Source organism: Agrobacterium sp. NPDC089420, assembly GCF_044900305.1.
Classification (GTDB): domain Bacteria; phylum Pseudomonadota; class Alphaproteobacteria; order Rhizobiales; family Rhizobiaceae; genus Agrobacterium.
This window is the reverse complement of the sequence record NZ_JBJDMY010000003.1, coordinates 230687-288357: the sequence shown is the minus strand read 5'-3', so window position 1 is coordinate 288357 and position 57671 is coordinate 230687. Positions and strand designations below refer to the sequence as shown.

The 57671-nt window shown below is 59.9% G+C and carries 42 protein-coding genes and 1 tRNA gene (2 of these 43 running past the window's edge); 21 read left to right on the top strand and 22 right to left on the bottom strand.

From position 1 onward, the window contains the following. The 4 genes from ACI2KA_RS06050 to recX all read left to right on the top strand — a co-directional run. A protein-coding gene (locus ACI2KA_RS06050) for an ABC transporter permease (protein ID WP_404500160.1) crosses the window boundary here: on the top strand, positions 1 to 211 show its 3' portion. 731 nt of this gene lie to the left of the window's left edge; only the last 211 of its 942 coding nucleotides appear in the window; its start codon lies beyond the left edge, outside the window; the stop codon is at positions 209 to 211. Then, positions 208 to 1155, top strand: coding sequence for an ABC transporter permease (locus tag ACI2KA_RS06045; protein ID WP_404500158.1), 948 nt, complete (start codon positions 208 to 210; stop codon positions 1153 to 1155). Before ACI2KA_RS06050 ends, ACI2KA_RS06045 begins: the two co-directional genes overlap by 4 nt. A 34-nt stretch (positions 1156 to 1189) precedes the next feature. Beyond that, positions 1190 to 2110, top strand: a complete 921-nt coding sequence (locus tag ACI2KA_RS06040; protein WP_404500156.1) for an SMP-30/gluconolactonase/LRE family protein — start codon at positions 1190 to 1192, stop codon at positions 2108 to 2110. Positions 2111 to 2182: 72 nt separating this feature from the next. Further along, a complete protein-coding gene (gene recX / locus ACI2KA_RS06035; RefSeq protein WP_404500154.1) occupies positions 2183 to 2773 on the top strand; it encodes a recombination regulator RecX in 591 nt (196 codons plus the stop codon). Positions 2774 to 2776: 3 nt separating this feature from the next. Here the strand turns inward: recX and ACI2KA_RS06030 are convergent, their stop codons facing one another. From ACI2KA_RS06030 to ACI2KA_RS06005, 6 genes are all read right to left on the bottom strand, one after another. Then, complete coding sequence (locus ACI2KA_RS06030; RefSeq protein WP_404500152.1) at positions 2777 to 3175, bottom strand: c-type cytochrome; 399 nt, start codon at positions 3173 to 3175, stop codon at positions 2777 to 2779. A gap of 97 nt (positions 3176 to 3272) precedes the next feature. Beyond that, on the bottom strand, positions 3273 to 3800 hold the full coding sequence (locus tag ACI2KA_RS06025; RefSeq protein ID WP_404500150.1) for a DUF992 domain-containing protein: 528 nt from the start codon (positions 3798 to 3800) through the stop codon (positions 3273 to 3275). A 247-nt stretch (positions 3801 to 4047) separates the two neighbouring features. Then, positions 4048 to 4857 carry an ATP-binding cassette domain-containing protein gene (locus ACI2KA_RS06020; RefSeq protein WP_404500148.1) on the bottom strand — a complete coding sequence of 270 codons (810 nt, stop codon included), beginning with the start codon at positions 4855 to 4857 and terminating at the stop codon, positions 4048 to 4050. Positions 4858 to 4890: 33 nt separating this feature from the next. Next, entirely contained in the window at positions 4891 to 6855 is a 1965-nt protein-coding gene (gene fhuB / locus ACI2KA_RS06015; RefSeq protein WP_404500146.1) for a Fe(3+)-hydroxamate ABC transporter permease FhuB, read from the bottom strand. Next, the gene (locus ACI2KA_RS06010; RefSeq protein WP_404500144.1) at positions 6852 to 7751 is read right to left on the bottom strand and encodes an iron-siderophore ABC transporter substrate-binding protein; all 900 of its coding nucleotides are present in this window, start codon (positions 7749 to 7751) and stop codon (positions 6852 to 6854) included. Before ACI2KA_RS06010 ends, fhuB begins: the two co-directional genes overlap by 4 nt. 27 nt (positions 7752 to 7778) lie before the next feature. Further along, positions 7779 to 9926, bottom strand: coding sequence for a TonB-dependent siderophore receptor (locus ACI2KA_RS06005; protein ID WP_404500435.1), 2148 nt, complete (start codon positions 9924 to 9926; stop codon positions 7779 to 7781). 174 nt (positions 9927 to 10100) lie between these two features. Between ACI2KA_RS06005 and ACI2KA_RS06000 the strand changes: the two genes are divergently transcribed. The 5 genes from ACI2KA_RS06000 to ACI2KA_RS05980 all read left to right on the top strand — a co-directional run bounded on the left by ACI2KA_RS06000 (position 10101) and on the right by ACI2KA_RS05980 (position 15450). Further along, the gene (locus ACI2KA_RS06000; RefSeq protein ID WP_404500142.1) at positions 10101 to 11012 is read left to right on the top strand and encodes a LysR family transcriptional regulator; all 912 of its coding nucleotides are present in this window, start codon (positions 10101 to 10103) and stop codon (positions 11010 to 11012) included. Between the two features lie 238 nt (positions 11013 to 11250). Next, positions 11251 to 11514 (top strand): hypothetical protein, encoded by a 264-nt coding sequence (locus ACI2KA_RS05995; RefSeq protein ID WP_404500140.1) that lies wholly within the window; start codon positions 11251 to 11253, stop codon positions 11512 to 11514. A gap of 192 nt (positions 11515 to 11706) precedes the next feature. Further along, positions 11707 to 13362: a phosphoethanolamine transferase gene (locus tag ACI2KA_RS05990; protein WP_404500138.1), complete on the top strand. Its 1656-nt coding sequence runs from the start codon at positions 11707 to 11709 to the stop codon at positions 13360 to 13362. A gap of 66 nt (positions 13363 to 13428) precedes the next feature. Then, positions 13429 to 14082 carry a response regulator transcription factor gene (locus ACI2KA_RS05985; protein ID WP_404500136.1) on the top strand — a complete coding sequence of 218 codons (654 nt, stop codon included), beginning with the start codon at positions 13429 to 13431 and terminating at the stop codon, positions 14080 to 14082. A gap of 21 nt (positions 14083 to 14103) precedes the next feature. Continuing rightward, a complete protein-coding gene (locus ACI2KA_RS05980) occupies positions 14104 to 15450 on the top strand; it encodes a sensor histidine kinase (RefSeq protein WP_404500134.1) in 1347 nt (448 codons plus the stop codon). Positions 15451 to 15504: 54 nt separating this feature from the next. On the opposite strand, the gene ACI2KA_RS05975 is transcribed toward ACI2KA_RS05980, so the two are convergent. Continuing rightward, positions 15505 to 16809: an MFS transporter gene (locus tag ACI2KA_RS05975; protein ID WP_404500433.1), complete on the bottom strand. Its 1305-nt coding sequence runs from the start codon at positions 16807 to 16809 to the stop codon at positions 15505 to 15507. Between the two features lie 292 nt (positions 16810 to 17101). Between ACI2KA_RS05975 and ACI2KA_RS05970 the strand changes: the two genes are divergently transcribed. The 5 genes from ACI2KA_RS05970 to ACI2KA_RS05950 all read left to right on the top strand — a co-directional run bounded on the left by ACI2KA_RS05970 (position 17102) and on the right by ACI2KA_RS05950 (position 22626). Then, positions 17102 to 18214, top strand: a complete 1113-nt coding sequence (locus ACI2KA_RS05970; RefSeq protein ID WP_404500132.1) for an RHE_PE00001 family protein — start codon at positions 17102 to 17104, stop codon at positions 18212 to 18214. A 256-nt stretch (positions 18215 to 18470) separates the two neighbouring features. After that, positions 18471 to 18701, top strand: a complete 231-nt coding sequence (locus ACI2KA_RS05965) for a multiprotein-bridging factor 1 family protein (protein WP_404500130.1) — start codon at positions 18471 to 18473, stop codon at positions 18699 to 18701. 221 nt (positions 18702 to 18922) lie between these two features. Beyond that, positions 18923 to 20179 carry an adenylate/guanylate cyclase domain-containing protein gene (locus ACI2KA_RS05960; RefSeq protein ID WP_404500128.1) on the top strand — a complete coding sequence of 419 codons (1257 nt, stop codon included), beginning with the start codon at positions 18923 to 18925 and terminating at the stop codon, positions 20177 to 20179. A gap of 219 nt (positions 20180 to 20398) precedes the next feature. Beyond that, positions 20399 to 21391 (top strand): inositol 2-dehydrogenase, encoded by a 993-nt coding sequence (gene iolG / locus ACI2KA_RS05955; protein ID WP_404500126.1) that lies wholly within the window; start codon positions 20399 to 20401, stop codon positions 21389 to 21391. 350 nt (positions 21392 to 21741) lie between these two features. After that, positions 21742 to 22626 (top strand): DMT family transporter, encoded by an 885-nt coding sequence (locus tag ACI2KA_RS05950; RefSeq protein ID WP_404500124.1) that lies wholly within the window; start codon positions 21742 to 21744, stop codon positions 22624 to 22626. An 18-nt stretch (positions 22627 to 22644) separates the two neighbouring features. Here ACI2KA_RS05950 and ACI2KA_RS05945 read toward each other — a convergent pair whose 3' ends face one another. Together ACI2KA_RS05945 and rocF are read right to left on the bottom strand one after the other, a co-directional pair. Then, complete coding sequence (locus ACI2KA_RS05945) at positions 22645 to 23700, bottom strand: ornithine cyclodeaminase (protein ID WP_404500122.1); 1056 nt, start codon at positions 23698 to 23700, stop codon at positions 22645 to 22647. A gap of 14 nt (positions 23701 to 23714) precedes the next feature. Then, positions 23715 to 24635: an arginase gene (gene rocF / locus ACI2KA_RS05940; protein WP_404500120.1), complete on the bottom strand. Its 921-nt coding sequence runs from the start codon at positions 24633 to 24635 to the stop codon at positions 23715 to 23717. 131 nt (positions 24636 to 24766) lie between these two features. Here rocF and ACI2KA_RS05935 point away from each other — a divergent pair, with 131 nt between their 5' ends. From ACI2KA_RS05935 to ACI2KA_RS05925, 3 genes are all read left to right on the top strand, one after another. Continuing rightward, positions 24767 to 25204 carry an Lrp/AsnC family transcriptional regulator gene (locus tag ACI2KA_RS05935; protein ID WP_404500118.1) on the top strand — a complete coding sequence of 146 codons (438 nt, stop codon included), beginning with the start codon at positions 24767 to 24769 and terminating at the stop codon, positions 25202 to 25204. Positions 25205 to 25325: 121 nt separating this feature from the next. Next, positions 25326 to 25399 (top strand) — tRNA-Gln (locus ACI2KA_RS05930). A 134-nt stretch (positions 25400 to 25533) separates the two neighbouring features. Then, complete coding sequence (locus ACI2KA_RS05925) at positions 25534 to 27648, top strand: integrase (protein WP_404500116.1); 2115 nt, start codon at positions 25534 to 25536, stop codon at positions 27646 to 27648. Positions 27649 to 27669: 21 nt separating this feature from the next. Here the strand turns inward: ACI2KA_RS05925 and ACI2KA_RS05920 are convergent, their stop codons facing one another. The 5 genes from ACI2KA_RS05920 to ACI2KA_RS05900 form a co-directional block, all read right to left on the bottom strand. Continuing rightward, on the bottom strand, positions 27670 to 30003 hold the full coding sequence (locus ACI2KA_RS05920; RefSeq protein ID WP_404500114.1) for a hypothetical protein: 2334 nt from the start codon (positions 30001 to 30003) through the stop codon (positions 27670 to 27672). A 215-nt stretch (positions 30004 to 30218) separates the two neighbouring features. Then, on the bottom strand, positions 30219 to 30530 hold the full coding sequence (locus ACI2KA_RS05915; RefSeq protein ID WP_222016719.1) for a hypothetical protein: 312 nt from the start codon (positions 30528 to 30530) through the stop codon (positions 30219 to 30221). Between the two features lie 414 nt (positions 30531 to 30944). Then, the gene (locus ACI2KA_RS05910) at positions 30945 to 31874 is read right to left on the bottom strand and encodes a DUF429 domain-containing protein (RefSeq protein WP_404500112.1); all 930 of its coding nucleotides are present in this window, start codon (positions 31872 to 31874) and stop codon (positions 30945 to 30947) included. Between the two features lie 26 nt (positions 31875 to 31900). Next, positions 31901 to 32704, bottom strand: coding sequence for an ATP-dependent Zn protease (locus ACI2KA_RS05905; RefSeq protein WP_404500110.1), 804 nt, complete (start codon positions 32702 to 32704; stop codon positions 31901 to 31903). Beyond that, positions 32701 to 34548: an AAA family ATPase gene (locus ACI2KA_RS05900; protein WP_404500108.1), complete on the bottom strand. Its 1848-nt coding sequence runs from the start codon at positions 34546 to 34548 to the stop codon at positions 32701 to 32703. Before ACI2KA_RS05900 ends, ACI2KA_RS05905 begins: the two co-directional genes overlap by 4 nt. Positions 34549 to 34595: 47 nt before the next feature. Between ACI2KA_RS05900 and ACI2KA_RS05895 the strand changes: the two genes are divergently transcribed. After that, positions 34596 to 34898 (top strand): hypothetical protein, encoded by a 303-nt coding sequence (locus tag ACI2KA_RS05895; protein ID WP_404500106.1) that lies wholly within the window; start codon positions 34596 to 34598, stop codon positions 34896 to 34898. 154 nt (positions 34899 to 35052) lie between these two features. On the opposite strand, the gene ACI2KA_RS05890 is transcribed toward ACI2KA_RS05895, so the two are convergent. The 3 genes from ACI2KA_RS05890 to ACI2KA_RS05880 all read right to left on the bottom strand — a co-directional run bounded on the left by ACI2KA_RS05890 (position 35053) and on the right by ACI2KA_RS05880 (position 37659). Continuing rightward, on the bottom strand, positions 35053 to 35937 hold the full coding sequence (locus ACI2KA_RS05890) for a hypothetical protein (RefSeq protein WP_404500104.1): 885 nt from the start codon (positions 35935 to 35937) through the stop codon (positions 35053 to 35055). 9 nt (positions 35938 to 35946) lie between these two features. Then, complete coding sequence (locus tag ACI2KA_RS05885) at positions 35947 to 36180, bottom strand: hypothetical protein (protein ID WP_404500102.1); 234 nt, start codon at positions 36178 to 36180, stop codon at positions 35947 to 35949. Between the two features lie 306 nt (positions 36181 to 36486). Beyond that, positions 36487 to 37659 (bottom strand): hypothetical protein, encoded by a 1173-nt coding sequence (locus ACI2KA_RS05880; protein WP_404500101.1) that lies wholly within the window; start codon positions 37657 to 37659, stop codon positions 36487 to 36489. 310 nt (positions 37660 to 37969) lie between these two features. Here ACI2KA_RS05880 and ACI2KA_RS05875 point away from each other — a divergent pair, with 310 nt between their 5' ends. Then, the gene (locus ACI2KA_RS05875; RefSeq protein WP_404500099.1) at positions 37970 to 38905 is read left to right on the top strand and encodes an HNH endonuclease; all 936 of its coding nucleotides are present in this window, start codon (positions 37970 to 37972) and stop codon (positions 38903 to 38905) included. 107 nt (positions 38906 to 39012) lie between these two features. Here ACI2KA_RS05875 and ACI2KA_RS05870 read toward each other — a convergent pair whose 3' ends face one another. Genes ACI2KA_RS05870 through ACI2KA_RS05850 form a run of 5 tightly spaced genes read right to left on the bottom strand, consistent with a single transcriptional unit; the run spans position 39013 to position 54123 of the window. Beyond that, entirely contained in the window at positions 39013 to 39768 is a 756-nt protein-coding gene (locus ACI2KA_RS05870; protein WP_404500097.1) for an HNH endonuclease, read from the bottom strand. Further along, entirely contained in the window at positions 39768 to 41729 is a 1962-nt protein-coding gene (locus ACI2KA_RS05865; protein WP_404500095.1) for a DUF2326 domain-containing protein, read from the bottom strand. Before ACI2KA_RS05865 ends, ACI2KA_RS05870 begins: the two co-directional genes overlap by 1 nt. Beyond that, positions 41719 to 46170 carry an Eco57I restriction-modification methylase domain-containing protein gene (locus ACI2KA_RS05860; protein ID WP_404500093.1) on the bottom strand — a complete coding sequence of 1484 codons (4452 nt, stop codon included), beginning with the start codon at positions 46168 to 46170 and terminating at the stop codon, positions 41719 to 41721. The genes ACI2KA_RS05865 and ACI2KA_RS05860 overlap by 11 nt, the downstream gene beginning before the upstream one ends. 2 nt (positions 46171 to 46172) lie before the next feature. After that, entirely contained in the window at positions 46173 to 48944 is a 2772-nt protein-coding gene (locus ACI2KA_RS05855) for a DEAD/DEAH box helicase (protein ID WP_404500091.1), read from the bottom strand. Position 48945: 1 nt separating this feature from the next. Beyond that, entirely contained in the window at positions 48946 to 54123 is a 5178-nt protein-coding gene (locus ACI2KA_RS05850; protein WP_404500089.1) for a DEAD/DEAH box helicase, read from the bottom strand. A 373-nt stretch (positions 54124 to 54496) separates the two neighbouring features. Between ACI2KA_RS05850 and ACI2KA_RS05845 the strand changes: the two genes are divergently transcribed. Next, positions 54497 to 56350 carry an AAA family ATPase gene (locus ACI2KA_RS05845; protein ID WP_404500087.1) on the top strand — a complete coding sequence of 618 codons (1854 nt, stop codon included), beginning with the start codon at positions 54497 to 54499 and terminating at the stop codon, positions 56348 to 56350. Positions 56351 to 56460: 110 nt separating this feature from the next. Continuing rightward, on the top strand, positions 56461 to 57671 hold the 5' portion of the coding sequence (locus tag ACI2KA_RS05840; RefSeq protein WP_404500085.1) for a hypothetical protein. Its footprint extends 298 nt past the window's final position; only the first 1211 of its 1509 coding nucleotides appear in the window; the start codon lies at positions 56461 to 56463; its stop codon lies off the right edge, out of view.

Here is a 57671-nt window from a genome sequence, read left to right as displayed (position 1 = left end):
CATCCTCGGCGGCGGTGAATTTGTCGGCGGAAGGGTTTCGCCCATCGGCGCCGTCATCGGCGCGCTGACGCTCACCCTTGCCGGCTCGTTCCTGTCCTTCATGCGTATTTCGCCGGACTGGCAGATTGGGGCGCAGGGGGCAATCCTCATTATCGTGCTGGCGCTGCGCATCTTGCTCAACCGTCTTGAAAAGCGGGAGAAAAACCAATGAACGGGCTTTTATCCCTCACGAAAAAACCATGGATCTGGTCCTTTGCCGCAACGGCCGCCGTCTGGACCGTCACCGTGCTCTTCACCGGCGGCGCAAGCTCCTTCGGCCTGTCACATGCCGCACTCACCTTCGCGGCTTTTTCCGTCATCGTCGGCATCGGCCAGATGTTCGTCATCACGCTCGGGCCGGGCAATATCGACCTTTGCGTTCCCGCCACGATGACGCTGTCCGGCACGCTGGCGCTGAAATTCATGGATGTGTCCGACGGTCTCATCCTGCCCGGACTGTTGATCGCCATCCTGATCGGCATCGCCATCGGCATCGGCAACTATGCGCTGATCAAGCTCCTGCGCATCCCGCCGATCATCGCGACGCTGTCGATGAGCTTCATCGTGCAATCCATCGCCATCTGGTCGAACCGCGGCCTGCGCATCAAGCCGCCGGAAACGCTCGCCACTTTCGCCACATCGAGCTTCTTCGGCATTCCCAATGTCGCCCTCGTGGCGCTGCTGCTCTCGGCCATCGCCTGGCTGCTTCTCGACCGCTCGTTTTACGGCCGCTGGATTTCCGCCATCGGCCAGAGCACCTTCGCCGCCCGCATGACCGGCATTCCGGTGGATGGCGCGCGTTTCGTCACCTATGTGCTCTGCGCCGTGCTCGCGGCGATTGCCGGTTATCTGCTTGCGAGCTTCTCCGGAGGTGCTGCGCTCAACATGGGCTCGGAATATCTGCTGATGTCCATCGCTGTTGTGGTGATCGGCGGAACGGCGGTTGCCGGCGGCGATTCCAACGTTCCCGGCATCTGGGGCGCTTCGCTCTTCATGTTCCTGGTGGTGTCGATGCTGAATACCTATGGTTTCGGCGCCGGCATCCGCCTCATCCTCACCGGCCTCATCATCATTTCAGTCATTCTTCTGGCAAGCGGCCCCAGGGCCACACGCTGAACCCAAACGACAAGCCCACAAGCGGACCACGCTCATGACCACAGCCAAGACCTCCCCTTACGAAATCCACGATGACCGCTTCCGCCATCTGATCGTCGGCAATGCCGAACTGGAAGAGCTTTATTCCGGCTGCCGCTGGGCCGAAGGCCCGGTTTGGTTCGCAGACCTGAATTGCCTGCTGTTCAGCGACATTCCCAACCAGCGCATGCTGCGCTGGGTGCCGGATGGCGGCGTCTCGGTGTTCCGCCACCCCTCCAACTTCACCAATGGCAACACGCGCGACCGGCAGGGACGACTGGTTTCCTGCGAACATGGCGGCCGGCGCGTTACCCGTACCGAAGTCGACGGCTCGATCACGGTTCTTGCCGACAGCTTTGGCGGCAAGCGGCTCAATTCGCCCAATGATGTGGTGGTGAAATCCGATGGCAGCGTCTGGTTCACCGACCCCACCTACGGCATCCTCTCCGATTATGAGGGCTACAAGGCCGAGCCGGAGCAGACGACGCGCAATGTCTACCGGCTCGATCCCGCAACCGGCAAGATCGACACCGCCGTGGACGACTTCGTGCAGCCGAACGGTCTTGCCTTCTCACCGGACGAAACGAAGCTCTACGTCGCCGACAGTTCCAACAGCCACGATGTCTCCCGCCCGCGCCATATCCGCGTTTTCGACGTGCTGGACGGCGTGAAGCTCGCCAATGGCCGGGAATTCTGCAATCTCGACAACGGCCTGCCGGATGGCTTCCGTCTGGATACGGCCGGCAATCTGTGGACCAGCGCCGGCGACGGCGTTCACTGCTTTGCGCCCGATGGCACGCTCCTCGGCAAGATCAGGGTGCCGCAGACGGTGGCGAACCTCACCTTTGGCGGTCCGAAAAAGAACCGCCTGTTCATCACCGCGACGAAATCGCTCTATTCGGTCTATGTCGCCGCAACCGGCGCGCAAACACCTTGAGGTGCTGAAAAACCGGAGGATACGGGCAGGGAAGGAACTGGCAAGACGGGTTCACCACGCTATAAAAGCGGAATGAACGACGAATCCAGCCCCTTCCTGACCGACGACATGGCCATGGACGGCGACACGCCGGCCGTTGAGCCCACCAGCCGGATGCTGTCCTGGGCGCGCAATTCCGCCCTCTACCGGCTGGAACAGCGCATGATGACGGAAAAGCAGCTGCGCGACGCCATCATGCGCAAGTCCCGGGAAAAATTCGAGGCAATCAGCCCGGCGCAGGTGAAGGCGCTCGGCGAGTTTGCCGTGACCTTCGCTTATGGCATCAAGGCGCTTGATGATACGGCCTATGCGGAAATTGCCGTGCGAAGCGGCCAGCGCAGCGGCAAATCGAAACGCGGGCTGGCGCAGAAACTTCAGATCAAGGGCATCGCCCGCGAAACGGCAACGGCTGCGTTGCAGGAGACCAATGATCTCGTCGCCGCCATCATCTTCGCGCGCAAGCGCGCCTTCGGGCCGTTTCGCCGTGTCGAACTCGATGAGAAGCGCAAGGCCAAGGAATTTTCCGCCTTCGCCCGCAACGGCTTCGGCTTCGAAATCGGCGCGAAGGTCATGGCGATGACCTTCGAAGAGGCGGAAGAGATCGTCGCGGAAGCGCCGCTCTGACAGCTATTGCGGCAGGGGATGCGTTTTCAGATAGGCGATCAGGTCGGCAATATCGGTCTCGCTCCAGAGCCCGAAAAAGCGCATCGCATTTCCCGGGATCGCCTTCTTGGGGCTGGCGATGAATTTCTGCAATTCGTCTTCCGTCCAGACCCGGCCAGCCGCGCCGGCATCCTTCATCGCCTGCGAATAATGGCCGTAATCGGCCACGGAAGCCATCGGCCTGCCGACCACGCCCATCAGATGCGGCCCCATACGGGTGCGCGGCGTGTCGGCGCTGTGGCAGGTGGAACAGCGGCTGAAAACCTTCTCGCCATGGGCCGCATCGCCTTCGGCAAGGGCGCTCGTCACGAGCAGGAGGAAAGATGCGGTCACAACCGCACCACGTCTGAACAGGGAAATCATGGCCCGGATAATACAACGCCCTCCCCGTCTGACAACGAAGAGGGCGTTTTTTGGCATGCGACAGAATGCCCGGTCAGGCCGCCGGGCATTTCGCCGATCAGTTCATGGCCGTCAGCGTGACCGAGGTGCCGGTGGCGGCAAGGTTGAGGCCGACCTGACCCGTGACGCTGACCGTCTGCAGCTGGATGGAGCCGGACGTGCCGCCGACGAGAACGTTGGTGCCGACGCCGAGACCGACGGTGACTTCAGCCGTCGCGCCCTGATAAAGGCCGCCGAGCGAGCCGCGGTGATAACCGGCGGTCGGGGCGAAAACGGCCCAGACCAGACGGCCCTGCGTGGTGAAGCCGAGGTCGACGCCCATCTTGCGGATGGCGCCGGTGTAATGGTCGGTGCGGCGTGCGCCGATCGTGGACTGGAAGGTGCAATCCAGCTCCTTGGCGGAGCCGATCACATAACCGACGCCACCGCCGATGTCGCAGGTCAGATAACCGATCTTGACGCCGTTGCGGTCGTCCTGGTCCTGGGGAGCCGGTTCGTATCTCGCAAGGTCGGCAGCGAGTGCGGATGCAGTCCCGCCAAGGCCCATCGTCAATGCGGCAAAAGTTACGGCAACAGCCTTTTTCATGTTGTTTTCTCCTGTTTTATTCCTACCCGCAGCAGCCCTTCTTGCCCTCTCCGGATATTGAATTCCGCACTGTTAACGTTTGTTCCCTGAAATCGATCCAAAACAACTTAATTGGAGGCAAGGAAAGCAAAACGGTTAACAATGTCTGATGGCGGTAGGATGCCATTAAGACATTGTTAGGGCGGGAAATGCGCAGGCAATCGCTGTCCATGGACAGCATTTTCAGCCGTTGTTTTACGGCAACAGATCAGAGCGGCAGGGCGACGGGAAAGCCCGTGGCGGCATGTGTCATAACATCCATACGCACACCATAGATCCGTTCCAGCGTTTCCGGCGTCATGATCTCCCGCGGCGTGCCCCTGGCGATCAGCTTGCCGGAATGCAGAGCCACGATCTCGTCGCAGAAACGTGCGGCCATGTTGACATCGTGCAGCACAACAATCACGCCGAGGCCTTTTTCACGCGACAGTCTCTGCACCAGCGACAGCACCTCGATCTGGTGTGCCATGTCGAGCGCCGATATGGGCTCATCGAGAAGCAGGCTCTCGGCATTCTGGGCCACCAGCATGGCAAGCCAGACCCGCTGACGCTCGCCACCGGAAAGCGTGTCCACAAGGCGATCGCGGAAAGCCACGGTATCGGTGAGTTCGATGGCCTCATCCACCTTCTCCTGATCAGCCCTGGTAAATTGCCCGAGCGCGCCGTGCCAGGGGTAACGGCCAAGCGCCACCAGCTCCTTTGCCAGCATGCCGGAGGCGGCCGGGGTATATTGCGGCAGATAGGCGAGCTTTCGCGCGAATTCGCGATTGCCCCAGGCGCCCAGCGCCTTCCCCTCGAAGGAGACCCTGCCCGCCGTGGGTTCCTGCATCCGCGCCAGGATCTTGAGCAGCGTCGATTTTCCCGAACCATTATGGCCGATCAGGCCGATGGTCTTGCCGGCGGCGAAATGCGCCGTCAGCGGCTGCAGCAATGTCCTGCCCGGAACCTCCATCGTCACGCCATCCAGCGAAAAAAGCGGAATATCGTCGTTGTCGACGGCAAGCGCTGCCTGACCCATGGTTCTCATCTCCGTGAACGTTCAAAAAAATCATCATCGCCTGCCTGAAAGCCAGATCAGATAGGGCGCGCCGGCCAGAGCCGCAAAAAGCCCGAGCGGCAATTCGTATGGAAAGGTGACCGTGCGTGCGCCGAGATCGGAAAGCGCCATCAGCACCGCACCGAACAGGAACGAGGCGAGCAGATGATCACGCGGCGTTGTGAAGCCGGCGCGAAGCGCGATATGCGGCGCCATCAGCCCGACGAAGCTGAGCGGACCGACCAGCAGCGAGGCGGCTCCGGTGGCGATGCCGGCCAGCGCGATGACGGCGATGCGCGCAGCGCCAAGCGGCAGGCCGAGCGAGAGCGGCACATCGCGGCCGAGCGGCAGGATCGTCAGCCAGCGCGTCACCGAGAGGGCACCCGCCAGAAGCACGGCCGAAAGCATGGTGAGAAAGATCGCCGAGGCCGGTGTCGCCGTCGAACCCGAGCCGCTGAGCCAGGCGAGAATCTGCCAGGCGCGCTGGTCGCCAATCGCAAGCAGCGCCGAGAGCACGGCCGAGCAGAGCGAACTCACGGCAATGCCGGCAAGCAGGATCTTTTCCGGCGCCAGATATCGACGCACCGCAAAGAACAGCACGAGGATCATGACCGCCGCCGAACCGATGCCCGCACCCAGGAACAGTTCAAACAGCCCCGCCGCCGGAAAAATCGTGATGGCGGCGGCAAAACCGAGACCCGCACCGCCGCTGACGCCGATCACCTCCGGGCTTGCCATGGGATTGCCGGTCAGCCGCTGCAGAAGCGCGCCCGCCATGGCCAGAAGACCGCCGGCGGCGATCGCCGCCACCAGCCGCGGCCAGCGGAACGGCAGAAGGCTTTGCAGGTCGCCGGCGTTGAGAACCGTCCAGCCCTCCGGCCCCTTGCCGACAGCGAGTGCGGCAAAAACCAGCCCCACCATGACCAGAAGCACCGGCAGCAACGCGGCAAGCCGGCGTCTTGCCGCAACCTCCCCGCCGTCGCTGCGGTGAATGTCCGTCGGCCGGATTTTCGGCAATAACCATAGGAGCAGCGGCCCGCCGATCAGCGCCGTCACCGCGCCTGTGGGGAAAACTTCCGCCGTCGTGCTTGCCAGAAGCTGCACGAGACCATCACAGAACCAAAGCAGCAGCCCGCCGAGGAGCGGCGAAACCAGGAGCACGGCGGATGACCGCCGCACGCCGAGCGCCCGGGTGAGCGCCGGCGCGGCAAGGCCGATGAAGCTGACGAGACCGACGGCGGCGGCGACGAAGGCCGCCAGCATGACAGCAACGGCCGCAACGGCCAGCCTGATCGAGAACAGGGATATGCCAAGCGATCGCGCGCCGGAATCGCCAAGACCGAGAAGCGTCAGCGGCCTTATCAGCAAACCCGTCAGGACGAGACCCGCGAGAAGCTGAACGGCAAGGGAAAAGGCGTTCGACCAGTCCTGCTGGCTGAGCGAGCCACCGTTCCAGACGACAAGCGACATCATATATTCGCCCTGCGCCAGCGTCAGCGCCGCGGAAACGGAGGCGGCAGTGATGCCGACCAGCAGGCCGGACACCACCATGGTCACCGGCTCGAAGGACCGTCGCCAGCCGAGAAGAAACACGATGCCGGCCGCAGCGGCGGCGCCGGCAAGCGCCACCCATGCACGATTGCCATCCAGCACTGAAGGAAAGAACAGCGTGGCGACGACGACGGCCAGCTGCGCGCCGGCGGAAATGCCGAGGGTGGAGGGATCGGCGATCGGATTGCGCAGCAATTGCTGGAAAAGCGCGCCCGACAGGCCCAGCATTGCCCCCGCGAGAATGGCGACCGCCACGCGCGGCAGCAGGCTGAAGGCGAAAATGACCTGATCCATCGACAGGCTGGCGGCATCGAACGGCAGGCCTGGCCATGCGCCATAGGGCAGCCGCTGCAAGCCGGCATGCAGGGAAAGCCCGGAGGCCAGGACCACTAACAACCCGAAGAAAAGCTGGAGAGGCCGCGCCGTCACAGAGCTTCTCCCCGCGCCACCAGCGCCTCGGTCAGAAGCCGCGCGAACCGCACGCCGGCGGTGATGCCGCCATAGGGGCTGACATTGCCGAGCGTCACCACCCGGTTTTCCCGCACCGCCGGAAGTGCCTGCCAGATGGCGCTGTTGCGCAGGCTTTCGCGGGCCTCGACCGGAATATCGGAGACGATGACGATACGCGCCTGCGGCGAAGCGGCGAGGTTTTCAAGCGGAACCGGGGCCGCGAAGGTGAATTGCGACCGGTCCGCCCAGGCATTGGCAAGCCCCAGCCGGCCAAGAACATCCCCGAACATGCTGTCAGCACCAAAAGCACGAAAATGCCGGGCGTCGCCGATATTGATCACATAGGTCGGCCGCGCGGAAAAACCGGCAAGGCGGGTCCGCATGGCTTGCATTTCTGTGTCCGTCTCGCTCAGAACCCTGCGCGCCTCATCGACCCGGCCGAGCTTGTCGCCAAGGGCCGAGACCGCCGCGAGCGCCTTTTGAAAAGGCGGCTCGCCCTTCACGTAAAAGGGCAGCGAAAACACCGGGGCAATCGCTTCCAGCCGGCCGGTATAACGTGTGTAGAAAGGCGAAATCAGGATGAGATCCGGCCGGGTCAATTGCAGCAGCTCGAAATTCGGCGCACCGCGCAGACCGAGATCGGCGACGCTTTCAGGGATTTCCGGCTCGACCGCGCCGGCCCTGAACTGGATAAGCTCGGTTGCCGCCACCGGCATGATGCCGAGCGCCACGGAGGTTTCGAGCATCGCCCAGTCGATTGCGGCAATGCGCGGGGACGCGGCCACCGCCTTGCCCGCAAAGGCAGACGCGGCAAGCAGACCTAAAAATTCCCGCCGCCCCCAGAGGGGGGACATCCATCGATCCTTGCGCGTCATGCCCCTGCTGCTTCACTTTGATAGGCGTCACCACCGGTAGGTCAGCTTGCCCATAACGGTTCTTCCGTCACCGTAATAGCATCCGAAAGTGGAGCAACTAGAAATATATTCTTTATCAGTCAAGTTTTGCACCAGAAGCGAGGCGCGATAGCCGTTCTTCTCGTAATGCACGCCGAGATCGAGCAGGGCGAGACCCTTCATCTCGAAGGTATTGGCGGCATCGCCGTAACGTTTTCCGACATAACGCACGCCGCCGCCGATACCGAAGCCTTCAAGCGCCGTATCCTCCGCGAAGGTATAGTCGAGCCACAGGCTCGCGGCGTGCCGGGGCGCATTGTCCAGTTCCTTGCCGTTGTTGACGCGGCCCGCCACTTCGCTGTCCATGTAGGTATAGGCCGCCCGCAGGTCGAGCCCGTCGGCGAGGCTTGCGACCCCTTCCAGCTCGAGGCCTTTCACATGCGCCTCATCCATCTGCTGCGTCACGCCGCCCACCGTCGTCGTCACGTTCTTCTGTTTCAGATCGTAGATCGCGGCGGAGAAAAAACCGTCAAAGCCGTCAGGCTGGTATTTGATGCCGGCTTCCCATTGTTCGCCGGTGGTCGGTTTCGGCGCATCGCCGACAGCCGGCTGCGGCACCGGTTCAAAAGAAGTGGCATAGCTGACATAGGGCGCGATGCCGCCATCGAACAGATAGCTGACGCCGACACGGCCCGTCAGCTTGTGGTCGTCCTTGTCGAGCGAACGATAGGTGGTGCCGTTAAAGGTGGTGCCGCTGGTGCTTGCCCAATCCTGCCGCAGGCCGGCGGTGATGCGCCAGTTCTCGATCGCCATCTCGTCCTGCGCATAAAGGCCAATCTGGGAAATATCCGTCTTCACATCGGCATAAAGCGTGCGTGAAGTGAGGCTGATCGGCCCGCCATAGACCGGGTTGACGGGATTGAGCGGCGTCGCGGCCCAGAATTCGGTTTTGACGTTGTTGTCGAAATAACGGTAATCCAGCCCGACAAGCACGGTGTGATCCACCGGCCCGGTTGAAAAATCCGCCTGCAGGCTATTGTCGATGTTGAAGGTGTTCAGCAACTCGTCCTGGAAGGTCGCATTGCGGCGGATGAGATTGCCGACCATGCCGCCGCTGGTCGAAGACATGCCGAGCGCCCGGTAGGACCAGTCGAAATTGGAGTAGCGTGCATTCTGCCGGAAGGTGAAGGTCTCGTCGAAACGGTGCTCGAATTCATAACCGATATTGGTGAACTTGCGGTTTGACGTATCGAAGGAGGGATCGCCGACATAAAAGCTGCGATCCAGCATGTTGCCGGGTCTGAGATAGGTCAGCGCCGGCGGCAGGCCGGAGGGCGAACTCGGATTATCGTGCTGATAGGAGGCGAGAACCGTCAGCCTGGTATCCTCATCCGGCTGCCATGTGAGGGCCGGCGCGATGAAATAACGGTCGTTCTGCAAATTATCCGTCTGGGCATGGGCATTGCGGGCAAGGCCGGTCAGGCGATAGGCGACGCTGTCGCTATCCGCCACCGGGCCGCCAATATCGAACATCGACTGGTAATAATCGAAACTGCCGATCTGCACACCCACTTCGCCAAAACGTTCGAAGGTCGGCCGCTTGCTGACAAGGTTGATGAGGCCGCCGGGATTGCCCTGGCCATAAAGCACGGAGGCCGGCCCGCGAATGACCTCGACCCGTTCCAGGCCGTAGACCTCGTAAGAGGGCGCACCCGCCGTGCGCATCAGCCGAAGGCCGTTGAGAAACTGCAGCTGGTTTCCCTGAAACCCGCGAATGCGCGGCGCATCGAAACGCGGATCGGCCCCCGACGGCTGAGCGACGACACCCGGCACGTAATTCAGCGCCTCGCTGAGATTGCGCACGTTCTGGGCATCCATCTGGTCCTTGGTGACGACGGAAACCGATTGCGGCGTCTCGATCAGGGACCGCCCCGTCTTGGTGGCGCTGGCGCTGGTTTTCGCCACATAGCCTTTCACGGGCGCCTTTGGGTCCTGGTGCCTGGCGCCTTCCACGGTGATGGTCTGCAATACCGTCGTGCCTGCCTCCTGCGCAAGCACGGTGCCGGGTGTCAGAAACGTCGCATAGGCAATGGCGGCGCAACCGCCGGCCAGTATGGAAATCTGTTTGGTTTTTCCCTGCACGCCAAGACCCTTCATCACCCGCGCCGCCGCAAGACGGTTATTTTTCTGGAGAATTTAAGTCATCTTATTACGCAAGCCGCATTGGGCGATCCAATAAGCGAAGCCAGTTTTTTTCAGAACTATTGCTTATGAAAACTCTGATAGATAATAGTTTGGAATTATTCAAACATACCGGAAAGGACCGTGACGATGGGCAGGAAACCGGCCGGGCGGGCGGACACGTTCGAATTGCGGCACCTGCGCTATTTCACCACGCTGGTGGATGAGCGCAATTTCGAGCGCGCCGCCGCCCGTCTCGGCATCGCCCAGCCGGGATTGAGCCAGCAGATCATGGCGCTCGAGGATATTGTCGGCATGCCGCTTCTGGACCGGACGCGCCGGTCGGTGAAGCTGACGACTCCCGGCCAGCTTCTTTACGAGGATGCCCGGAAAATCCTCGCCAATGCCGAGGCAACGCTTGCCGCCCTCAAACGCGTCGACCGCGGCGAGACCGGGCGTATTTCCATCGGTTATGTGGCCTCGGCCGCCTATTCCGGCCTGCTGATCCAGTCCATCGCCAGCTTCCGCGCCTCGCATCCCGATGTCGAACTGCAGCTGATCGAGATGGAAATGCGGTTGCAGCTGGCCAAGATCGCCGATGGCAATCTGGACTTTGCCTTCATCCGCCCGCCCGCGCCCGTTCCCGACGGCGTCACCACCCAGGTGGTCCTGCGCGAGCCGCTGATGGCCGCCCTGCCGGAAAACCATCCTCTGGCCTTTGCGCTGCAGATCGATCTTAAAAACCTCGCCGGCGAAACATTCATCACGCCCAGGCAGCCGCCGGATGTCGGCTTCCATTACAATACGATGGAGGCCTGCAACGAAGCCGGGTTCCAGCCGACGATCAGCCCGGAGGGCCGGGACTACACCACCATCGCCAGCATGGTGGCCATCGGGCTCGGCGTGGCGCTGGTGCCGCGCTCGCTCGATTGCCTGAGGCTGCCCGGCCTGCGCTATGTGCCGCTTGCAGCAAGCTCCACGACATCGGATCTCGCCATAGCCCACCGGAAAACGGAAGCCTCCCCCGCCGTCAGGGCCTTCATTCTCCATACACGCAATTGAGGCGGCGGCATCCGCCTGCCGCCCGTGGACGAAGAATTTACCCCCATCCGCGGACGCGACAGCGCCGAAAATGGCCCGGCGCGATGTAACCGGATGAGATTGCGGCAAAAATACCCGACGCGTCTTGCCGGCAGGGCGTGGGACCGCAATGCCTTCTGCATATTTATTGCCCCCACTTTTCCCCGCAGGTCCGGGCTGCCGCATAATCACGGCAGATTTCGATTTACCGGAGACAGCAATGACCGAGACTTACGATTACCACGCCGCCGGCCTCGAATCACCGGCATCCCACGCTTTCGAGATCGTGCCGCACGATACGAACCCGCTGCCTTCGCCCACGCGGGCGCTTTATGTCGGCCATGGCGGCCAGCTCTGCCTCACCCTTCTTTCAGGAGCGACGGTCACCTTCCAGAACATTCCCGCAGGCAGCCTGCTGCCGGTCAGGGCTTCGCGTGTATTTTTAACGCGCACCACTGCAACGGGTATAATCGGACTCAGTTAGATGATATGATCGCGCTGTCGGCCATCGATCTGAAAATACGACCGCCTTCATATGACACTTTCATGACAAAGCTTCAGGTTGATGTCAGCTAAATGACGCATCCGCCATCAATCGGCAATTGCGGCCGCGCGAACAGGGGGGCGTTCTGCTCGTTTTGCGCCGTCGTCACATGTGAAATCTGGTGGACTGACAGTGGCTCTTCTTACCGCGAAAACGACGGGAACTATAACATATCGTCCGGCAATCGGCAGCGTGCCGCTCAGCCTGCTGACCGGCGCCTATCTGCTGTTTTTCATGAACCAGACGTTGTGGTCGAAGGTCCATACCTATCTTTCCGCCTATCCGGTTGCCATCGTTGCGCTTTATCTCGCCATGGCAGCGCTTTTCGGCGCGCTGATCACGATTTTTTCCGCCAAATATCTGATCAAGCCATTTCTGATCCTGCTTCTGTTCGCCGCAGCCGCTGCTTCCTGGTTCATGGACCGCTACGGCATCGTCATCGACAGCGACATGATCCGCAACGCCATGGAAACGACGCAGGCGGAGGCGGGCAATCTGATCACCCCCGGCTTTCTCTGGCACACGGGGATTTACGGGCTGTTGCCGTCCATCATCATCGTCGCCATCCGCGTCCGGCACCGGCCAATTCTCGACAAGCTGCTGTGGAACACCATCAGCATCCTGATCTGTCTCACCATCACGGGCATCATCAGCTTCGCGAATTCGAAGACCTTCACTACCGCCATCCGCCAGCACAAGGATATCGTCAAAAGCGTCAATCCTCTGTCGCCGATCATCTCGACCGTTCATTATTTCACGCAGGCGGGCAAGGAAGCCGAGATCCAGGTCAGCCCCATCGGCAGGGACGCCAAGGTTCTGCCGGCGCTCGGCGGTGTGCACAAGCCGCGCATCACCGTCATCGTCGCAGGCGAAACCGCGCGCGCGGCGAATTTTTCGCTGAATGGTTACGGCCGCGATACCAATCCCGAACTGACAAAACGTGACGTGGTCTATTTCCCGAATACCACCAGCTGCGGCACCGCGACGGCAATTTCCATTCCCTGCATGTTCTCGAAGTTCCCGCGTTCGGAATATAGCCACAGCAAGGCGCTCGCCAACGAAAACGTCATGGATGTTCTCGTCCACGCCGGCGTCGGCGCAACGTGGCTGGACAACAATACCGGCAGCAAGAACGTTGCCGATCGCATTCCCTATTTCGATCTGCCCTCCACCAATGACAGCCGCTTCTGCACCGGCGGAGAATGTCGCGACGACATCTTCTTCGACAAGCTGGATGCCTGGCTCGACAATGTCAGGAAAGACAGCGTCATCGTGCTGCACCAGATGGGCAGCCACGGGCCGACCTATTATCTGCGCTATACCGACGAATTCCGTAAATTCACCCCGGATTGCCGCACCGCCGAGCTGGGCAACTGCTCCGACGCCGAGATCGTCAATTCCTACGACAACACGCTGCTTTACACCGACCATTTCCTTTCGACCGTGATCGACAAGCTGAAGGCGCGTTCCGACAAACTGGCGACGGGCATGATCTACGCCTCGGACCACGGCGAATCGCTTGGCGAAAACGGCGTCTACCTGCATGGCGCGCCCTATCTGCTCGCCCCGGACCAGCAGACCCATGTGCCCTTTCTCGTCTGGTTCGACGACGATTTCGCCAAATCCATGGGACTGGACAAAGCGTGCCTGGCAAAAAGCGCGGCAGAGGGCGGGCGCTCCCACGACAATTATTTCCACAGCATCCTTGGCATGATGAACGTCTCCACTTCGGTCTACGATCCCTCGCTCGACATCTTCAGCGGCTGCACCCAGCGCCAGAGCAGCTGAACAGACAGTGCTTGACGCTTATCCGGAGAAAGAGATACGCAGGACGACGCGATAGAGGGAGTTGTCTTGCGGGTTCTGCTTGTTGAAGACGATCACGTGCTCGGGGAAGCGCTGCGGGACCATGTCGCGGCGGCCGGGCACGCTGTGGACTGGTTCAAGACGCTCGGCGACGCCATGGCGGCGACGCTGACCATGGCCTATGGCCTCATCCTGCTCGATATGCGCTTGCCGGATGGCGAAGGCATCAGCCTTCTGCAAACGCTGCGCAGGCGCGACGACGCGACGCCGGTGATCATTCTGACGGCCCACGACCAGGTCTCCGACCGGATTGCCGGGCTGAATGCCGGCGCGGACGATTATCTGGTCAAGCCCTTCGATCTCAACGAGCTGTCAGCACGCATGCTGGCGGTCTCGCGCCGGTACGAAGGCCGTTCGGCCCCGGTCATCCGCCTGCCCGGCATCGAGATCAACCAGGTGGCGCGCAATATCACGGTCGATGGAACGGCGCAGACGCTGAGCGCCCGCGAATGGGCCGTATTGGAAAAACTCGTCGAACATCCCGGTGCCGTCGTCTCGAAAGCGCAATTGCACGACACGCTCTACGAATTCGGCGCGGAAATAGAAAGCAACACGGTCGAGGTCTATATCAGCCGGCTGCGCAAGAAAATCGGCCATGACCGCGTCGAAACCGTGCGCGGCGTCGGCTACACGATCAAATAGGCGAACGGCAGGCAGGCAGACATGGCCAGACCGACCAGCATGACCCGCAAGCTCGTGACGGCGCTGACCAGCGTTGTCGCCGTCTCCTGGCTTCTCGCCTGCGGGCTGGGCGTCATGGTGATGCAGGACGAATTTGCCGAGATTTTCGATTCCGGTGTGCAGGAAACCGCCGAAAGGCTTCTGCCGCTCCTGGCCGACGACCTCAGGGAAAACAACACGGCCCCCGCCTCGCGCAAGCTCAACCCATCGGCGGAAGGCGCGGAATATCTGACCTATCAGGTGCGCGACCGGGAAGGACAGGTCGTGCTGCATTCCCATGACAGTTCGACGGAACCTTTCGAGGTGTCGCTCGATCCCGGTTTTTCCGAAACGGCGACGCAGCGCATCTATACGGTCGCGACACCGGACGGCAATTATTTCCTGCAGGTCGCCGATGCCTTCGCCAACCGGCGAGAGGCGATCGAGGAGGCCGGCAGCGCACTCCTGCTTCCCGTTCTCATCCTCATCCCCGCCAGCATCTTCGCCGTCATCGTGGTGGTGCGCCGAACCCTGCAGCCGATCCAGACGCTGCGCGACGAGATCGGGAAAAAGGATGGCGGCAATCTGGCGCCGCTTGAAACGCAGCCGTTTCCGGGCGAACTCCATCCCATCGCCCGTTCGGTCAATCTGCTGCTCGGACGCCTGCGCTCGGCCATCGAGGCGGAGCGGGAATTCACCGCCAACAGCGCCCACGAATTGCGCACGCCGATTGCCGGTGCCCTGGCGCAGGCGCAACGGCTGCATGCCGATATTCCGCCGGAACTGGCGCCGCGGGTGGAAAATATCGAAAAATCCCTGCAGCATCTCGGCCATCTCGCCGAAAAACTGCTTCAGATGTCGCGGGCGGAGGCAAGGATCGGGGTAACCGACAAGGCGAGCGATCTCATTCCCGTCCTAGAGCTCGTCATCGACGATATGAGCCGAACGGCCATCGGCACCTCCCGCATCCGCTTCACCAATCGTTGCGAGGATGGCCTGTTCTGCAGGATGGGTGCGGATGCCTTCGGTATCATCATCCGCAATCTTCTCGAAAACGCCCTGATCCACAGCCCGGCGGAAAGCCCGGTGCAGATATTGACCGAACAGGACGGTACGATCCGCATCGTCAACGCCGGCCCGGCGATCGACCGGGCGCTTCTGCCCAAGCTGACGACACGGTTTGCCAGAGGCCCGACCACCGCGGACGGCACCGGGCTTGGCCTTGCCATCGTCAAAAGCCTGGTGGAGCAGACCGGCGGCGAACTGGTGCTTTCCTCTCCGGCGCCCGGCCGGCAGGACGGCTTCGAGGCGCGGGTGGTTCTTCCGGTCGAAACCGCCGCGATGGGCTGAAACGAAAAGCCCCGCCAGAGGGACGGGGCTTTCCTCGGTTCGGACAGGCTTTGCTCAATCCTCGTGGATATGGCTGTGATCGCGCGTATCGCGCATCTTCACATAGACCACCAGCGACAGCGCGATCATGATCGTCACATACCAGAAGAACCAATTTTCATGGCCGATCTGCTTGAATTTCAGGGCCACGAATTCCGCCGTTCCGCCGAAAATGGTGTTCGCCAGCGCATAGGGCAGAGCGACACCCAGCGCGCGGATATGTGCGGGGAACATTTCCGCCTTCACCACCGCGTTGATGGACGTATAGCCGGTCACGATCAACAGGCCGACCAGAACGAGGGCGAAAGCCATGATCGGATCGGTCGTGGTCGAAAGCGTGCTGAAGATCGCGTAGGTGAACAGCGTTCCGAGAATACCGAAACCCACCATCAGCGGCTTGCGGCCGACCTTGTCAGACAGCGCGCCGGCGAGCGGCTGGCACAGCATGAAGACGAAGAGCGCCGCCGTGGTGATTTCGGTAGCGCTTTCCTTGCTGAAACCCGAGGTGTTAACCAGGAATTTCTGCAGATAGGTGGTATAGGCATAAAAGGCGAGCGTGCCGCCCGAGGTCAGCGCCATGACCATCAGCGCTTCCCGCGGATAGTGCTTGAACAGCGCCCATCCGCTGGATTTCGGCTTGTCGGCCTCACCGGCCTTGGCGTTTTCGAAAGATTGCGTCTCGACAAGGCCACGGCGGATATAAAACACCGCAATCGCCAGAATGCCGCCGATGAAGAAGGGAATGCGCCAGCCCCAGGAGCCAAGCTGTTCCGGCGTGAGGACGCGCTGCAGCACGAGAAGCACGGCAAGCGCCAGGAGCTGGCCGGAAATCAGCGTCACATACTGGAAGCTGGAGAAGAAACCGCGGCGGTTCCTGCCGGCCATTTCGCTGAGATAGGTGGCGCTGGCGCCATATTCGCCGCCGACGCTGATGCCCTGCAGAAGCCGGGCGAAAACCAGAATGGCGGGGGCCGCAATGCCGATCGTCTCATGGCCGGGCGTGATGGCGATCAGCAGCGAACCCAGACACATCAGCGTGACGGAAAGGGTAAGGCCCGCCTTGCGGCCCTTGCGGTCGGCATAGGTGCCCATGAACCAGGCCCCGATGGGCCGCATCAGAAATCCGACGGCAAAGACGGCGGCGGCGCTCAGCAATTCGGCGGTCTGGTTGCCGGACGGAAAGAACACCGGCGCGAAATAAAGGGTGAAGGCCGAATAGACATACCAGTCGTACCATTCGACGAGGTTGCCCGCCGATCCGCCGATAATGGATTTCAAACGGGTTTTCTGGTCCGGCGCGGCGGCGGGACCATTTGCCATAATATTCACGGGTATACTCCAATTCATCTTCGTCTGGAGATGGAAGGGCGAACGGAAGGTGTGATAATTTGTCGCTCTCGGCGGGGGTATATACCCGCCATGTTGCAATGCGCAAGCTTATGCCGCAACGCAACAGGACGGCAAGAACAGCGATAACGGCCCGCATCGTCACGATTCCCGGCCCTTCAAACCGGTTTGCACAGCAGGATCGCGGCGATGATAGCGGGAAAAGCAGACCCGGACCATTGCAATCCGCCTTGTAAGCCAGACCTGCTCAAACTAAAAAATATCAATGATTTATGATATAGCTGACATCCAGATCGAAAAGCTTCTCATCGCCGCCGCCCGTGCGGGCGAAGCACTGGCGCGGCTGGACGAACGTATCAGCCGCTCGCCGATGCGACGCGGCTTCATCGAAAGGCAGGATTTTACCGACGCCATTTCCTCCATGTGGGTGGATGGCGAACTCGTCCACATGGAAGATCTGGTCCTGCATGACGCCCATATGGATGTGCGCGCGCCGACTCACGAGATGACGGCGGCGCACCGGATTCTCCGCTCGAGGCGGCTGATCTTTTCCAACGCCACCGGCTGGGCCTTCACCGCGCCAGGGCTTTCCAGGTTGCGCGGCAGGGCCGCCATCCCCGTCAGCGACGCAGCCTTTCCCGAAAAGACCGCCGGCCGGGCTCCTGAGCAAGAGGCCGACACGGCGGGAGAACCATCGCTGGATGGCGCCTTTTCCGAGCTGGACGCGCTTCTGGCGCGCAGCGCCGCAACGCTCAACGCGATCACTGCCGGCGATGCGCTTCCGACGATACACAGGGAGGAAAGCCATCCCCTCATCAGCGAACCGGACTGGGACGAGGACGAGCGGCTGAAAGAGTGGTGGGATGTGCAGGCGCGGACGGAAGAACTGCCGACCATTCTTCGCGCGGCCATTCTGCTCGACGCCTGGAACATGATCGAGGTGCTGCAGCGCAGCCCCTGGCTCGGCCGGCTTCTGACCTCCGCTCTGCTGCGCGACGGCCTTGTCACGCCCGATCATCTGCCGGCGCTGAGCGCCGGTCTTCGCATCGTCCCGCGCGAGCGCCGGCACGCCAGAAGCCAGACGCAGCGCCTCGCAGCCCTGCTGGACAGCTTTTACGAAGCGGCGCAGGCCGGCATGAAAGAACATGACCGGCTGACCCATGCCAGAGAGCGCATGCTGCGCAAACTGGCCGGCCGGCGTTCGTCTTCACGCCTGCCGGAACTGGTGGAGCTGGTGGTCTCGCGGCCGGTCGTCTCGGCTGCCATGATCGTCAAGGAGCTCGGCACGACGCCGCAAGGTGCAATCGGCCTTGCCAACCAGCTGGAATTGCGGGAGGTCACGGGTCGCGGCCGCTTCCGCGCCTGGGGCATGCTTTAACGTCGAATGAGCGGAGCGGACCTGCGGAAAACCGGAAAATGACGGTCTTTTCGGCCGTTCTGCCGCCGGCGACTGCCGCAGGACTGCACCGATCACGAATCTTAACAAAATTTAACTATTGCGTAGGTCGACGAAGCGGCTATGTTCCTCGCTGCGTTGCAACACGATTTCTTCTCCGGCAACGCGGTCGCATTCGGTCCCGGCAACTTTTCTTTGCCGTCCGCATTTAAGTGTCCATTCTGAGGGAGATGCAATAATGACAATTTCAGTCTCACAACCCGATTCCGAGCACGAAACCGATGCTCCTTTCGCTAGGAAGGTCCTGACGGCGCGCAATCTTGCCGGCTATACGGTCGAACAGCTTGCCGTGACCTGCGGCCTCACCACCAGCGAAATACGCGCGCTGGAAGACGGCACCGACAGCGATCCGCTGCGCATCAGGCGCGTTGCCGCCGCACTGCATATTCCTGTCGAAACCGTTATCTGATCATTCGTAGCGATCACGACAAAACCCAGCGCCGCCGGGGACGATGTTTACAGGAACATCCGGGCGGCGCGCGTGGGCTGAGGCCGCCACGGCCGTCCGGAAGATTTTCCGCAGCGCTCTCTTAACATTTTCGTTATCCGGCACCACATGGGGTTCACGAGCCACCATGTCCGGCATGGCTGCGCCCGTGCGAGAGCAGCAACAACCTCCGGAAGCCTGCCATGACACCAAGCCTCGACACCGAAGAACGGGTTGCTTCCGTATTGGATGGATTGTGGCCGGCGGAGAAGACCGAGATTCTCGACTGGCTCGTCACCGGCACCAAGGATGAACGTTTTATCGACGAGATATTCGTGGAGCTGTGCGACAGGCTGCGGGCCAGCGGAATTTCCGTCGCACGCGGGGCGCTCGCTTTCCGCATTCGCCATCCGCAATGGCTCGGCGCACGGATATTGTGGAAAGCCGGAATGGCCTCCGCCGAAATTGCCACCTATGGTTACGGCTCGGAAAATACGCCCGAATATCTCAACAGCCCCATCAACGACATTCATCAGGGTGCTTCCGAAATCCGCCATCGGCTGAATGGCGACGGGATCGATGAAGCCGGTTATACGATCTATGAAGAGCTGCGGGCCGAGGGGCTGACGGATTATTGCGCATGGCCTATCGAACACACCTTCGGCAAGCGCCATGTCGCGACATTTTCGAGCGACAGGCCCGGCGGCTTTACCGACGCGGAAGTCCTCGCCTTGAAAAACCTGATGCCGGCCTTGGCGCTGGTGAGTGAGATACGGCTGAAAAACCGCATGACGCGCACCCTTTTGGAAACCTATGTGGGTCCACATGCGGGCGAAAAAATCCTCAATGGCGCCACGACACGCGGCAGCGGCATGACGGTGGGCGCAGCGATCCTGATCTGCGACCTGCGCAATTTCACCCATATTTCCGACCTCTGGCCGCGCGACGACGTCATCGAGCTTCTGAACGGTTATTTCGACGCCATGTGCGCGCCCATCGAGGAGTTCGGCGGGGAAATCCTGAAATTCATGGGCGACGGGCTGCTGGCGATTTTCCCGCTCACCGATCCGAAGGCCTGCGAAAACCTGCTGAAGGCCATTGCCAGCGCCCAGCGGGGCCTCGTTGCGCTTAACGAGATCAACCGGCAAAAAGGCCACGATCCCCTTGGTTACGGCATCGGCGTGCATGTCGGCGACGTCATGTATGGCAATATCGGTTCCAAGACCCGGCTCGATTTCACCGTTATCGGCCCCGCCGTCAATATAGCCTCACGGCTGGAGACGCTGACGAAGGAAACCGGACGCACCGTGCTTTTCTCCGAGGAATTCGTGCGCATGGCCGGAAACCGGGAAGAGCTGGAAAATCTCGGTCCCTGGCTGCTGCGCGGCCTCGAAACCCCGGTCGAGGTTTACGCCCTTCCCCAGAATCCGGTGCAGATACCCCCGGCTCAGTCTCGATAGCCGGCACGCCCGGTCTGCCGACATATTTCCGGACAAATCCGACATCCCCGGACAGCGCTTCGACGGAACGATTTCCACCACCCGGTCCGTCGTCAAAACGCTTGACAGGTCTGCCGTGTCGATCTAGCAAAATGGAACATATATTCCATATCGAAACATTGCTTGCATTCATATTCTGTCTCTCCGGGAGTGAGACGGGTATGAGAAACCGGAGGAAAAATGGTTACGAAATTGGCACTGCTCGGCGCTGGACGGATCGGCAAGGTCCACGCCAAGGCGATCACCACCGACAGCCGTGCGCAGCTGGTGGCCGTTGTCGACGCCATGGCCGGTGCTGCGGAAGCCATCGCCCGCGAGGCGCAGTGCAAGGTGAGCACGATCGATGAGGTTCTGGCCGACAAGACGATCGACGCCGTCATCATCTGCACGCCGACCAATACTCATGCCGACCTGATCGAACGTTTCGCCCGGGCCGGCAAGGCGATTTTCTGCGAAAAGCCCGTCGATCTCGATGTCGCCCGCGCCGAAGCCTGCGCCAAGGTGGTCGAGGAAACCGGCGCAAAGGTGATGCTCGGTTTCAACCGCCGTTTCGATCCGCATTTCCAGGCCGTACACAAGGCGATCGAGGATGGCCGCATCGGCAAGGTGGAAATGGTCACCATCACCAGCCGCGACCCCGGCCCGCCGCCCGCCGACTACATCAAGGTGTCCGGCGGTATTTTCCGCGACATGACCATTCATGATTTCGACATGGCCCGTTTCCTGCTCGGCGAGGAAGTGGAAAGCGTCTTCGCCACCGGTTCCGTTCTCGTCAATCCGGAAATCGGCGCGCTTGGCGACTTCGACAGCGCCAGCATCATCCTGACGACGAAGAGCGGCAGGCAGGCGATCATCTCCAACTCGCGCCGCGCGACCTATGGTTACGACCAGCGCATCGAGGTACACGGTTCACTGGGCTCGGCAGCGGCCGAAAACCAGCGGCCGGTGTCCATCGAAATCGCCAATGCCGAAGGTTATACCCGCCCGCCGCTGCATGATTTCTTCATGACGCGTTATACGGCTGCCTATGCGGCGGAAATCACCGCCTTCATCGACAGCATCGAAAACAACGTCGCTCCGTCGCCATCCATCAAGGACGGGCTTACCGCCCTGAAGCTGGCCGATGCGGCGCTGAAATCCGCAACGTCGAAGACGGCCGTGACAATCGGCTGAGGACCGCGGAAATCACACCATGAACCGGACCCCGCCCGGCAGGCGGGCCGGTTTTCGGGGATATGTCACCAGCCTCGACATTACCCTTGGGATTGATCAGAGGACCCAAGATTTCAACCTCTCATCAATACCCGGGGCCAGACCCCAGGGTTGGTGAAGAAGCTTGCAGTGGAAAATGCCGGCGGCAAACCGTCGGCGATCTGCCTGCCAGAAAGGCAGTTTCCGGCCTTACATGGCTGCTATTCGGAAAATAAGGTTGTCTGACAAGGTATGGCCATACCATATGGTTGTGCCCATCTCATTCACGCCGAATCCTCCTTTGCCGGCAATTGCCGGATAGCGGTTTTTTAATGCCATCACCCAAGACCGGTTTTCTTTATGCGCTCGTGGCCTTCACGATCTTTGCGGCGCAGGATGGCATCTCGAAACACCTTGGCAGCGCCTATCCGCCCGTCTTTGTCGCCATGCTGCGATACTGGGCCTTCGCGGTCTTTGTTCTCCTGATGGCCGCAAGATCGCCGGGCGGCATCCGGGGCGCCGTCATGGCCAACCGCCCCTGGCTGCAGATCGGCCGCGGTGTCCTGCTGGCGGTCCAGATCGTCTTTTCGATCTTCTCCTTCGCCATCGTCGGGCTGGCGCACAGCCACTCGATCATCGCTTCCGCGCCGCTCATCGTTGCGGCACTGTCCGTGCCGCTGCTCGGCGAACAGGTGGGCTGGCGGCGCTGGTGCGCCATTTTCGTCGGTTTCATCGGCGTGCTCGTCATCCTCAAACCCGACGGCGAAGGTTTCGACAACAGCCTGATCATAACCTTCATCGCCGCCTTCATGCTGGCGCTTTATGGCGTGCTCACCCGCCTCGGCAGCAGGAGCGACACGGCAATGACGAGCTTCTTCTACACCGGCGTGGCCGGCGCGGCAGCGCTGACGCTGGTGGGGCCGTTTTATTGGGTCAGCCTCGAACCCTATGACTGGGGCTGGATGCTGGCGCTCTGCATTACCGGCATGACCGGCCACTATTGCCTGATCAAGGCATTCGAACTGGCGGATGCGGCTTCGGTGCAGCCTTTTTCCTATTACCAGCTCGTGCTCGTCTCCATCATCGGCGTCACCATCTATGGCGAGGTCGTGACGTCCAACATGGTCATCGGCGCGGCCATCGTCATCGCCGCCGGTCTCTTCACCATCTGGCGGGAACATGTGGTCGCGCGCAGACAACGCCGGGAAATGCGATAGGCCGGCCGGCAGCGCGGCTCAGGCGAGAGCGGCCTCGCAACGCAGCAGCATGCCGAACAGGTCGCGCGGCTCATCAGGATCGGCCAAGAGATCCAGCTCGGCATAAAGCCCCGTGCCCGGCAGTTTCGAGCGCACATAACGCAGCGCCGAGAAATCTTCCGTCGCAAAGCCGACACTGTCGAACAGCGTGATCTGCCTGTCGCCTGCTCGCCCCTGTTTTTCGCCGGTTATGACCTGCCAGAGCTCGGTCACCGGATAATCCGCCGGCAATTGCTGGATTTCGCCTTCGATACGGGTCTGCGGCGGATATTCGACGAAAATATCGGAGCGAAGCAGAATATCGCGATGCAATTCCGTCTTGCCGGGACAATCTCCGCCGACGGCATTGATATGAATGCCGGGGCCGACCATGTTGTCGGTCAGGATCGTCGCATATTGCTTGTCGGCGGTGACGGTGGTGATGATATCCGCACCCTCGACCGCCTGTTCGGCGCTCTCGCAAATCTCGATGGCGAACCCCTGCCCGGCAAGATTGCGGGCACATTTTTCGCTGGCCGACCGGTCGATATCGAAAAGCCGCAGCGTATCGATGCCGAGAATGGCCTTGAAGGCGCGCGCCTGGAACTCGCTCTGGGCGCCATTGCCGATGACGGCCATGCAACGGGAATTCGGGCGGGCAAGGTGCCTGGCGGCGACGGCCGAGGTGGCGGCGGTGCGCAGCGCCGTCAGGATGGTCATTTCGGTCAGAAGCAGCGGATAACCATTGCCGACATCGGAAAGCACGCCGAAGGCCGTCACCGTCTGGCGGCCCTCCCTCATGTTCTTGGGATGACCGTTGACGTATTTGAAGCCATACAGCGTGCCGTCGCTGGTCGGCATCAGCTCGATGACCCCCTCCTTCGAATGGGAGGCGATGCGCGGCGTCTTGTCAAAGCTTTCCCAGCGGCGGAAATCCTCTTCCACCACATCGGCGAGTTCCCTCAGGAACGTGTCGATCCCCACCCGCAGCACGAGTTTCATCATATGGTCGACACTGACGAAGGGGACGATATTGAGGTTCGGTATCGTTGTCATCGCAAGCCCCTTTCTCAGCCGGCCCGTGTCGGGCGGTCCATCACCCGCTTGCCCATCAGGCTGGCGGCAAGATCCACCATCAGCGTCGCCGTCCTGCCGCGCTCATCGAGAAACGGGTTGAGTTCCACCAGATCGAGACTGCAGACCAGCCCGCTGTCATGCAGCATTTCCATGACCAGATGCGCTTCGCGGAATGTCGCCCCGCCCGGAACGGTGGTGCCGACGGCCGGCGCAATCGACGGTTCGAGAAAATCGACGTCGAGACTGACATGCAGCAGGCCGTTCGCCGCCTGAACCCGCGCCAGAAACTCGCGCAGCAGCACGGCTACGCCATGTTCGTCTATCGAACGCATGTCGTGAACGGTAATGCCGCTCTCTTCCAGCGCCGCCCTTTCGGCGGGATCGACGCTGCGAATGCCGATCATGCCGATATTGTCTTCAGGCACGGCATGGGAAAGCGGCGGAAAATAACCGGCAAAACCCGCCCGCCCGCTGAGATAAGCGACCGGCGTACCGTGCAGATTGCCGCTGCGCGTCGTTTCCAGCGTATGATAATCGGTATGGGCGTCGAGCCAGAGGACGAAAAACGGCCGGCCGGTCTCTGCCACCCGGCGCGCCATGCCGGCCACGGTTCCCGCCGAAATCGCATGGTCGCCGCCAAGAAAGATCGGCACGGCATTGGCGCTCTCGCGATAGGCCGCCTCCGTCAGCGCCTCGGTCCAGGCGACCGTTTCGGCCAGATGGTGCACGGCCGGGTTGGGGTGGCAAAATTCCCTGAGCGGCGCCGGCGTCACATTGCCGGTATCCACAACCCGGTGACCCAGCTCCTCCAGCGCGCGCATGAGGCCGGCGATGCGATAGGCGCTCGGTCCCATTTCGCATCCCAATTGCCCTGCTCCGATCTGCAACGGCGCCCCGATCAGCCTGATATCCATTTCCGTCCTCGCTTTCCCAACCGACAGACTCACTAAAGCATGGAGACATGGCTGAATGAACATAAAATATTGGCAAGATTATCGAAATGAGCTATCGATCTGATAAAATCTATTTATCAGAATGGTTATCCATGGATATTCTCGACGAGCGGCTCGTGACCCTTCTGCGACACAATGGCAGACGCAGCATTTCCGATCTGGCGGTGGAGACGCAAACCTCGCGCGCGACGGTTCGCTCGCGCATCGAAAGAATGGAAAATGACGGCACCATCATCGGTTACACCGTCATCCTGCGCGCCGACGCCGTGGAGGCGGCGATCCGCGGCATCATGATGATCGAGATTGAAGGCCATGTGACGGACCGCGTCATCCGCACCCTTGGCGGCTTTCCGGAAATATCCGAAATCCATACCACCAACGGCCGCTGGGACCTGATCGTGGAACTCAACGCCGCCACGCTCAGCGATTTCGACGCGGTGCTGCGCCGCATCCGCCTGGTGCCCGGCATCACCGGCAGCGAGACCAGCCTGCTGCTCTCCACCCCGCGCTCCACCCGCGCACGGCTCTGAGCCGAAGACGAAAGGCAAAAGCGGGATAAAAAGCATTTTTCGATTTTTTCGACTTGCGCCCCGGAATAAATCATCTATATGACGACCCACCAAAGCAAAAGCGCCACGCGCTTCAGGCTTTTGGGGAATAGTTCAATGGTAGAACAGCGGACTCTGACTCCGTCGATCTTGGTTCGAATCCAGGTTCCCCAGCCAATTCTCCCTAAATACCCTTAATTCCTTGATTTTCCAGTCGTGCCGGATATCGTTTTGGCATCAATGGCGACCTGATGCCCAGAACTGTAGCCCACAGGTGATGCCCACGCGAAATATGCGCGGCGGCAGCGCCGGTGGCAGGCAAGGGCAAACACCTCATGGCGGTCCGCCACGACGTCGAGAATCTCACCCGCCGCGGCAATATCTTCTATTGGCGTGCGCGCATTCCGAACACCTTCCAGCAATGCCGACCCGGCAGCCGGCTTTCACTGAGCCTTCACTGTTCGGATCATAAAAAGGCTCAGGTGATCGGTCGCAAGCTCAACACGCTGCTGGCCGAGCTGAAGATGAATTTGAAGGAACCGATGTCCAAGGCGCAGCTCCAAAAGCTTTGCGAACACGAACGCGACATGATGCTTGAGCATCTAGAAGACGTTTCGACGGCTGCGCGGCGCTACGGCCGTCCCGCCGACATCGCAGAGCTGGAAATAGATCTTGAAAATGGCTGGGCCTATCGCCTGATGGGGATGTTCGGGCTCCGCCACCATCTGTCACTCAAGCCCGACTGCCCCGGCTTCACCTATCTCCGGGGACAAGGGGTGCCAGCCTCCCATATGTTTGCGATCAACTCCAACTATCTCGAACTTTTGCAAGAGGCGAACTCACGCGGCTTTCAGGAGGGCATCCGAAGATTGATGTACCTCTTCGACATCGACCCGCACCCGCTCAATGAAGAAAAGGCTATGAAGGCCTATTTTACTGGCCGGGCAGCGGCGCTCTTCGACGTCGCGGAAAGGCATCCGCTCGCCGATCGCAACCTCAGCGAACTCACTGGCGGTTCGGCTTCGAGGGCACAACCTGTCGCCGCCGAAGGTTCCCCCCTAAACACGACGCCGCCGCCTTCGGTAATCGAGGCTCCCGCCGATGACATTGTGGCGTCCCGCACACTCGAAGCTCCGCCGATCCTGACGCTTGATCTCACTCCCTTGCCGCAAGCCGCCGCCGTCAGAGAGCCGATTGAGGAAAGGACCCGACCCGTAATCCAAGTCGCGGACTTCGAGACTGAGTGCGAACAACTCGTCAAGAACATGAAGGACGCATGGGACGACAGCACGGCACGTGATGCCCGCGCTCTGGTTCGCATGTTCAAGAGCGTGCTTGAAGAATACGGCATCGAGCACAGCGGTCAGATCAGCCAATACCACCTCGGCAAGCTGCGCCAGCACTTCAACGACATTCCGGTACGCTGGGGACAGAGCGGCAGAATGAGGGCGATGTCGGCACCCGAGCTACGGGCAGAAGGGGAGAAGCTACGCGAGCAGGCCGAGACGGAGGGCACGGAGGCGGCCGTGGGCTTGAGTGCTGCAACCATTCGCAAGCACTTCGGAAACCTCAACCACTTCCTCAAGCATGTCCGCGGGCATGGGTTTGAGCTCGACGATTGGAGCTTCGAGGGACTGAGGCCGAAAAAGCCGAAGCTTGGCGTTATTCGTGGACAGCAGCACAAACCGTCACCGGAAGAAGTCAAACCAGTCTTCTCCTCACCGATCTACACCGGCGCGCTTAACCACCAGCGTGGCCGAGGCAAGCCGGGCCCGCACGTCTTCCACGATGCGGCCTACTTCCTGCCGATTCTACTCACCTATCTCGGTGGACGCCGACTAGAATTCGCAGGACTTGCTCTGGATGACATCGCTGAAGATGATCAGGGGCTGGTTCTCATGGTGAGGACGAACCAGTTTCGACGCCTGAAGAACGAGCAGTCGAACCGCGTGCTGCCACTTCCTAACGAGATGATCCGCCTCGGCTTCATGGACTACTGTATCGCACTCAAAGAACTGGGATATGAAGCTGTGTTCCCGGACCTCATTTCAGACAAGACGATGAATGATCTGGGTGACCGGTTCTACGACGTCTTCCTCCCGATCATGAAACGCTCCTTAGGGGCGAACTTATGGGATCGCACTCTCCATGCGCTGCGGCACGGCATGGCTGACACGTTGAAGCAAGCTGGCGTATCTCCGGAAGTTATCGACGATATTTCCGGACGCCTCAGCGAGGGAAGTGAAACCAACACCCGCTATACGAACCCCGCAGGCCTGCCGTTGATGCGGGATGCTCTCAGCAAATATCCAATCATCACCTCCGGCATCGAACCGAGGCCCATCAAATTGCTGCCGTGGATCGAGAACCGGCTGCCGCCGCCCTGGGCGCGCGAGGCCAAGAACGAGGCGAGACGCCGGAAATAATTTCCGACGTCCCTCTCTGGCTTACGCGGCCTCCCAGACCTGGTTGAGGATGCGGGCGGCTAGCGCCGCCTTGTCCTGGGGAAGGAAACGCCCGTAGTGCTTGGCGACCATGTCGGCCGTGTCCTGGATTGCGTAACTCGCTTGCTCGTAAGAGCCGGTCTGCTTCAGGATGTGGGTCGCAAGTACGTCGCGCACATTGTGAGGACCGTGCGGCAATAGTCCCTTGATCGCCCCGCGCCCTGTATACGGGTTGTAAATGCCGTAGCGTTGGATCGTCAGGCGCCATGCCTCATAGAATGTTGTGACGTCGTAAGCGGCATCGGTACTGGTGGTTTTGACGGTCTTGACGAAAAAGGTACCGGGATCGGCGGCCGAGCGTAGCAGCACCGACCGATGTCGTTCGACATAAGCATCAATGTGTTGGTACAAATCCAGGAGATCCGGCAGCACCAGGCGAAATGGCTTGTCGCCGAAGAAGGATGAGTGCGCGTTCTTGAACGCGACCGCCGGAATGAAGACTTCCCAACCACCCTCGCGATCGCTCCAACGGATCTCGCCGCGCTTCATCTTCTCCAGAACACGCTCCGAACGTGGCATATGACCCTTGGGGCAGAGCATGAGCTGGCGCAGATTTTTCTGCCGAAGCCCGAGATGCAAACCCATTCTCAACATCAGAAACGCGCGGACGGCTTCGGCAGCCGGCCGAGGATAACGATGTTCATCCGGCATCAGTCGGATGATCTCCTCGGTGATCTTGCGGTACTCGCCGACAGGGCTTGCCGCCTCGAGAACCGGCATGATCGGCTCGAACGGATCGCGGTGGACGCGAGCAATCCGCTGGATCTCCTTCACGCGATGAGCAGCATGTTTGTGGAAGTCGTCGCAGGCACCATGCCAATCCGCATGAGCGTAGTCGATTTCATTTTGCGATACGAGACCGGCGATTGGCTGGACGCGAGCGAGGAGTTCAGGATGCTGACGCAGCCACCCGGTGTCTTCCTTGGTAATCGCCAGAGCAATCCGCAGCATGTCGACCTCCCACGCAGTATAAAAGCCCCGCCGCGTTTCACGCCATTGCAGATACCAGTCCCAGACGCCGGGGAAGAGCAACAGGCCGAAGGTCAGTTGCCGCAGCGGAACACCGTTTCCTCTGACCTCTCCATCCTTGGCTGCGGCAAGCGCGCCGAACATGAGCCCAAGATGCTCGATCTTCTGAGACGCCGTCTCCTCACCCCAGACACCGTTCCGTTGAAAACCAACCGACGTGAGAGCCGACGTCTTGAAGCGCACCAGGTCGGCCATTTCCATCGCCAAAGCCGGCGGCGCCTCGATCACTCCAGACAGCAGGTCGGGATCTTCTATCCATGTTTCTTCATAGTTTGCGGGAACGAGGATCTTCCCATCCCTCGGTGCGCGGCCGCCATAGGAGACGCCTGGAAACCGGATGGCATATCGCTGCTTGGCGGCGGCCGCCTGAAACTTTCTGTAGTCGGTCGACCCGCTGATAATAACACGCCGAACCCAGTCGATGATCTCTTCGCGCTTCTGAAACGGTAGGGCGTTAAAATCCTCCGGCAGATGCCACGCGAGCCGGCGCCGCTCCGACGGCTCGATCCCGGAAAGGTTGAAACCCGAAGCGGAGCGTGACGGGTGCGGAAGCTTGGCCTTGAAGTAGCCGTCCGGCAGCCGATAGCGCCGCTCGATCCGTGACAGCACGTGGAAACTCTCGGTGCTGCGCGGTACCCTCCGACCTTCAATCCAGCTCAACAGCGTATTCTTGTCGGTCAAATCGTCTGCGCCGATGATGCCGCGATAAAGCGTCCAGTAGGTTTCTCCGTGGCGGCGAAGATGAAGTTGCAAGGCCTCCGCGAAATCGGCCGGATCTTCCCATATATCGAATAGGGCTTCTGGAAACTCGACCTTGCCGCGGTCTGCCGACGAGCCTTGAGCCTGCGACTTCCCTGGCTGTGCTTGAACCCGCGGCGCCACTCGGACGACCGCCGGCGGCGCCACATTCTTCTTCGACGTTTTCGCCGGTGCGCGCGCTTCAGGCTTCGCGGCGTCTGCGGCGAGGCGAGTGTCCCGAATCCACCGAGCGATCGCATCCAGGGCAAAATCGATCTGACGTGCGTTCGCGGCGAGTTCTTTGGCATCGACGCCGGAAACCGCTGCGAGGAGGTTCCAATCGGTCGCCCCGTCGCTTCGAGGCGCTGGCCGTCTTATTTGGATGAATGTGTGGAGGTAGTCCCGCAATCGATGCAACTCTTCGATCTCCAGCATTGGCGAGAGACGGAGCTGGCAGAAGGCATCGATCTTGCGTTGAAAAGTTTTCGCAGAAAATTCGTTCATTTCCATTCACATAGCTGTTGTTGCGTTTCCCGCGGATGCGGGGCACGCGGGCTATGTGATGGCGATTAATCTCTGGTAACTGACCGGGCATGAATTCGGCGGACTCCGAAAAAACCGATTCAGTTGTAAACGGCGTTTCATGAAGTAACGGGGGGACGAAGTCCCCTTGTGAGAACGCCGTTTGCAAAAAGCTGGTGAACAAGCTGAGCAGATCGAGAGCCTCAGCCTTGCAGGTGAACCTTGCGCCGGAAGGGTTGGTCGTCGCGGGCGTAGCGATCAACGAGATCATCGAAGACCTCGTCCGCTGCCCGCTCGTCAAATCCTTGGTCGACGAGAACCCCGACAACGGCGTCGGCCAACTCTTCTATCCAGTCCGGTCGCCTCTGTTCGAGATAGCTGGTGATCGTCCAGAACAGCATCGCCCGCGCGACATCGTCGCGATCCGGGCGTCGCTCTGCCCGATGCCGATCTCGGAGCCGCTGTTGCCGCTCCTTCTGCCTCGCCTTTCGCTCGCCGTCACTCTGTCGTGTCATGTCTCGCTCCCCCGTGTTGTTATGGATGGCACTTCCATGGTCAGAGGACCGGCGGACCGGCGCAAGCCGTTTGTCGCGGCAACGGAATCATTGTGTTCTGAATCGGAATTCCGGAGCTTTGAATCGAATGAGCGCAATTTGACTCGCGTTGAGCGCACGTCGAAACAAGTTGCCAGCAAGCCATCGGGGTCAAGGCTTAGCGGGCAGATGCCAAGTGGAGATGTCTGGAGCCTCCCACTCAGATTTGTGAATCGAAATATTGCGGTTTGGAATCGTTGGCGTGAACTATCGAAACGTCAGTCCGGGACTTGGAATCGTTCGCCCATCAGTCTGAATCAAATGAGCGCAATTTGTTTCAGGCTGCCGGCAACCGACATCACGTTGTTTCAGGTTGCGCGAGTCGGTCCGCGAACCTCACGCCCGTTGGCCGAGTATCCAACCTTCCCAGGTTGTAACGTCATCATCGTCTGGCGGTCCTTCCGCGCGGCGCCCGTCGACGACGTCGAGCATTCCGAGCAGGCCAACGACGGCATCGAAACGATCCTCCCCGGTCTTGTCTATGCCAAACCCATCGGCGATCGTCGCTTCCAGCGCCTCACCGTTAATGTGCGGCCGGTTGGCCAACCATCGCAGGAGATGATCTCCAACACGGATGCGGCCGGCTTGCTGCCGCTTGCTCCATACGGGGCGCCGAAGAATGCCAAGTTGCCCGTAGACATCTCCTGGGTACGTTTCAGCGACGACAGGCGCTCCGGGTTTTATGAGTTCAGCAAGGCTTCCGTCGAAAGGCCATAGAGTGAGTTCTGAAAGGTTCGGTATGATGATCTCCTGCCAGCCAGTGATGGCGGCCTTTCCGACTTGATTCCCGCCCAGAGTCCAAAACAACATGCAAGCGTCGCCCCGATCCGCCGTTGCACGCTCGCAACGGCGGAGAAGCTCACGGCCGCTTCCGACGCCCAAGGCATCGAACAGGTGCAGGCGTTGCGTCCCGCCCGGCCGCATGGGATAGAAGGGACGATCGATAGCGATGTCGCTGCGATGCTCCGCGACATCGAACCACCGCTCAAAGCGCCCGGCACCAAAGGCTTTCAACGCCGAGCGGAAGTCGGCGAGACCCAATGCTTTGCCATAGCCAGCCGGCAGGCCGATCGGGAAATCGAAGCCGATCAGCAGCGCGGCGTCCGTTTTGGCACGCCTTCGAAGCCGAGGGATGAGGTCTCTCGTTTCGCCGACAGGCTCTGGCGCCGACAAGATCCATTTCGTGGCCTCTCGGACGGCGACGCACATCCACCGCTTTTTCCGGTCGATACTCCAGTCGCAGTGAGCGATGACCGCCGCAGACATCTTGACCTCCCATGTCCTCAGAAGGTCTATGAGGTGAAGGATAGGATGTCCATCACCGCGTCGCCGTCGAGCGCCTGGGCGTCGAACAGCCCACGGACCAGCCGGTCAAACGCCGCTCGATTTTCAAAAATCACCTCCGTGGCTCTGGCCTGCGCAAACTCCAGACGCTGGTGAACCCGCTTTGCCAGCTCGGCGTCTCGACTGAGGATCGCGGTCGGATCCTTGTGTTCGAGATAAAGCAACGGATAGCGACCACCGAAGCCGAGCGCCTGCTCCATGTCGAGGGCAATGCGTGTCGCGCGAGCGAGATCGCTCTGCTCCGCGCCGCCGGACCCAGCAGATACCGTCTTCAACACGACAAGCTCCGCTGCACGTCCGGCTAGCAACATGGCCAGCAGCCGCTCATACCAGTCCACTGTATGAGGTGTGTTCGTTGCGAACGTCAACGCGTTGTGGCCGCCGTCCTTGGTATCGATCGTCAGACCTTTGATGGAGCCAAGACGCAGGGCGTAATGGACAACGGCATGGCCGGATTCATGGATCGCATAGCGCCATCGGACGTCGTAGGGGACTTGCGGCCGATGACCGCGAATGCCGGATTCGATGTCGGCATAGATCAGGCGCCGCTGTTCACGTCGCGCCTTCAGTCGTGCTTCTCGGACGACCCGTTCGATGTCGGCACCCGTCAGACCCATCGCCCGCGTCGCTAGACGTCGAAGCGCCTGAGCAATTGCATCTTCCTGCTGGCCCTCGTTATCGCGCTGATCGTCGTCGTCGAAAACGATCTCTAGTTCGTCCGTGGGGCTACTGTTTTCAGTGATCCTCGTCATGGCTGAACTCCGGCTTGAGTGTCCGATTTGGCGACGAGGTCCAGATCGGCACCAAGATGATGTGCGAGAATACCGGCGAGCGCCCCGATGTCGGGCCGCGGGATCTCGATATGGGTTTCCAGCCTTCCCGACCTGCAGATCGCCTCGTCGATTTCGTTCGGCCGGTTGGTGGCGCCAACGACGATGACGCCCTCGCTTTTCACCGCACCGTCGAGCAGTTCCAGAAGCTTGTTGACGCATGAATTCCAGTAGTCGGCATATTGCCGCGACGCCGAGACCCGCTTTCCGATGCCATCGATCTCGTCAATGAAGAGAATACATGGCGCCTGCGCTCGCGCTTCCGCGAAGGTGTTCGACATCCGGTCAAGCACGGCATGCAGATATTCGCCCTGGAGCCATGTCGAAACGGACGTCACGACGAGCGGGAGCTGAAGGCTGTTGCACATGGCGCGTGCAAACGTCGTCTTGCCCGTTCCCGGCGGTCCGGAAAGAAGAAGTTTGGTGCTCATGTCGGACCAGGCCAGATCGCCCGAGAGGTAATCAACCAAATCCGCTTTGACACCCAGCGCCCAATCTTTCGCTGCACCGTAACCGCTCAGCGTTTCTACCAGCAGCGGCGGTCGACCCTCTCCCGGCGACTCACCATCTGCAGGCGCAGGATTGATAACCTCTGCGCCGGTCGGCTGGGCTTTTGATCTGCGATTACCTGCTGACGGAGCTGCGCTGTCGCCCTTGCCGCTGCGGTCTTGCGACGACTGCATCGCCCGTTCACTGGGGCTTTGGGTAATCAGGCGCCGCGAAGAGGCGGCCTCGCCTTTGTCCTTCTCGTTGTGCCGCTCTTCGCGATTATGGACCGCAAGCCCCACCAACGCTTCAATACTGGACAGGATCGACCGACCGGGCCGGATGGCAATAGCGAGATCGTCAAGTGTCAGGGCGCCCGCATCGATCACCGCGATGAGCCTGTCATGGCGCGACACCGCCTCGGCGCCGTAGACAGCTTCCAGCAAGTCGGCGAGAAATGTGACACTGATCCCTCCGCCCGTCAGTCGTACATCGCTTGTCAAATCGACTTGATCCGGAACGCCGTGGTCGGCTTCAGCCACGGCGAGAACCGGCGAACCATGCCCCAAGGCCCAAAGCAACTGAGCGCGCATGGCCGAACGACTCGGGCGATACGTCTGAGACACCGGAATTTGCAGGAAGACACGTTTGGCTTGGCCTTCCACATAGCTCCAGAGCTCATCCACGAAGGTAAAATCAGCAGCCATGCCGACATACGGACCGAATGGCACGAAGGGAGTATCTTCGACAAGGTGCGGCAGTGCCCGTTCGAACCCCTCGACCGACACCTGCACGGAAAAGACCCCGGCGGATTGCCGAAGAAACGCGATCAGATCGCGCAACTCGACGCCGGACTCCTCCATGGCCGCCGCGAGCAAAAGGACCGTGGCCATCGTTTTGATGCCAATCACCTCACCCGCCTCGGCGACAACCCTGACCGCATAGGCGAGTGCCCCATCGTCAGGGCCGTTCTCGGCCGAGCGTCGCCTGAGCTGCGCCGGCCACACAGGCGCCGCCGACAAAAGGTCCGGTCGGCCGGTTGCATCCCGCGGGGTGTCGATCAGGAAGGCAGCGAGACGATCGCGGACCCACTGCCGGTCTCGTTCTACCTCTCCCGTCAGATGGGAGGGATCGAAGGCCGGAAGGTAGCGCGCAATGACATGGCCCTCGACGATCGCGGTGGTCATCATGAGCAGACCGTTGCGGACAGCCAGACGCCGGACCTCGCGGCGCTGAACATGACGCAGACGCCGAAGCAGGAAAAAAGACAGACGATCCATCAGTTCTCCTCCACCGGGAACGCCGCGGAAGCGGAAACAATTTCCCCATGACCTGCGTGATGGGCAGAAGCATGATGGTCGCGAGAGACAGCAAGATCGTGCCGCTCGTTTGCTTTCTCGGTGAGCCAGTCGAGAACCAGGCGGCACGCTGGATCGCCGGACCATGCGTGGTAGGACAGCCGGTCAAGGAGCATGAGAGGAACGGCGGCGGCGGCGCCATGTCCTTATCGGGTGAACGCAAGTGCGAGGCCGACGACCAGCGCCGGGTCATCTTGGCAAACGCAACGACGCCGGCCTGCCAAAGCAGTGCTGCCAGTTTTAGCAGGACCGCGAAATTCGGGCGGCGATGATGAGGTGCGTACGGTTTCTACGGACACGCAAGATCTCCTCGCCGGTCCAATCTTGGTCACCGGCGTCTTCAGAGCATGAAGGGAACGGGGAAAGGCGGGCTGCGCGCATCCGCGCCGCAGCCATCACCTTAGTCAGAGCGAAAGACGGATTCCGTCAGGTGTCGAGTAGACGCCGCGCAAAACCGACGCGGATGTGCTGCGGAGGCCATGAGGCTGCGGCGTCATCTTCTGCCTCCGCGTCATCCCGACCGTCGTCGAACGGATCGTCGTCGCCACAGCGGCATCCGGACGGATGCTCATCGCAGCACGCCGGATCTTCACAGACCATGACGCGGGGGATGGCCCGAAGGATTCCAAGACGCCGGGAAGATGTGGAATTTGCAGCCGCCGATGTCAGCGATGGCGTTGCCGCATCCGGAATACCGAGCGCACGTCGCGCCTCGGCCTCCAGAAGCTGCTGCACGCGGCGCCCGAACCGCAGACGCAGTTCTGCCATGCAGTTGGCCGCGCCATCGATCTCTAGCAGATCGTCGATCTCGGACAGTGCCCATACGCCCGCCGCATGGTCGCTCGGGCGGCTCGCGCCATCAATGATGGCAACGCCCACTGTCTCGACCATAAGCCGCTTCTGGGTCTTGTAGAGCCAGTCCGGCAGGATCATTGCCGACGCCAACATCCTGAGTTTCAGCTCTTCCAGCCGGCTGGTATCGCCGTAAGACGCGAGCGAGCGTTTCAGATCCAGCACGAAGGCGGCGCGCTTTGCGCGGTTCACAAGGATCAGGTCCGGCGTGTAGCTGCCCTTCGCAGGCGCGTCGCAATCGAGGCGCACTCCCTCAAGATGCTGCCAGTCATTGCCGGCGACAGCTTCGATCGCCGCCTTCACCAGTGGTAACTTGATCGACTGCATGAGGACCACGAGGTCAGGGTTGACCTTTGCCAGTCGCTCGACGGCCTGCTCCAACAGCTTGCCCTCACGAAACGACACGGCGCGCACGAGCGAGGCGATGTTGACGTAGTGACCCAGGATCTCGTCTTCCACCGGCTCGCCTTAGGCAATCGCGGCGATGGCCTTGTCGATCAGGACGTCGAAGTCCAATTCGATGTCGGAGTAGCGCACCAGATGTGGATGACGACGCAGCACCGGCGGCTCAGCGTGGCCAGCAAAGCGCTCGGCAAAGTGACGGCGCGGAGACGGGGCCGTCGAGTGGTTGATGATGGAAGAAGCCGCAGACGCGGCGCGCGGAACTTCCCCGACGGGGGACGAAGAGTGTAGGTTGGTCAAAGCCCGATTCCTTTCACGAGAAGGCTTGAGGGTCAGGCCCTTGTCGGTGGTGCAAACACCGGCTTGGGCCGCTTGCTCCGATCACCTCGGAGCCGCCTATACCTGACAGGACCCGGACCGGATCCAAAGGACTTCTTTGCGAAAACGAGAACAGATCCCGAACAAGGTTAACGCGGGACCTATATACGAATGTCGCCAACCGCCTAGTGGTAGATAGCTCATCTCCGACTTGCCGCTTAAGTATGAGTCAGAAGCCGACCGCGACGCAGGAATCAAGAAAGGGGCTCGAAAGCCCCTTTCTTAGGTTCAGTCCGCCGAAAGCTCGACGGTCTTCGACTTCATCCAAGCCGGTTTCCTCAGCGTCGACCGGTTTTCGGTAGAAACCATCGGGATCACGTTTGAGGCGTCGGCTTCGGTTACTGAAGCCGGACGCGCCAGGAACGCCGGCGGCTGGTAGTCGTCGACGGCAGTACCCTCGCCATCCGCCGGATCAAGGCTCGGCGACTCGATCCGCACGACGCCACCAAGTGATTCCAAACCGACTCGCATTAGCGCATCTGGCGATTTCAGAGCATCTGAGCGTTCAAGCGGCCAGTCGGGTTGCTTCGTCCGGGACACCGACCATTCAAGCAGTGGAAGCACCTCCTGGCTCAACCAAGCCTCAAGTCCTTTTGCCTCGGGCCAAGACTCCCGGTTGCCAAGATGGTCCAACGTCTGGAATACCTTGTACCAGTGACTCCCAGCAGGAAGCTCGTTCTCGGAAAGCTTTCGGACGTCAACGTCGCCGGGCGCGTCCAGAAGCAGCACGTTGCCCAAGCTGCGTTTGGCCGATCGGGCCACGGGCTCGAGCTTCGGGATGAGCGCCGTTTTCTGCAGACGCTTCCCCTTGCTCTCGAGAGCACTGACGACTGCCTCAGTAAGAGCAGCAGCACTCTGAACGAACGCGGCGATGCCATCCTTCGTCTTGATGTCGATCAGCGCTCGCAGGCCGGATAGTCCACCGATGTCAGCGAGTTCAGTAGCGGTCTCGTTTTCAGACGCTGTCTCGAAGCGCTCGGCAAGCAAGGTCTTCACCTCGCTAACCCGGATGCCCTCATGCTCCTCGGCGAAAGCCAAGGCAGCCTCGACCTTTTCCCCAGGCGCCGACGCCAAATGGAAAAGGACCGTCGGACTGACGGCAAGTGTGACTGCTCGATCTCGAAAGACCGAGAGGTTTCGAGCAACAGCCCGATAGTTCCGGGCCGTCTTCGAGGAGATGTCGCATCGCTGCGATACCCATTTCTCGAAGGTGCCCGGCTCTACGTGCTCGGATGCCTGCTCCAGAAGCGCGCCAAGTTCGAAAGCCTGTTCCGTGGAACGACGCCCCAAAGCCTGGATGCCAATAGCCGCAGCTTCCAACGCCTTCATGCTCTGTGCGCCGATGTCGAGCGCATCGTAGTCAAAGCGGGCGGTCGCCCGTTTTGTTGTCTTGTTGGTCATGTCAAAGATCCTTGCAGGTTGCAAAAGCATCAACTGCGTTTTCGCGGTTGATATAAGTATTATCGCATTGCAAGCAATCGTACACAATGTTTACCAAAAGTTGTCTTGATAGTTTATTCTAAGAAATCAAATTTATTACGTTAAGTTTTACTTATTTTTTCTATGTATTAGCGGTTTTAAATTTATTTTTACTTAATCGCAAGAGAGTAGCGATATTGCTCCTTTTGGTTGTGCCACCATCGGTAAAGTGCCCATTCTCGAGAGCCCGCCAACCTGGTACCAGATACGCAGTTCCATAAAGAGTGACACGATGTCGAAGGCAGTGCTGACAACGAAACTCGTTCCGACCTACGACGATCTTCCGGAACAGCGGTATCACTTCCCCCGAACCTACCTGCGTCAGGTCGAAGCGGCCAGAGGTGACTGGATCGTCTATTACGAACCGCGACGTCCAAGCGGCGATTTGATGAAGACCGGCGGCAAGCAGGCATATTTCGCGACCGCCCGGATCACCGACATAGTCCCGGATCCGTCGAGGCCGGATCATTTCTACGCACTCATCGAGGATTTCCTACCGTTCGATCATGCGGTGGCGTTCAAGGACGCCGACCACTATTACGAAAGCGGCCTTCGCAAGGAGGACGGCTCGACTAACAAAGGTGCGTTCGGCCGCGCCGTGCGAAATATTCCCGATGCCGAATACGACATGATCCTGGCGGCAGGCTTTGCTCATATCCTTGGAAATCGTGACCGAGAGCGCCCGACGCCTGATCCTGCTGAAGAAGCGCGCATAGGATTTGGCGATAACCCGCAGATGCCGTTCGAGATTGACAGGGTCGATCGTCGGATCGTGTCGCAGGTTGTCCAACGCCCTTTCCGAGACAGAGCATTCTCCGCGGCCATCAAGACAGCCTATCACGACACCTGCGCCGTGACCGGCCTCAAACTTTTCAACGGTGGCGGCCGATCTGAAGTACAAGCCGCCCACATTCGCCCGGTTTCGCATGGCGGCCCGGACAGTGTCCGCAATGGCTTGGCCCTATCAGGGACGGTCCATTGGATGTTTGATCGCGGTCTGATTTCGGTGGACGACGATTACAGCATGCTGGTTGCCAGTGGCAACGTACCAGACACGATCTCGCGGCTGATGAATCCCGAGCGGCGCCTTCTGGTGCCAGCACGTGCTGACGAGAGGCCGCATTCGCAATTCCTGCAGTATCATCGCGAGCGGGTATTCAAAGGTTGAGATAGCGGAAATTATTTCCGCTTTCATCGCGGCTTCCTGGCTGGCAGGATGGCAGGGCTACAGTCTTCAGCAGGGCCATCTGATTTCATCAGCCTCCCCGGGAATGGCTACTCCGCTATGTATGAAAACGCCGCTCGGTGCCATGACAACTTCTCTCGATGCTTATCGCTTAAAGGAAGTGGAGTTTCCCAACGGAGCAGCGCCCTTCCTTCTAAACTAAGGGCGGGCGAGAAAAGCGGCCTACCTATGTCGTCGAAACTCACAAGACCGCTATCGAATGCGGCATCCCACATGGCTGACAGGAGTAGGCCATTGTGGACGTCAAGCCGCTCGGCATCGCTGTCGCAATCCTTCCAAGGTTTGATGTGGGAGGCTCGGAGAAGCCCTTTGTCGGCAATACCCGTCAAAGGGCAACGTCCCTGCCAGTATGCCATCAGCCGTTCGCGAAAGATGTTTTGCCCGACCCGCTGAACGACAAGGCGTTCCGCTTCGGTCGCTTTCGGAAGACCCTTCGTCTGGTATAAGAACTCCTGGAGCGGCGCATCCGGAAGGCTGACGGCAAGTTCGTAAACTCGCGGCATCGCCGCATAAAGCATAGCTAAATCCGCGAACCGATACCGCGCAAGGCCCGGCCCTCCCCCATCAACCGGTTCCAGACCAATCTCTGAGACGATGCCGGGGTGATCTATCGCAACTATCCAGCCGCCCGTATGTTCGCGTGCGAGCCAAAGTGAGCCTTGCGCAGTTGTCGAGGTGTAGTGCCGCCAGCCGTTTAGCTCCTCATGTGGCCGCCGGAATCCGTTCTGAAATGCTACCTTGTCGCATTCCTGACGGATGACAAAAGACTGCGGCGACTCAATCATCAGAAGTCCATTGCGAACAGCCGCGCCTCAGGCGGCGTCGATGAAAGTTGGAGCCGCAACGCGGGATGATCAAGCGTGATCTGTGAGGGCGCCGTTGTTGTCGTGACTATATACTGGAATGAGGGCGGACTTCCCTTTTCCTCCAAACTGAGAGCGAAATCAAAAAGATTGGCGTAGATGCCGGCGTCTAGGTCTGCTTCGCGTGGGCTGTCGTGGATAAGAAAGGACGGCATGTCGGCCTTACCATTCACAGACAGAATCATTGTGGCGAGATCGAAGGCTACGATTTTGAAAGACTCGACAGCGGCAGTTGATAGTCCCGCGCCGCGTTCCAGCGAAATCTCCGGATGAAGGCCGTTGCCATCGAGCTTCATTTTACCAAAACAGCCTTTAGGCATCAGTGTGGCGACCAGTTGCCCAAAAAGCCCCGCTAGATCACCGATTGCTGCCGCGGCACGCTCTCGCTCAAGCGCCGTCTTCTGCCGCGCCCCTTCTAGTTTTTTGTCAATGAGGGCTAGGCGTTGAGCTATCCCAACACGATCCTTCAATTGAAGGTCAAACCAAGTTGTCTCTCTTACCAGTTCGCTCGCTCGATTAACTGCTTTATTAGTGGCCGACATCTGCTGTTCAAGCTGAGCAAATGAATCATCGATCTGAGCGATCTCTCGGTCTAATCGGAGAATCTCTCGGTCTAGTTTGTCGATTTCTGCTGGCAAAGCGCGTTGCTGGCGCTCTAGCTCCCTTATCTGTTGCTCGGCCAGCGCAATCCTTGACCGCACTTCGTCGAGGTTGCAACGCTCCAATGAGATGCCGCATCCATTGGCCGTCACTTCATTTATGTCGACGTGACAAATTGTACAGCGGACAATGACACCGGTTTCCAGCCTTGCCTGCTCGGTTCCCTGTTCAGCGCGGGCGGCAGAAACCTGACTCGGAAGACTATGAAATAGGGCTTTCTTCTCAGCTCTCGCGTCACTGCTCTTGTTGCGTTCGGATTGCAGAATTTGGCGTTTCTCGCGCAGCCCGTCGCCTGGTCTTTGACCTTTTGCGTGCTCAGCACCAACGGCCTTTGCAAGCACTTCATTCGCCTTGTCGATGAGTTCCTTGCGGACCAATTCCTCGGTCGGATCACGCTCCTTCGGGAAAGAAAGCCTTTCACAAAGCTCCGAAAACCGTTGGCTTTGAAACCAGTCGAGATGACCGAGCCTCTCGCGCAGATTATCCCGCTCGCGCGCAAGTGCTCTGGCCTCGGCAGTGGCTTGGATTTCGTCAGCGGAAAGTGCCCGGATCGCAAGGCGCACCACAGTCAGCTTTGTTTCAAGAGAGAGCTCTTGTGCAGGTGATCCTGAGCCGGATCGCTTGGACCGCCAATCAAACACGTCATCCAGCCGACACTCCTGATCGCGGGTGAGCCATGCGAGCAAGACGTCCCAAACTTGTCCAGCCTTCAAGTTGTCAGGAATCTGATCCCTATATCGGGCACAAAAACGATCCGAAATGACTGGCGCGATGCTTGGAGGCTCAGTAGCGACCAGAAGCTGGTCGAAAGTCTCCTCGATGCGCTCCGCACGTGCAGCGCGTGATGGCAGGTTCATGCCGATTGGACGGGTCACCACCCAGCATTCACCATCAATGATAATCTCCGCTCCAACAAAACCATTTGGCAGCTTCTGCTGCATGAGCGTGCGCTGTTCTTCGTTAGAGAAGTGCCGCTCGCCCAGGCAATAACGGATCAGACGGCAGAACGTTGTTTTGCCACTGCCGTGAGGTGTGGCGCCAGTCCCGTTCGTCGAGAGATCCGGCGACCAGACAATATTGACTCCGCGCCGAAGCGGAATGTCACGCAGCAAGGTCTGAGGGTCCTGCCAGAGCGCTATGCGTCGAACCCACAGCCTTGGTCCTTGCTGACCTTCCGGCAAGGTGAGCTCAATTTCGGCCGGCTGAAACAGATCAGGCTGCAACACGGCCCTCCCGGATGAATGGTAGGATAACCGCCGGAACCCGCACCAACCCCTGATCGAGACTTATGCCTTTGAGCCGAGACCAAGCGAAAAGTGCGCGACCGACAGCAGGATCATTTGCATTCAAGGTTGATCGATCGAGCCTCTTCCCTGCGCCCCAGAGCGTGCCGTCGCTCGAAACATCTAACACGGCCGATGAAACGAGGGCATTGAATGCTGTACCCCATGCAACATTTGTTGGCGGAACGAGCTGGGTCACTTTGCTCGGGTGTGCCACGAGACGTTGCCACTCGCGACGATCTTCTTCAGATAGAAAACCATCAAGGAGAGCCGGCTGCAGGCAGGCCAGCGCGGCCAGCCGGACGCGACGCACGTCGGAAGGTTCCGGCAGAATACCCACTAAAGCGCGAAGCTGGGCGCGCACCCTTTCACTTTCGTTGTTAGCTTGCGGCCAAGACCAAACTGCATCCGGTAACTGTCCGAGCGACGGAAGCTCGATCGGCTGCGCAGCAGCAGAAATCGGATCGCCCATACCGAGTGCGGCAAATGTCCCCTCTTGCTCCATCCTGTCCCAGGCTTCGAGGACAAGGCGGCGGGTGCGGTATTCACCGTGTTGACGGATTTCCTTTTCCTTGAGGACGCGGAAGGTTTCCGAGGGGTAGCCGGGGCCTTTCACGTCGGCGGGGTCGAGGATGTAGCGCAGCTCGTCGCGGCTCAAGCCGTAGGCGCGGGCGTAGAAGGCGTCGAGTTCGGCGCGCAGATGGGCGCGGCGGTCCTCGTCCCAGGCGAAGGGAGGTCCGTCATAGCCTAGATCGCGGGCAAAGGAGGCGAGGCCGTGCGAGGTGTAGGTGAGTTCCAACACCTTCGGGGTGATAAAGGTGAGGCGTGGCTCGGTGTAGAAGCTTGGAGGCAAGATAGGCAATTGCACCAGCATAAAGACGGCAAGCGTTGTCGCGCTAACTTTTTGACGCGCAAGATAGTCAACCGTTAGAGAATTGAGACAAGCTGTGAAGGCTGCATGCACCTTCGGCGACGTTGGAAGGAAAAATAGCCGAATCTTATGGTTCACAGCAACATCTGGAACAATCGACGCAATGAGCGTCCGTTCGTTGGTCGCGTTCGAGATATCTCGCCAGCCGGTTAACCACTTTCGAGTCCACCCCATCGTCGCAGCGCGGGCATCACGCAAGGAGGCGTCGATCCAATATCGAGGCGACGGCTCGAATGTGGGCGATGCCTTATGTTGGAGGTCGAACTCCTCGGCATCACCACCAGCGTTGTACCCTGACCAACGATGGTCGAATTGATGCGCCATCTTGGCTTCGAATAATGGAATGAAACGTGCCGGCTTTTGTCCATTAACGGAATGCCATTCATTGCCCACTTGTTCAAACCCAGATGCGGCTAGCTGGGTACCGGTATGGAACAGATGGCTGCTATCAGCCATGTCGAACATCTTTGTCATGTAGGAAAACCGCCACGGATTACCCGTTGGGCCTTTGCATTCCTCGACCAGCACCGGCACACGGGCATAAATATTGGAAGTGAGTTCCGCGTCAGCTCTGGAGCGGAACACCGGCACAGTCTTGGTATTGGGATTGATGGCGGCAATCTGTAGCGGCGAAAGGACAAAGCTACGTTCGGGTTCTGCCAATTGGGCTGTGTTCGTGAGGAAGAAACTGAAATGGGCCTCAGCCACCTGTCGACCCAAGGTGAGCAGACAGAATTTCATGCGGCTGTCTACTGCCGGGAACAGACCCTCCCTGTTCTCTACATCGATCAACCGCGCAAGCTGGCGCTGGTCTACAAGATGGGCGAAGAACGGCGCTGTGGTTGCGTCAGTTGCGATTCCCGTCGGCACGATCAGGCCCGCGCTCGCGCGCGAAAGTTTGGCAAACAACTCGGCGAACAATGCATAAGTGTTCACGTCACCCCGTCCTGTGAGTGCAAAGCGCCCGCCATCCTCCCCTGGTACCCGAACGAATTCACTGGTCGCTTCAGCCTCACGCTTGGCTTGTGTGAATGTATTAAACAGCTCCCGCTCGCGCGATCCAGGGGCGGCACCCGCCAACAACTTGATTAGCCGATCGCGCGCTGCCTTGTTGGTGGCATTGGCAATCTCAGGCGAGCGCGCAGCGAAGAACTCCTGCTCTTGCAGCTTGATCCGCTCCCACGGTGGATTGCCCAACACCACGTCGAAACCGCCGCGCTGCATCACATCTGGGAACTCAAGTGGCCAGTGAAAAACGCGGGCGCGAAGGGCGGTCGTAGGCGCCTCGACCATCACCTGGCGCATCTTGCCCTGATTAAGCGCCATCCACATTTCTTCGGTCGTCGGCACCGTCCGCTCTGACGCACCTGCCGGTGCACCACCGACCTTGGGCAGCAGGAAGGCCGCAACATAAAGATCCGCCGCCGCCTTGGCGCGGACAAAGGTCTGTCCCTTGCGCAGTTCCTTGAATCGCTTGGCCTTGGCGCCGATCTGCTCGACCGTATCCTCGGGCAGGTCGCGGAAGCCCGAAAAATCCAGAGCCAGAGGCTTCATCGCGGGCATCGACGCCTGACCGGTGCCAAAGTCGAACCCGCCTTGACCCGCCGTCGCATCGCGATTGGCCTTGAGGTAGTATTTCGCGGTTTCCTTATCGTCGCCGGTCAGCGGCTTGTAAGCGGCATCAGGGATGCCCTCCTGCAGCACCTGCGTATCGAACACCCCGAGCAGTGCATCGCCGCAGCGGATCTGTGCGTCGAAGAAGCCCAGCGGTAGGCCGGGGTCCACCGTCTCGATCCAGAGCGCGACCTTGGTCAACTCCACCGCCATCGGGTTGCGGTCGACCCCGTGGATACAGCAGCGCGCGACATCTCGCAGCGCATGGCGGAAATCGGCGAGCGAGGGCGTCCCCTCGGCCCGGATGCGCGCGAGCCGCGTGGCGATGCGGCGGGCGGCGGCCAGCAGGAAGTGGCCCGACCCGCAGGCGGGGTCGATGACCGAGAGTTTCAAGAGCGCCTTGGCGGGATCGTCCGCCTCGGCCTCGGTCTTGTCGAGAACCGGATCGAGCGCGGTGTCGAGCAGCGCCTGGACGAGGCTGTCGGGCGTGTAGTAGGAGCCGGTGGTCTTGCGCTGATTGCCCTTCTGCTCGGCCGCCTCGGAGGCGAAGACGAGCGTCTTGCCATCGTCGCCCAACTGCGGCTGCAGTTCGAGGAGGGATTCGTAGACTGAACCCAGCTCTTCGGTCTCCATCGCGCGCCAGTTGACCGGCACCATGCCGTTCTTGTCCGCGAGCCAAGAGAGGCGGTAGAGCGCCTCCATGAAGGCGCGGTTGCGCAGCGTAGCGGTTTCGAGGTGGGGTAGTCTGTCTTCGGCGAATAGGCCGCCGAGAGCGGGCAGCGAGAGTACAGGCTGGCCATGCGTAAGGGCGCGGAAAACGACCTTCACGGCTTCATAACGGTCATGGTGCTTGTCCCAGGTGGCGGCGCGATAGCATTGCTTACGCAGCGACTGCAGCGAGTAACCTTCGGCGTAAAGGTTGCGGGCCTCGGGCCTAGCCTTGTCTGGATGAAGCAGGTTGCGGTCTTCAGCCACCATAAGGAAGATCAGGCGGTAGACGAGGCGCAGGAGTTCGTTAAACCACTCAGTGAGGTTCACTTCTCCGGAGTGCAGCTTGGCCGCAAGATCGGGATTGGCTTCGAGGAAGCCGGAGCCGAGAAGCTTTAGGGCAAGCTGGACCTGATATGCTAGGCGATCACGCGCAGCTTCGCCTTCCTTGGAGCCGGCGTCGCGCCACCGCTCGAGGGGGCAATCGGTGGCAGGGGTCTCTGCAGCGCCAAAGCGGGAACGGTGGATCAAAAGCCAGAGCACGGCGAAGGAAGCGATGTCTTCGTTCGTGAACATCTGGGCGAGATCCGCCTCGATGTATGCGGGTCTGGTCAGCGAGGCATTATCACGCATCAAGCGCAACTGCATGCCGTTGGTCACGATGCCCCACAGGGCATCGTCACTGTCGTTCAGGTGGTCCTGGAGCGCGAAGGCCGGGGAGCGAGATCGATCCGTCGAGAGCGTCGGGCTGCGTCGGTCAAGTTGCTCTTGAGGAGGGGCGACCACGATGGGCACACGGCCAGATGCCGATAGGGCAATCGGTGCCGATGCGACAGCGAGGTCAGCATACCCGAAGGTCTCCCTGACTAGACCGGAAATGAAGCGCGTGGTCGCGGCAGCCGACGGGTGCTCAATCCTGGCGAAGGCGTCGAAATGCGATTGGCCCACACGGAAGGCCGTCGCGATTTCCTCGCGGATCTGCAGACCTTTGCGAACCGAATAGTCCTCGGGGGACTGCTCCGGAGCCTGGCGCTGATCGATCTTGGCGATCATTGCCGGAGCAATCAGGTTGCCTTCCAGGCTCAGTGAGGGCCATGCCGACATGTCGGTGATGGTTTTGCGCGCCATGATTACACCTCCCCTGGGACGAGCACGAAGAGGCCAATGACATCAGGGGGAATGATCGGCTCAACACTTACACGCGACGTCGAACCGGCGGCCGAACGGAGACGTGCGTGGTCTTCATCCAACTCCGCCGCGCGCTTTCGGACAAACTCGGCAATCGGACCAGCCAGCAGATCCGGGAGTGCCGCCCGCGCCGCGTTGATTATGCGATCTCGGGCAACTGGTGCGAGGTCTGCAGTGGCGGGAGAGGCCAGCAGTTCGCGTGCCTTGCTGCCAGAAGCAATGACAGTGTTGCTGTCGAGGGCAACGAGCGCTGCCTCTTCAGCCAGCAAAAGGCGTTCGCGTCTTGCATGAACCGTTAGCTTGTAGCGAATGCGCAGAAGCGCGACGCGTGTCATCTGGGAGACGGCAGCACTTGGCCAGGCACCGACACGACCGATGCCCAGGTCCGGGAGCGCCTCACTGTCCAGCGAAGCCTCAAGGAGGCTTTCCGCCAGGGAGGACGTCAGCGGATGTGTTCTAGTCAGGAGGGATGTCCCTGACGGCGCTGGCTCCTGCAGTGCAAGCTTGATGGATCCCTTGAGGCCACGTTGTTCCAACGTTTCCTTCAGACTGGGCTGAAGAGCATGGACATGTGCAAGCTGCAATGACTTCTTCTTTTCCAGTGGAACTCCGAACCGCGACATGGCCCGCTCGACAAATTCAAGCGTCTCATCCGGTGACCCGAGCAGAGATTTGACCTTCTCCCATTCCGGGACGACCTCACTCGGCTTCATCGCATTCTGCGCAAATCGAGCACGCGACCGCTTTTCGTTTTCACTTGCATCTCGCCACCGGGTCTCCATCACCTGGATACCGTTGGTCAGTTGCAGGTCGAGGGTGAGCTGCTGTTGTACTCCGCCACCGCGGCGAAGCATCATCGCGGCCATCAGCGCATCGGTGACCGGCCCACGCTCATCAGGTAGAGGCACTGTCACGCCAGTTGCCTTGCGTATTTCCTCTGCCTTACGAAGGATGACGTCGAGCACGGCGCCGTCGATCGCACTGTCGGGCGAGAACATCATGATAGACCGCACGAGCTCGGCAGGCTGGCCGAAACGATCCACACGGCCTTCGCGCTGTTGATGGCGTGTCGGATTCCAGGAGAGATCGTAGTGGATCACCGTGTCGAACAGTTGCTGAAGGTTGATACCCTCCGACAGGCAGTCGGTAGCGACGAGAACGCGCTGCTCATCAGCGTCAGAATTCACGGCTGCCATTTCGGCAACGCGATCGCGGCGTTCGTCCGGTGTCAGCTCTCCCGTCACTGCTTGCACGTTCAGCTTCGTGAAGGCTTTGCGAAGCCCTTCCTTCACATGTTCCGCCGTCGCGAGGTAGCGGCAGAAAACGACAGGATTCGCGCCTTCCTTGATCAAAGGCTTGAGGGCCTTGATGAGGGCGTTCAGCTTGGGATCATCCGCTGAAAGAAGTGTGCTGGCCTTATCAAGCAGCCCTTGGAGCGCGGGATCGCTGGAGAAGACCGTGTTCGGCTCGATATCAACGGCGTCTTCATCGTCGCCATCCTCGTCGAAGATCTGCGGCTCGAGGCGTTCATCTTCGTTAGACGCCCGATTTCGCAGCGCACTCATTGCCGCAGCAGGAGATGACCCGACACAGCGCATCAGTGCCAGCGTGCCCCAGAAGGCAAGACGGCGATCCTTCTGCGTATCTCCCGCCCGAGAGACGACAGCGAAGCAATAATCGAGGACGGCCTCATGAAATGCTCGATGTTCGTCGTTCAGACGGTACGAGTATTCGGTGGTCTCGTGTTTGGGGAAGGCACGGTTTTCGTCCCATGCCCCCTCGACGAGATCGACGCGTCGCCGCTGAACGAATTGTCTGGCAAGGCGCTCTCGGTACTTTGGGTCATCAAAGTTCACGGTACCGAACTCCCGGTCGATCACCGACAGGAGCCGGGCGAAAGCTTCTTCATCCCCGGAATGCGGCGTTGCTGTCAGCAAGATCAGCCGACGCTCGGGATCGCGTGAAAGGCCTTGCAGCAAGTCGAAGCGCTGCTGCCTCCCTTTATGGGTCCCAACGCAGGCATGGGCTTCATCTACGATCACGAAGTCTGGGCACGCCCTGGCAAAGCCATCGCGACGCTTTTCGGCCTTGATGTAGTCGAGACTGACGACTGTGAACGGGTAAGCATCGAACAAGGTCTGCGCCAACGGGAGATTTCGCTCCAGACGTGCGGCCGTCCCGGAGGTGACGGCAACAGCGTCGATCCCGAACCTGTCCTTCAGCTCGATGATCCACTGATCAACGAGATGAGGCGGGCATAACACCGAAAAGGCGTCGACCTCACCACGATCCATGAGTTCGCGAAGAATCAGGCCCGCTTCGATCGTCTTACCGATGCCGACGTCGTCAGCGATCAGTAGGCGTGGCACCTGGAGGCGCAAAGCCATCAACAATGGAACGAGTTGGTAGCTGCGCGGCTCGAATGCGAGCTGCGCGGCCGAGCGGAACGGCCCCGCGCCGCGACGAAGGGTCAGCCGGAGCGAATCCGCAAGGAGTGCCGCCTTCGACTGGACTGTCGGGCGGGCATCGTCCGGCAGGTCAAAGCGAGCAGCTTCGACAGGCGTCAGTTCGAGATCCGGTGCGAGAACGACGATGTCGTTTTCGTTACCTGAGAGAGGGCGCAGAGCGAGGAGCCCCTCCGCGGGTGTCGGCAAAGCTACCCATTCCCGGCCGCGTGCTTTGACTAGGTCGCCAGGAGTAAAATTCAGTGTCATATCAACCTGCAAAATTCTTGATAAAACCGTCTGGTAGCCCTTCAGACGGAACTTCGGGCAAGCTGTATACAACCCAGCCCTTGCTCATCGCATCCGCCTCAGCTTCCGATGTCAGCTTTTTGGTCGACGCAGCAACCATACTTGCACGCCACGCAAACTCGAACTCAATGCCTCCGAAACGTGCGGGCATTGTATCGATCTGAGGAATGCCAGCGGCTCCAAACGCCTCATGCCAAGGCGATACCACTGCGCCTGGTGCTGCCTTTGCCACTCGGGAAATCTCCCCGCAACTCAGATCGATTAGAAACTGCGCAACTTGTGGGCTCGCGCGATTGATCAGCTCGTGGTCTGGCTGATTGAAGTAGGAGAGAAGGCAGCGATAGCAGCCACGCACGCAACTCCCATCCTCTTTCTCCTGCAACAGATCTGCATCCCCCGCCGCAATCGCGGCATCTACATTTTCGAAATGCATCAAGCCGAGCGCCGTCTTGGCGACCTCATTGATTGCTTTTTCGTCGTCAATCAGGCGCGTAAGCACGCCGGCTCCGCCTTCGGTCGCCTCATAGGTGAGAATTGCTCGCCTGTTATCTCTCGCGGGCAACGGCTCACTCAGGATTTCACCTTCCTCGAGCTGGAAGACAACCTCTATCCCACGCAGCAACGCATATTGGACCGTTGCGATCGTTTCCGGCTCGTATTGTTCTGGCCGTTCAAAGCGCAGCAGCAAGGCATTCTTTCGGTCGCGAACGATTGGCACTATTCGGACCGGTTTCACCACATCTGGCGGCACATCCGTGTCACCATCCTCGCCGTCGGACTTCGCCCAGTAACCGGATCTGGGATCGATGTGGAAGCCGAAGACGGTCTGATCCCTTCGACGCTTCAGGCCCTTGTTCAAGCGGCTGATTTCGGCGCTATTGGCGTATTGAAGTGACAGGAGCCACGTTTCTTCGCAGACGAACCTGGCGTTGGTCACCTGGATTTGGCCATCCTTTTTCGGCCAGGAGAACACGGTCTGGATATCAAAGCCCTGCCGTACCCGTTCTTCATCGTTTGCCGTAATGCGCTCAGTCGGCGCCGCTTCGACATTGTCGATACGAAGCGTCTTCTTGATGGGGACCTCTCCAGCCATGTGATTGTCGCAGCCGTGACAACGCTCCACTTCGCCTTCGTGGGACGCACCACAGTTGGAGCAAATGTAGATGTCCTTGGTCGCCAATTCGGATCCATCGCCTTGGCGTACCTCGGGGGGCAGCTTAGCCTTCATAACCCGATAGGCACGGCCTTCATGGTATATCAGACTGCGCGGCCCGAACTCGGAAATGGCCAGAAAACGGGCCCTGGAAAGGAATGTGCCGGTTTTCCCTTCACCAGGTACGAACGCGTACAGCGGTAGGCGTGGGAAATTGTACCCAGGCAGGAAGCCTTCCGTCGCAAGATACCGATACGAATAGAAATCGGATCCATTCGACGCCTTGCCTTGTTCGAGGATTGCAATTTGATCCTGGGCTTGCATCTGCGCGGCCTTGATCTTGCGTCGGTCCGCTCCCGAGAGCCCAGTGATCTCCGAGCGCTTGTTCGCCTCGGCCAACTGCGTTCTTGCGGAGCTGTAGAGCTCACGCCAACGGTCAAATGCCCTATCAAATGCCTTCGGCGCGTTCATGGCCGTTTGAAGAACGAACTCGTCCGGATCTTCCATCCAGATTGGGGTCTTGCCACCATCGGACGCCAGAATCTGTTTCAGAACTCGCGTCATCGGACCGCGCGCCCCAGAGACAAGAGTAGACTTCGAAACTACCGCCAGAACCTCGTCCTTCAGCGGGAATTTATCGCCGTGAAGGTCTAAGATTTCAGGAATATCTGGGGAAAGCGCCAATTTCGCTTCCGCCAGCCAAACCGCATGAAGGTGCGACCGGACAAGTTCCTCATTCGTGATGTCAAGCGCGGGCGGCCGAACGACACCGGCCACCATATCATTGCGCCGTTCAAAGAAATACTGGTCATGCGGAGATCCCGAAGCGCAGTATGTCACGACAACCGCCGCCTGCCCAGACCGTCCGGCACGTCCGGCGCGTTGTGCATAATTCGCTGGCGTGGGCGGTACGTTGCGGAGATACACGGCGTTCAATGCCGAAATGTCCACGCCGAGTTCCATCGTCGGGGAGCAGAATAGCGCTGGCAAAAACCGCTCGGTTTCGCCTGTTGCTCGAATTTCCGTGCGGTATTCCGAGGTCGCGAGATGTTGCATATCGTCCTGTTCGAACCGGAACCGCCATTCACGCCATTCGCGCTGTTTCTGCGATACCTGCGCCGTATGTTCACGGCCCTCCAGGCCCCAGTAGGAACTGCGCCCGTCGCCAAAGTCGTTCGCGATCGCGGTGTAAAGGTCATGGAAGTATCGGTTGCCGCGCTGGCTTTCATCAGAAAGCGCGGGCCCGGGGATAAGCCGGACCGCGGACGGTGACAGGCGCCAACCTGTCACGTCACCGTCAAGATCGACGGGCACAAGTAGCCCTTCATCGCTTAGGAAGGCAAGCACTCCCTCCATGAACTCGTAGTACTCATCCTTGTTCAGCTTCGCGCCTAGGACGGACTTCCGGTTCAGGAACCTTGCAATTCTGGAATTGGGGCCAGCCCGAAGAAGAGCTTGTTCTTCGCGAAGCGTGACCACATTCTTGCTACCCCCGCGCAGGACCAGGGAAGAGCGTGCTCTCGGGTTCTCCTTCTGGTCAATTGCCCACGGGGCCTGAAGAAGCATACGGGATTTCTGAGCCACACCATCGAGGACGGTCAGGTCTAAGGCCTCGGTCTGAATAGCCAGGCCTTCGAGCATCGCAGACAATATAGCCTTGAGAATAGCCTGCCGCTGAGCGATGCCGAGATCGCCAAGGAGTGGATGGATGGCCATGAAGCGCTCGCGATCTTCCGAAAGTTCCTCAAGGCCGAGGAAATTAACATCGATCAGATTGAGAACAGACAAGCTGGGATTGGTGAAGCGCCATCCACGGCGTAGGTCCGTCCAGACACGATGGGCGAGCACTTTAGCGAGCGAACGCTGTGCGTCTTCACGGATAATGGCGCCAACATTTGCGTCGAGAAGCCAATGCTGCCGAGCCTCCTTGTTGGCAGCAGTGAAACCAAGCGCCTTCACTACCTGAAGGCCGAACTCGTCTTCTGCAAGGCCTTCTGAGCCAGCGGAGATCACCGCGTGAAGAATGGCTCCGCGCAACAGACTTACGAACAAGAAGTCGTTGAAATGACCTGACTGCAGTGCGGCATCCTGACGGTTGTCGGTAAAGCCCAGCAGTTTGCGCTTCGTCGCAGGTACGCCGCTGCCCGGTTTGTTCATCCACTCCAGGGCACTGGCCACGAGCAGTGTTGTCGCAGAACTCCGCCCTTCGCCAGAGAGCCCGGCAAGCTTGCTGCGTTCACGCATGCCTTGCGTGGGCTCGTCATGACAGCAAAGGCAGAAGGCAAACTTCCCTGGGATAAACCAGAAATCATTGCCGCCCGCTCCATGGCGGCCGTCTGCACCCACCGCATATGATATAGGGGTGCGCTTCTTACGATAGCCTCTAAGCCGCTCGATGCCATTCTTTTCCTCCCGCCAGCTCTCAGGGTAGCCCTCAAGCTCCCCGGTGAACTGAAAGTCACTATCGTCGACATTTACTGGGCAGAGATAGCCGGCAACCTCGTCGTCCTCAGTATCGAGCGGGGTGTCATCAATGCTTCGGGGAAGAAAATGCAAATCCCCATCATCCTCGACCTTCGTCACGACATGGTATTCTTGACCACAGCTTCTGCAAAAACGGGTCGGATAGAGGCGATTGCCAGGTGCATCCGGATCCTCAAGCTGCCCTTCAAATAAGATCCGCCGAGGTCTGTCTGTGAGTGTTGTAAATACCTCGCCTGCGCCCGAGATGAAACGATGGAGTTTGAAGGCTAGAAAAGCACCATCCTTTGTGCCTCCGCGCTCGTTCTCAGGCAAACTTATCCGGGTCAGGAACTTTTCGAGGTAGTCGCGGCAGATTTCGGCCTCGACCCCAGTGGCCGACGACAGTTTTTCAACAGCTTGTTCGAATGGGATCGGCTTTTTTCTACGAAGTTCAAGCCCGTCGTCCAATCCGAGCTCCAACTCCACCCAAACCGAGAGCGGGTGGTGCTTCAAGGCCTCGTCGTCGAGTGTGTCCGGGAGGGACTGTGTTAAGATCTTGCTCAAGGCACCAACAACGTGCTCAGCCTTCAAGGCATCATCGGTGGCACGCTGCAAAGACTCGTCGATGACCGCATCCGGGCCAATCTCAGCACCAAACAGTCGTGATGCGAGGTTTGCGACAGCAACAGCACGGCTCTCATCCGATCCCTCGGATGCCATCGTCGCCGAGGTGCCGATGCAGATCGGCTCTTTGTCAGGAGAGCATCGATCACGCAGACGCCGAACGAGAACTGCAACATCAGCTCCCTGGCGTCCGCGGTAGGTGTGCAGTTCGTCCAGAATTATGAACTCGAGGCCGGATGCGTTTGCAATTACTTGCGAGTCCAGATCGTCCTGCCGTGTCAGCAGCAACTCGGCCATCATGTAGTTGGTCAGGAGAATATCTGGCGGGCTGGCGGCAATTCGCTCGCGTTCTTCTCGGCTTTCCTGACCAGTGTAACGCTTTACCACCGGCCTGAAATTATCAGGTAAACCAGAACCAGCGATGAACTTATCAATTTCCTTCATCTGGCTATTAGCCAGGGCGTTCATCGGATAGACGATGATTGCTGATGTCCGCCGCGGTTTTCCTGCGCGACGAGCACGGATAATTGCGTCGACAACTGGCACAAAGAAGCACAGGGATTTCCCCGAACCTGTGCCCGTCGTGACAACGTAGCTCTTGCCCTGCTTCGCCTTCGCAATTGCTTCGGCTTGGTGACGATGGAAGCGAAGGGGTGTCGCTCCGAACCGGAAAACCTTGCCCGTGCCCTCATCAAGGTCACCCGTGGCGACGAGTTCATCGACCGTCGGCCCAGCCATAAAGCGCGGATTGAGTGATAGGAGGGCGTCAGGCCAGAACTTTCCGGCGTCGTACTGCGCGTCGATCTCGGACTTCAGGTCGGGCGCTCGAATAGCGCTAAAGGAGCGCGAAAAGTGCTCATAGGCGTCGATCAATTGGTGATCAAATTCAAACGCTTTCATCAAGATGCCCAACTATCTGAACGACAAGATTTTTTACGATAAACAGCAAGTATTGAAAGCACAATTGGCTTTCCAATCGTCGCATTGTGGAAAATGCCACCCTACTTCAGTGTCGCTAGGCGCCGAATGACGCATTCCGCGTATCACTTCGCGCATACAATGTTCTACAGGAGGTGAAAGCGGAAATAATCTCCGCTGAGGGGCCGCAAGCGAATTGACCGGTTTGAGTGCGCTATGTTGGGAAGCAGTCATTCGTTCGGGTCCGATAACGAGACTGACCGTGGCGATCGTCCTGTGGACCCAATGCGATTGACGTTGCACTTTCCGCGGTGACCCCTTTTTATGGACTGCAGCCTATAGTGGCGGGGGATACATGCAGGTTCGGCTCGACCAAATTACGGTGAGGCATTTCAAGCGGATTGAAGAGCTCACTATAAATCTGAAGCCCGTCACGGCACTTGTCGGCGGGAACACCAGCGGCAAGAGCAGCGCGTTGCAAGCAGCGCAGCTCGGGGTGTCTATCCTGCAGGCGGCGTTGCGTAGGCTGCGTGGCGACGGCACGCCCGATTTCGCCGCCACAGTGTCGAACGACGCAGTCCTGTTTCGGCCTACTGAACGTCTCTTGGATCTGCGCCGGGGTGATCCGGCAACGCAGAACCTTGGCTTTTCCATTACCTATAGCGGCGTCGATCTCGATACGGACGCCGCAAAAGAGATCACGATTGAGGTACGGCGCGGAAAGAACGCTAACATCGCGATCAACCGCACCGGCGACGACGACTTTGCAGCCGTGCTCGCAGATCCCGACCGACCATTTTCGATACTGACACCGGGCCTTTCCGGCATTCCGATGCGCGAGGAGTGGCGCACGAAGGGCGCGATGGATGCTGCTGTCATGCACGGTGACGCGAACCTGTACCTTCGTACCGTGCTCGACCACCTATTTACCCGTGATTTGGACGAGATAGCTCGGGCCTCGTGGACGCACACACGCAACATCGGGGTGCTTCCTGACAGCGGTTGGAAGACTTTTTCTACCCTCCTTGACCGCTGCTATCCTGGTGCGCGCGTCGTCGTGGCGCATGACCAGCACCGCGATCGGTATGTGAAGGTCGAAGTCGAGGGGACGGATTCCCGAGTGACGATCGACATGGCTTCCACGGGCATGCTGCAGGTTATCCAGATCATCGCCTACGCTTGCTTCTACGCGCCCCCGCTCCTGCTACTCGACGAGCCGGATGCCCATCTTCACGCCGACAGCCAGTCGCGGCTCTACGAGGCGTTGCGCGGTGTCGCCGCAGAGACACAAACGCGCATCCTATTCGCCAGTCACTCCCCGCAGCTAATCCAGCGCCTGATGTATGACGCCGACGCTGTCGTCGTCTGGATGAGCGAGGGCGTCCAGGTGCCCGTCGACGAAGCCCAACGGCCTGCGATTCCCATACTCATGACCCTCGGTGCGCTTTCAGCCGGCGCCGACGCCTTCGACCCCGCGCGTCCCGTCCTCCTGATGACCGAGGACAAGCGCACCAAACCAGTCACCGCGCTGGCGCTAGCCAACGGGGCTCCACAAAACCTCGCCGTCATCTCCTACAACGGATGCGGCAATCTGCCAGCCGCCCGGCTGCTCGCCAGCATGATCACTGACATGAGACCCGACGCGCGGATCATCCTCCATCGCGACCGCGACTTCCGCACTCAACCGGAGATGGATTTTGAGATCGCGACTGCGGACGCCGAGCGTCTGCGGAATGGCGTCACTCGCGTCACGGAAGTGTTCACGCCTCTCAACGACGTTGAACATTCATTCGCCCAAGCCGAACACCTGAAGGCCAAGTTTCCACAGCTTGCGCCCGAGGTGGTCGACGCTGCAATCTCCCAAGTCACAGCCTTCAAGCGTGACCAACTTGTCGCTGCCGCCCACACCGCGCGCGGCCAAATCCGAACGACGGTCTACGAGAGCACGCGCAAGCGCGGAAAACCAGAATGGGCACAGTGCGGCATGCCTGCGGATCCGCCAGCAATTGCCAACTTCGTGCCTCCAAACGGCCTTGTCCCCGTAGCCTTCGAGCATAGCCACGGCAAAATGCTGATGGACGGCCTCCGCACGCGGATACATCAACAAGTTGGCGGAGCGACGCAGGATTGCGAGAATATAATCTACTCATCGTCAGACCACCTGATCGCGCCGAACTGGACATCTGTTTTTAACCCTCCGCCAGAGTGATGGCAGCGGGAAGTTTTCGACGCTTAATGCCGGGCTAAAATCAATATTGCCAACTCTTAGATCTTCCCGCCCTATAGCGCTATTTGTGAATCGATGCCGGTGAGACTTGAATGATAGCTGAGCCTGAGTGGACGGAGCGGATCGACAAGCGTGGACTCGACCCTCTAGGGATGCAGAATGCCGGCGTCGCGCTTTATCAGTCTCTAGTTCCGGGCATCAGCAACGTCACTTTGCGCATCCGCTACTACGGCCTCTATTGCTGGGTAAGCGACGCTTACGCGCGCGAAAAGGGATCCACAGACTTTGCCGAATGGCGCTCCTGGGTCCGGCGCGCCGAAGCTCTTTTCGCGCTCGTCGCGTCCTATCATGGAGGCGAGGGTGGGGTTGGCGGTGTCGAGTGGGCAGACCGGAGGCTCTCGCTTGAGGAGGCTGAGATAGATTTCGCGCAGGCCGCCTCTAACGACGCGAACGTGACTCGTTACCTCCGGCAGTCGTTGGGCGTCTTCGGCGGCGCCTACTATTCGCAGATGGTGGAACTCGGACTTTTCGTTGAAGGAGACCATGGTATCCAGCGGGCAAGCAACGGTCTCGGACTGGCCGCGGCCCAGGCCTTTCGAGAGGCGATCGGAGACGGGGTTGAGGCCCTTCTGATCGAGTGCATAAAGTCGGCAAAGGTTACGCTCTCGATCTTGGACGAGCTCTGGCCGATCCTCCCCTCGCAGATTCTCGAAAATTCGGACGAGCTGGCGATCTACGACCAGCTCCTTTTCATGACAGGAGCCGAAGCGACGACAGGTGACCTGAGTCGCACGGCGTCCCTTAAGCTCGTCCTAGCAACATCGAAGGCTATGGCCGGCCGCCCTGATCCGATGTCCGTCCGGTGGCATCTGTTCTCGACGCCCACGTTCGGTGACGACGATCTGGACCGGCAGCGCGTTCGGTGGGAAGCTTACCACTGCCACGATTTCATGCAGATCGCCGCAGCGGCCTTTCTGGAATGGGCTCTCGCTCTCATGGGAGAGCAGGATGCAGGTTTGACGCTCGCCGAAATCCGCGGAGAGATCTGGGAACGGCTCGGGTCGGATGAGAGTGCAGACGAACGGTGGTCCGCTTTTCAGCATAGGCTAGGAAACGAGGCATTCGACTATCGCGGTAGGTGGTCGAACTTGACAGGACGACGTGGAACTCCGGAAGCAAAGGCCTGGGACGCGATTTCGACGCTCGCCGCGCTGTTTGAGCGGATGGCATCGGACGAACGTCTGAGCGAAGTGATGCGGCGGGAGCTTCCCATCTCAGGCAATGCAAGGTCCATCGTGACGGA

What these genes read in the sequence shown, in the direction of transcription:
- ACI2KA_RS06045 (WP_404500158.1), top strand. Translation starts at nt 208, where the DNA reads ATGAACGGGCTTTTATCCCTCACGAAAAAACCATGGATCTGGTCCTTT.
- ACI2KA_RS06040 (WP_404500156.1), top strand. Translation starts at nt 1,190, where the DNA reads ATGACCACAGCCAAGACCTCCCCTTACGAAATCCACGATGACCGCTTC.
- recX (WP_404500154.1), top strand. Translation starts at nt 2,183, where the DNA reads ATGAACGACGAATCCAGCCCCTTCCTGACCGACGACATGGCCATGGAC.
- ACI2KA_RS06030 (WP_404500152.1), bottom strand. Translation starts at nt 3,175, where the DNA reads ATGATTTCCCTGTTCAGACGTGGTGCGGTTGTGACCGCATCTTTCCTC.
- ACI2KA_RS06025 (WP_404500150.1), bottom strand. Translation starts at nt 3,800, where the DNA reads ATGAAAAAGGCTGTTGCCGTAACTTTTGCCGCATTGACGATGGGCCTT.
- ACI2KA_RS06020 (WP_404500148.1), bottom strand. Translation starts at nt 4,857, where the DNA reads ATGGGTCAGGCAGCGCTTGCCGTCGACAACGACGATATTCCGCTTTTT.
- ACI2KA_RS06010 (WP_404500144.1), bottom strand. Translation starts at nt 7,751, where the DNA reads ATGACGCGCAAGGATCGATGGATGTCCCCCCTCTGGGGGCGGCGGGAA.
- ACI2KA_RS06005 (WP_404500435.1), bottom strand. Translation starts at nt 9,926, where the DNA reads ATGAAGGGTCTTGGCGTGCAGGGAAAAACCAAACAGATTTCCATACTG.
- ACI2KA_RS06000 (WP_404500142.1), top strand. Translation starts at nt 10,101, where the DNA reads ATGGGCAGGAAACCGGCCGGGCGGGCGGACACGTTCGAATTGCGGCAC.
- ACI2KA_RS05995 (WP_404500140.1), top strand. Translation starts at nt 11,251, where the DNA reads ATGACCGAGACTTACGATTACCACGCCGCCGGCCTCGAATCACCGGCA.
- ACI2KA_RS05980 (WP_404500134.1), top strand. Translation starts at nt 14,104, where the DNA reads ATGGCCAGACCGACCAGCATGACCCGCAAGCTCGTGACGGCGCTGACC.
- ACI2KA_RS05975 (WP_404500433.1), bottom strand. Translation starts at nt 16,809, where the DNA reads ATGGCAAATGGTCCCGCCGCCGCGCCGGACCAGAAAACCCGTTTGAAA.
- ACI2KA_RS05970 (WP_404500132.1), top strand. Translation starts at nt 17,102, where the DNA reads ATGATTTATGATATAGCTGACATCCAGATCGAAAAGCTTCTCATCGCC.
- ACI2KA_RS05965 (WP_404500130.1), top strand. Translation starts at nt 18,471, where the DNA reads ATGACAATTTCAGTCTCACAACCCGATTCCGAGCACGAAACCGATGCT.
- ACI2KA_RS05960 (WP_404500128.1), top strand. Translation starts at nt 18,923, where the DNA reads ATGACACCAAGCCTCGACACCGAAGAACGGGTTGCTTCCGTATTGGAT.
- iolG (WP_404500126.1), top strand. Translation starts at nt 20,399, where the DNA reads ATGGTTACGAAATTGGCACTGCTCGGCGCTGGACGGATCGGCAAGGTC.
- ACI2KA_RS05950 (WP_404500124.1), top strand. Translation starts at nt 21,742, where the DNA reads ATGCCATCACCCAAGACCGGTTTTCTTTATGCGCTCGTGGCCTTCACG.
- ACI2KA_RS05945 (WP_404500122.1), bottom strand. Translation starts at nt 23,700, where the DNA reads ATGACAACGATACCGAACCTCAATATCGTCCCCTTCGTCAGTGTCGAC.
- rocF (WP_404500120.1), bottom strand. Translation starts at nt 24,635, where the DNA reads ATGGATATCAGGCTGATCGGGGCGCCGTTGCAGATCGGAGCAGGGCAA.
- ACI2KA_RS05935 (WP_404500118.1), top strand. Translation starts at nt 24,767, where the DNA reads ATGGATATTCTCGACGAGCGGCTCGTGACCCTTCTGCGACACAATGGC.
- ACI2KA_RS05920 (WP_404500114.1), bottom strand. Translation starts at nt 30,003, where the DNA reads ATGGAAATGAACGAATTTTCTGCGAAAACTTTTCAACGCAAGATCGAT.
- ACI2KA_RS05915 (WP_222016719.1), bottom strand. Translation starts at nt 30,530, where the DNA reads ATGACACGACAGAGTGACGGCGAGCGAAAGGCGAGGCAGAAGGAGCGG.
- ACI2KA_RS05910 (WP_404500112.1), bottom strand. Translation starts at nt 31,874, where the DNA reads ATGTCTGCGGCGGTCATCGCTCACTGCGACTGGAGTATCGACCGGAAA.
- ACI2KA_RS05905 (WP_404500110.1), bottom strand. Translation starts at nt 32,704, where the DNA reads ATGACGAGGATCACTGAAAACAGTAGCCCCACGGACGAACTAGAGATC.
- ACI2KA_RS05900 (WP_404500108.1), bottom strand. Translation starts at nt 34,548, where the DNA reads ATGGATCGTCTGTCTTTTTTCCTGCTTCGGCGTCTGCGTCATGTTCAG.
- ACI2KA_RS05895 (WP_404500106.1), top strand. Translation starts at nt 34,596, where the DNA reads ATGACCTGCGTGATGGGCAGAAGCATGATGGTCGCGAGAGACAGCAAG.
- ACI2KA_RS05880 (WP_404500101.1), bottom strand. Translation starts at nt 37,659, where the DNA reads ATGACCAACAAGACAACAAAACGGGCGACCGCCCGCTTTGACTACGAT.
- ACI2KA_RS05875 (WP_404500099.1), top strand. Translation starts at nt 37,970, where the DNA reads ATGTCGAAGGCAGTGCTGACAACGAAACTCGTTCCGACCTACGACGAT.
- ACI2KA_RS05870 (WP_404500097.1), bottom strand. Translation starts at nt 39,768, where the DNA reads ATGATTGAGTCGCCGCAGTCTTTTGTCATCCGTCAGGAATGCGACAAG.
- ACI2KA_RS05860 (WP_404500093.1), bottom strand. Translation starts at nt 46,170, where the DNA reads ATGGCGCGCAAAACCATCACCGACATGTCGGCATGGCCCTCACTGAGC.
- ACI2KA_RS05855 (WP_404500091.1), bottom strand. Translation starts at nt 48,944, where the DNA reads ATGACACTGAATTTTACTCCTGGCGACCTAGTCAAAGCACGCGGCCGG.
- ACI2KA_RS05850 (WP_404500089.1), bottom strand. Translation starts at nt 54,123, where the DNA reads ATGAAAGCGTTTGAATTTGATCACCAATTGATCGACGCCTATGAGCAC.
- ACI2KA_RS05845 (WP_404500087.1), top strand. Translation starts at nt 54,497, where the DNA reads ATGCAGGTTCGGCTCGACCAAATTACGGTGAGGCATTTCAAGCGGATT.